Annotated in this window: 42 protein-coding genes (1 of these 42 only partly in view); 18 read left to right on the top strand and 24 right to left on the bottom strand. The window is 43.9% G+C overall.

Annotation, left to right across the window (positions count from 1 at the left end; all coding sequences use genetic code 11):
* A protein-coding gene (locus PNK_RS11490; protein WP_059062147.1) for a proline dehydrogenase family protein crosses the window boundary here: on the top strand, positions 1-804 show its 3' end. The gene continues 2,862 nt to the left of window position 1, outside the view; the window shows 804 of its 3,666 coding nt (coding positions 2,863-3,666); its start codon lies beyond the left edge, outside the window; it ends in the stop codon at positions 802-804.
* Positions 797-2,980 (top strand): ATP-dependent helicase, encoded by a 2,184-nt coding sequence (locus tag PNK_RS11485; protein ID WP_032124588.1) that lies wholly within the window; start codon positions 797-799, stop codon positions 2,978-2,980. The genes PNK_RS11490 and PNK_RS11485 overlap by 8 nt, the downstream gene beginning before the upstream one ends.
* Positions 2,981-3,098: 118 nt before the next feature.
* Here PNK_RS11485 and PNK_RS11480 read toward each other — a convergent pair whose 3' ends face one another.
* A complete protein-coding gene (locus PNK_RS11480) occupies positions 3,099-3,782 on the bottom strand; it encodes a hypothetical protein (protein WP_059062145.1) in 684 nt (227 codons plus the stop codon).
* 49 nt (positions 3,783-3,831) lie between these two features.
* A complete protein-coding gene (locus PNK_RS11475; RefSeq protein ID WP_051981778.1) occupies positions 3,832-5,391 on the bottom strand; it encodes an anti-sigma factor antagonist in 1,560 nt (519 codons plus the stop codon).
* Between the two features lie 312 nt (positions 5,392-5,703).
* On the opposite strand from PNK_RS11475, the gene rpoN reads away from it, so the two are divergent.
* Entirely contained in the window at positions 5,704-7,179 is a 1,476-nt protein-coding gene (gene rpoN, locus PNK_RS11470) for an RNA polymerase factor sigma-54 (RefSeq protein ID WP_059062143.1), read from the top strand.
* A gap of 560 nt (positions 7,180-7,739) precedes the next feature.
* Here rpoN and PNK_RS11460 read toward each other — a convergent pair.
* Together PNK_RS11460 and PNK_RS11455 are read right to left on the bottom strand one after the other, a co-directional pair.
* The gene (locus PNK_RS11460; RefSeq protein WP_032124585.1) at positions 7,740-8,558 is read right to left on the bottom strand and encodes an ABC transporter ATP-binding protein; all 819 of its coding nucleotides are present in this window, start codon (positions 8,556-8,558) and stop codon (positions 7,740-7,742) included.
* Positions 8,555-9,577 carry an ABC transporter ATP-binding protein gene (locus PNK_RS11455; protein ID WP_059062141.1) on the bottom strand — a complete coding sequence of 341 codons (1,023 nt, stop codon included), beginning with the start codon at positions 9,575-9,577 and terminating at the stop codon, positions 8,555-8,557. Before PNK_RS11455 ends, PNK_RS11460 begins: the two co-directional genes overlap by 4 nt.
* A 318-nt stretch (positions 9,578-9,895) precedes the next feature.
* On the opposite strand from PNK_RS11455, the gene PNK_RS13535 reads away from it, so the two are divergent.
* From PNK_RS13535 to PNK_RS11440, 3 genes are all read left to right on the top strand, one after another.
* Positions 9,896-10,570: a TIGR00153 family protein gene (locus PNK_RS13535; protein ID WP_059062140.1), complete on the top strand. Its 675-nt coding sequence runs from the start codon at positions 9,896-9,898 to the stop codon at positions 10,568-10,570.
* Between the two features lie 6 nt (positions 10,571-10,576).
* Positions 10,577-11,992, top strand: coding sequence for an inorganic phosphate transporter (locus PNK_RS11445; RefSeq protein ID WP_059062139.1), 1,416 nt, complete (start codon positions 10,577-10,579; stop codon positions 11,990-11,992).
* A 64-nt stretch (positions 11,993-12,056) separates the two neighbouring features.
* A complete protein-coding gene (locus PNK_RS11440) occupies positions 12,057-12,638 on the top strand; it encodes a hypothetical protein (protein WP_059062138.1) in 582 nt (193 codons plus the stop codon).
* Between the two features lie 55 nt (positions 12,639-12,693).
* Here PNK_RS11440 and coaD read toward each other — a convergent pair whose 3' ends face one another.
* The 6 genes from coaD to PNK_RS11410 all read right to left on the bottom strand — a co-directional run bounded on the left by coaD (position 12,694) and on the right by PNK_RS11410 (position 19,552).
* A complete protein-coding gene (coaD, locus tag PNK_RS11435) occupies positions 12,694-13,200 on the bottom strand; it encodes a pantetheine-phosphate adenylyltransferase (protein WP_059062137.1) in 507 nt (168 codons plus the stop codon).
* A gap of 90 nt (positions 13,201-13,290) precedes the next feature.
* On the bottom strand, positions 13,291-15,000 hold the full coding sequence (locus tag PNK_RS11430) for an ABC transporter permease (protein ID WP_059062136.1): 1,710 nt from the start codon (positions 14,998-15,000) through the stop codon (positions 13,291-13,293).
* A gap of 2 nt (positions 15,001-15,002) precedes the next feature.
* The gene (locus PNK_RS11425) at positions 15,003-16,505 is read right to left on the bottom strand and encodes an ABC transporter permease (RefSeq protein ID WP_059062135.1); all 1,503 of its coding nucleotides are present in this window, start codon (positions 16,503-16,505) and stop codon (positions 15,003-15,005) included.
* 13 nt (positions 16,506-16,518) lie between these two features.
* Positions 16,519-18,660, bottom strand: a complete 2,142-nt coding sequence (locus PNK_RS11420) for an ABC transporter substrate-binding protein (RefSeq protein WP_059062134.1) — start codon at positions 18,658-18,660, stop codon at positions 16,519-16,521.
* Positions 18,660-19,352 (bottom strand): sulfite exporter TauE/SafE family protein, encoded by a 693-nt coding sequence (locus tag PNK_RS11415; protein WP_059062133.1) that lies wholly within the window; start codon positions 19,350-19,352, stop codon positions 18,660-18,662. Before PNK_RS11415 ends, PNK_RS11420 begins: the two co-directional genes overlap by 1 nt.
* Positions 19,349-19,552, bottom strand: a complete 204-nt coding sequence (locus PNK_RS11410) for a hypothetical protein (RefSeq protein ID WP_059062132.1) — start codon at positions 19,550-19,552, stop codon at positions 19,349-19,351. The genes PNK_RS11415 and PNK_RS11410 overlap by 4 nt, the downstream gene beginning before the upstream one ends.
* A gap of 105 nt (positions 19,553-19,657) precedes the next feature.
* Between PNK_RS11410 and PNK_RS11405 the strand changes: the two genes are divergently transcribed.
* Complete coding sequence (locus tag PNK_RS11405; RefSeq protein ID WP_059062131.1) at positions 19,658-22,219, top strand: glycogen/starch/alpha-glucan phosphorylase; 2,562 nt, start codon at positions 19,658-19,660, stop codon at positions 22,217-22,219.
* 119 nt (positions 22,220-22,338) lie between these two features.
* On the opposite strand, the gene PNK_RS11400 is transcribed toward PNK_RS11405, so the two are convergent.
* The 3 genes from PNK_RS11400 to PNK_RS11390 all read right to left on the bottom strand — a co-directional run bounded on the left by PNK_RS11400 (position 22,339) and on the right by PNK_RS11390 (position 29,112).
* A complete protein-coding gene (locus PNK_RS11400; protein WP_059062130.1) occupies positions 22,339-25,485 on the bottom strand; it encodes a hypothetical protein in 3,147 nt (1,048 codons plus the stop codon).
* Between the two features lie 233 nt (positions 25,486-25,718).
* Positions 25,719-27,974: a hypothetical protein gene (locus tag PNK_RS11395; RefSeq protein WP_059062129.1), complete on the bottom strand. Its 2,256-nt coding sequence runs from the start codon at positions 27,972-27,974 to the stop codon at positions 25,719-25,721.
* 304 nt (positions 27,975-28,278) lie between these two features.
* The gene (locus tag PNK_RS11390) at positions 28,279-29,112 is read right to left on the bottom strand and encodes an ABC transporter substrate-binding protein (RefSeq protein ID WP_059062128.1); all 834 of its coding nucleotides are present in this window, start codon (positions 29,110-29,112) and stop codon (positions 28,279-28,281) included.
* Between the two features lie 604 nt (positions 29,113-29,716).
* On the opposite strand from PNK_RS11390, the gene PNK_RS11385 reads away from it, so the two are divergent.
* Positions 29,717-31,066, top strand: a complete 1,350-nt coding sequence (locus PNK_RS11385; protein WP_059062127.1) for a sugar phosphate nucleotidyltransferase — start codon at positions 29,717-29,719, stop codon at positions 31,064-31,066.
* 58 nt (positions 31,067-31,124) lie between these two features.
* The gene (locus tag PNK_RS11380) at positions 31,125-31,886 is read left to right on the top strand and encodes a metallophosphoesterase (RefSeq protein ID WP_059062126.1); all 762 of its coding nucleotides are present in this window, start codon (positions 31,125-31,127) and stop codon (positions 31,884-31,886) included.
* 78 nt (positions 31,887-31,964) lie between these two features.
* Here PNK_RS11380 and PNK_RS11375 read toward each other — a convergent pair whose 3' ends face one another.
* The 9 genes from PNK_RS11375 to PNK_RS11335 form a co-directional block, all read right to left on the bottom strand.
* Positions 31,965-32,969, bottom strand: a complete 1,005-nt coding sequence (locus PNK_RS11375; RefSeq protein ID WP_158021803.1) for an alpha/beta hydrolase — start codon at positions 32,967-32,969, stop codon at positions 31,965-31,967.
* Positions 32,970-33,087: 118 nt separating this feature from the next.
* Positions 33,088-35,100, bottom strand: coding sequence for a ribonucleoside-triphosphate reductase, adenosylcobalamin-dependent (gene nrdJ, locus PNK_RS11370; RefSeq protein ID WP_032124569.1), 2,013 nt, complete (start codon positions 35,098-35,100; stop codon positions 33,088-33,090).
* Positions 35,101-35,391: 291 nt separating this feature from the next.
* Positions 35,392-36,309: a hypothetical protein gene (locus tag PNK_RS11365; RefSeq protein WP_158021802.1), complete on the bottom strand. Its 918-nt coding sequence runs from the start codon at positions 36,307-36,309 to the stop codon at positions 35,392-35,394.
* Positions 36,310-36,866: 557 nt separating this feature from the next.
* Entirely contained in the window at positions 36,867-37,640 is a 774-nt protein-coding gene (locus tag PNK_RS11360; RefSeq protein WP_059062123.1) for a hypothetical protein, read from the bottom strand.
* A 94-nt stretch (positions 37,641-37,734) separates the two neighbouring features.
* Positions 37,735-38,118, bottom strand: coding sequence for a YidH family protein (locus PNK_RS11355; protein WP_032124567.1), 384 nt, complete (start codon positions 38,116-38,118; stop codon positions 37,735-37,737).
* A 3-nt stretch (positions 38,119-38,121) separates the two neighbouring features.
* On the bottom strand, positions 38,122-39,876 hold the full coding sequence (locus tag PNK_RS11350; RefSeq protein ID WP_059062121.1) for a BatD family protein: 1,755 nt from the start codon (positions 39,874-39,876) through the stop codon (positions 38,122-38,124).
* Positions 39,870-41,570 (bottom strand): hypothetical protein, encoded by a 1,701-nt coding sequence (locus PNK_RS11345; RefSeq protein ID WP_059062119.1) that lies wholly within the window; start codon positions 41,568-41,570, stop codon positions 39,870-39,872. The genes PNK_RS11350 and PNK_RS11345 overlap by 7 nt, the downstream gene beginning before the upstream one ends.
* Positions 41,567-42,685 carry a vWA domain-containing protein gene (locus PNK_RS11340; protein ID WP_059062117.1) on the bottom strand — a complete coding sequence of 373 codons (1,119 nt, stop codon included), beginning with the start codon at positions 42,683-42,685 and terminating at the stop codon, positions 41,567-41,569. The genes PNK_RS11345 and PNK_RS11340 overlap by 4 nt, the downstream gene beginning before the upstream one ends.
* Positions 42,686-42,708: 23 nt before the next feature.
* Positions 42,709-43,812 carry a vWA domain-containing protein gene (locus PNK_RS11335; protein ID WP_059062115.1) on the bottom strand — a complete coding sequence of 368 codons (1,104 nt, stop codon included), beginning with the start codon at positions 43,810-43,812 and terminating at the stop codon, positions 42,709-42,711.
* A 269-nt stretch (positions 43,813-44,081) separates the two neighbouring features.
* Here PNK_RS11335 and PNK_RS11330 point away from each other — a divergent pair, with 269 nt between their 5' ends.
* Positions 44,082-44,678 carry an HAD-IB family hydrolase gene (locus tag PNK_RS11330; RefSeq protein WP_059062113.1) on the top strand — a complete coding sequence of 199 codons (597 nt, stop codon included), beginning with the start codon at positions 44,082-44,084 and terminating at the stop codon, positions 44,676-44,678.
* 182 nt (positions 44,679-44,860) lie between these two features.
* Here PNK_RS11330 and PNK_RS11325 read toward each other — a convergent pair whose 3' ends face one another.
* Complete coding sequence (locus tag PNK_RS11325) at positions 44,861-47,518, bottom strand: MGH1-like glycoside hydrolase domain-containing protein (RefSeq protein ID WP_059062111.1); 2,658 nt, start codon at positions 47,516-47,518, stop codon at positions 44,861-44,863.
* A 306-nt stretch (positions 47,519-47,824) separates the two neighbouring features.
* On the opposite strand from PNK_RS11325, the gene PNK_RS11320 reads away from it, so the two are divergent.
* Genes PNK_RS11320 through PNK_RS11305 form a run of 4 tightly spaced genes read left to right on the top strand, consistent with a single transcriptional unit; the run spans position 47,825 to position 52,701 of the window.
* Entirely contained in the window at positions 47,825-49,315 is a 1,491-nt protein-coding gene (locus tag PNK_RS11320; RefSeq protein ID WP_051981773.1) for a TolC family protein, read from the top strand.
* A 4-nt stretch (positions 49,316-49,319) separates the two neighbouring features.
* Positions 49,320-50,765, top strand: coding sequence for an HlyD family secretion protein (locus PNK_RS11315; protein WP_051981772.1), 1,446 nt, complete (start codon positions 49,320-49,322; stop codon positions 50,763-50,765).
* Positions 50,762-51,454 carry an ABC transporter ATP-binding protein gene (locus tag PNK_RS11310; RefSeq protein ID WP_032124561.1) on the top strand — a complete coding sequence of 231 codons (693 nt, stop codon included), beginning with the start codon at positions 50,762-50,764 and terminating at the stop codon, positions 51,452-51,454. The genes PNK_RS11315 and PNK_RS11310 overlap by 4 nt, the downstream gene beginning before the upstream one ends.
* Before the next feature lie 56 nt (positions 51,455-51,510).
* Positions 51,511-52,701 carry an ABC transporter permease gene (locus PNK_RS11305; RefSeq protein ID WP_231909253.1) on the top strand — a complete coding sequence of 397 codons (1,191 nt, stop codon included), beginning with the start codon at positions 51,511-51,513 and terminating at the stop codon, positions 52,699-52,701.
* A 78-nt stretch (positions 52,702-52,779) separates the two neighbouring features.
* On the opposite strand, the gene PNK_RS11300 is transcribed toward PNK_RS11305, so the two are convergent.
* On the bottom strand, positions 52,780-53,493 hold the full coding sequence (locus PNK_RS11300; protein ID WP_158021801.1) for a hypothetical protein: 714 nt from the start codon (positions 53,491-53,493) through the stop codon (positions 52,780-52,782).
* Between the two features lie 584 nt (positions 53,494-54,077).
* Here PNK_RS11300 and rfbA point away from each other — a divergent pair.
* The 4 genes from rfbA to rfbB are packed head-to-tail and all read left to right on the top strand — an operon-like array spanning position 54,078 to position 57,448.
* Positions 54,078-54,965, top strand: coding sequence for a glucose-1-phosphate thymidylyltransferase RfbA (gene rfbA, locus PNK_RS11295; RefSeq protein WP_059062109.1), 888 nt, complete (start codon positions 54,078-54,080; stop codon positions 54,963-54,965).
* Positions 54,952-55,503, top strand: a complete 552-nt coding sequence (gene rfbC, locus PNK_RS11290; protein ID WP_059062107.1) for a dTDP-4-dehydrorhamnose 3,5-epimerase — start codon at positions 54,952-54,954, stop codon at positions 55,501-55,503. Before rfbA ends, rfbC begins: the two co-directional genes overlap by 14 nt.
* Positions 55,503-56,387, top strand: coding sequence for a dTDP-4-dehydrorhamnose reductase (rfbD, locus tag PNK_RS11285; RefSeq protein WP_059062106.1), 885 nt, complete (start codon positions 55,503-55,505; stop codon positions 56,385-56,387). Before rfbC ends, rfbD begins: the two co-directional genes overlap by 1 nt.
* 2 nt (positions 56,388-56,389) lie before the next feature.
* Positions 56,390-57,448 (top strand): dTDP-glucose 4,6-dehydratase, encoded by a 1,059-nt coding sequence (rfbB, locus tag PNK_RS11280; RefSeq protein ID WP_032124557.1) that lies wholly within the window; start codon positions 56,390-56,392, stop codon positions 57,446-57,448.
* Positions 57,449-57,671: the final 223 nt, after the last annotated feature.

Genomic DNA, 57,671 nt, shown 5'->3' with positions numbered 1-57,671 from the left:
GTGACGGGCGCCGTAGTCGAACGCCAGCCTTTTGGAGGATGCAAAGACAGCAGCTTTGGCAAAGGGTCGAAAGCAGGCGGGCCGAACTACCTTGTCCAGTTTATGCAGGCCGAGCAGTTTGCTTTACCAGCAGAGGAAGAGGAGCTAAGCGGTGCGATCTTGGACTTTTTCAAAGCGGTAGCTAATCAGGAGCTCCTAACAAGCCCGCAAGAAAAAGCCATTTGGAACAGCAGTGTGAAGAGCTATGCATTTTATTGGAATCATTATTTTTCGAAGAAGCACGATCCAAGCCTCGTGATGGGGCAAGATAATTTGCAGTGCTATAAGCCGCATGAAACCATTTTGCTGAGAGGCAGAACGGATGATTCCTTGCTTGATCTTTTAAGAGTTACGGCAGCTGCCATAGTGTGCTCAACGCCGCTTGATGTTAGCCTTGAAGATGAGAGCCTATATAATCAGATCAGGAAGCTTAATCTTTCAGGCTCTATTAAGGTTAGGCATGAATCAGAGCTTGCTTTAATGCAGAGAGTGAAAAAAGGTGAAATCAAGCGTGTGCGCCTACTAGGACCAGTTTCAGCGCAGTTGCAAGAAGCCTTGGCGCATGCAGCTTGCCATATCAATGCAGGCGCAGTATTAGCCAATGGAAGATTAGAGTTATTACACCTCTTAAGAGAGGTGAGTATCAGTCGCGATTATCATCGCTATGGAAATTTAGGTGATAGGGAAAAAGAGAAGCGGCACCCCTTGCCAGGATGTGAAGGGGAGCAGTCTTCGCCGTGTGGAGCATGTGTGTGTCATGGATAAAGTATTTAGTCTCAACCCAGAGCAGCAAGATGCTGTTGAAACTCTAGAAGGACCTGTTTTAGTTTTGGCCGGAGCCGGTTCCGGGAAAACGCGCGTGGTCACATCGAGAATTGTTCATTTGATTGAAAATGGCATTTCTCCTTCCAATATTTTAGGGGTGACATTCACGAATAAAGCGGCGCAAGAGATGCGTGAGAGAATTTGCAAACTGACGCAGCATCAAGTGCTGATTTGCACCTTTCACAGTCTGGGGGCAAGAGTATTGCGCGAATGCATTCACGCGCTGGGCTACCAGCGCGATTTTACAATCTATGACGAAGAAGATGTAGAAAAGCTCGTCAAAGCTTGTTTGGTCGAGCTGAATTTGAAAGATAAAAAAATGGATGCAAAGCCTTTTCGACAAATGATTTCGCAGGCAAAAAATGCTCTGCAACAGCCAGATCAACTTTTGCATTTTGACCAGTCAAGTGATATCGAACAAGCCTTTCCGAGCGTCTATGCGTTGTATCAAAGAAAGCTGCAAGAGTATCAGGCGGTGGATTTTGACGATCTTCTTTTTTTAACGGTTAGAATCTGGCGCGAACATCCTGGACTTTTGATGCGCTATCAAGATAAATGGCCTTTTGTCTTGATCGATGAATATCAAGACACGAATGCGGCTCAGTACACCATGACTCAGCTCCTAGTCGAAAAAAGACGCAATCTATTCGTTGTGGGCGATCCCGACCAATCCATTTATTCATGGAGAGGAGCCAATGTTCAAAATATTTTGAACTTTGAGCGGGACTACCCAGGAGCCAAAGTCATCCGCTTGGAGCAAAATTACCGCAGCCGCATGAATATTTTGAACACTGCGAATGCTTTGATCAGCCACAATACCAATCGCATTGAAAAGGAATTGTGGAGCGAGCTGGGCGATGGAGAGAAAATTAAGCTCTATATTGGAGAAGACGAGCGTGCGGAAGCCGAATTTGTGGCATCGCAAGTAACTTACCATAAGGCTCAGCACAAGATCGCCTTGAATGACATGGTCATCTTCTATCGCACTAATGCGCAGTCACGGGTTTTTGAAGATTATCTCCTTTATCGAGGCATTCCTTATGTAATTGTGGGTGGTATTTCTTTCTATCAAAGGCGTGAAATCAAAGATATTTTAGCCTATTTGCGCTTTTCGCAGTCGGGAGCCGATTACATTGCATTTGCCCGTACCATTAATTTGCCTAAGCGGGGACTTGGCGATGCAACGATTGAAAAGATCAGGCAAGGCGCCAATGAAGAAGGAATGACGATTTTAGCCTTTTGCGAAGCTCTCTTGAAGGAAACCCCCATGCGCGCCATTGTGCGCTTAACGGCTAAGCAAAAAGAGGGGCTCGCAGCCTATATTCAAGTCATTCACGATCTGCGTGTATTGAGCAAGAAGGGATCGATCCGCGAGCTTGTTTTGGGAGCCATTGAGCAGACTGGTTACTTAAGCTACCTCATGGAAGATAAAGAAACTTATGAAGAGCGAAGAGAAAACCTGGATGAATTGATCACGAAGGCAGTCGAGTGGGAAATATCTGCTCCAGACCCATCTTTAGAAGCTTTTTTAGAAGAGCTTTCCCTAAAGTCTAGCCTGGATGAGGCAGACCAATCCCAGGATCGTTTAAGCCTCATGACAATTCATAATGGGAAGGGATTAGAGTTTAAAACCACGTTCTTAGTCGGATTGGAAGAGGATCTTTTTCCTCACGTGAATTCTAAAAATAACCGTGAAGATGTCGAAGAAGAGCGCAGGCTTTGCTATGTGGGGATTACAAGAGCTAAGGAATACCTCTATTTAAGCTTTTGCCATACGAGATATTTATGGGGTAATCTCCGTTTCCAAAAGCCTAGCCGGTTCTTAAAAGAGCTGCCATCGGAGTATATAGAAAAGTGTAGGCAAGCCCAAATTGTGTCCAAGTATGCTTTACCAGAGCATCCTCAACGGGAGAATGTGACCTATGTGCAAAAGCCTGTTCCGCAAAATGTTGAGGAGTTTGAGCCTGGAGCTACGATTTTTCATAAAGACTTCGGCATAGGTCAGGTGAAAGAGGCTTATCAGGGCTCGATGGGATTGACCTACAAAATTTTCTTCACCAAGGACAATAGCTTAAAAACCTTGGTTGCCAAATATGCGGTTTTGAGCCGCGTATAGAAGGCTAATCTATTAAAGGAGTTTAACGCTCCACCCCAACAGTCTCTGTTTTTAATCACAAGAAAAGATAATCAAAGGCTCCTTCCCGCTTTAAAAGCGGCAAGGAGCATAAGATCGCCTATCTACTATAATATTGTGGATAGACGTTGCTTTCTGGGTTAGTATAGGTTGATCGCACGCCCGAATCAAATGTTTGAGTCGTATTGTAGGGGTAGGATCCTGAATAGGGATAGCCTGAAGTATTGTAGGAGCGATATCCCGATGTATTGTAGGAGCTATATGGATAAGAGTTGCCAGCCGAGTTATATGAGCTGTAAGGATAATTGTTGTAATAATAGACTTGATCTTGAGGGTAGCTGCGATAGTTATAGCGGTCACCGTAGCGATAGTTTGCATAATTGTGAGAGGGTCTTGGGTCTGCATCATAGCCAATTCCGCGCGTGCCCGGATGTTCTTCGTCATATGCTTGGCTTTGTGTTTCGCCACTGTAGAAAGCTCGTTTGTCATAGCGCCAGTTTTCTTTGTAGTCCCAATCCCCTAGACGCAAATTGCGCTCATACAAAGTTCTGTCTTCATTGCGATCAACATAGGCTATTTCTTCCTTTCCTTCGTAGCGGCTTACATCGTGTGGCTTTGCGCTTTGATTAGGTGCAGGGTAGTAGTTTTGGTTGGTTGGCTGATTGGGGGAAGCGGCTCGAGGCTGTTGGTTGGTAGCAGGAGCAGCATACAGAGAGGTAAAGGCGACTAAAGCGAAATTGAATGCGGTACAAAAAGCACGTTTAGATAGATAAGTTGTTAGCATAAAACCTCCAAACAACTACGGGTTAAGAAACGCACAATTGAAGAAGCCTTCATTTAAAAGATTGAACGGCTTCATCGACTGTATTGAAAATGTCAAAGATGCGGTGCATAGAGACAATTTCGAACATGGTTCGAATGGATTTGCTGAGATGGACGAGTTTAAGTGATCCACCCTGAGCGTGTAGGGTTCTTTGAAGAGAAAGCAGGACGCCCAATCCTGAACTATCGATAAATTGAAGATGGGTTAAGTTTAAGATGACGTTGGAAAATTCTGCTTGACGAATGAGTTTGAGTACGTCTTCTTTAAATGAAGAGGCATTTTTTGCATCCAAATTGTCCCCTTTAGGGGCGATGATAAGCAAATGATCTTGAATATGATGCACAAGTTCCATGTGATCCTCTTCCGAAAAATAGCGTTTAAAAATACGTATATGGTTCCAGTCTGTATCTGTCTTTTTAGGAATATACGAAATGTGATCGGCAATTTGTTGAACAATAAAAAATCCAAAGCCGCTTTCTTGTTCTCCAGCCAAATTTGGGTGATTGATTTTGAGGGGATTGAAGGCCGTTCCTCTGTCTGATAAAGTGAAGCAAATGCCATCGTCTACGTACTGACTTTCAATCAGGATTTCTCCTTTAGGCTGGTTGTGGTAAGCGTATTTAACGATATTGCAGAACAGTTCGTTGACTGCAAGCAATACTTGCAAGCCAAAGCTTTCACAGGCACTCGGGGCCTGCTGGCAGATTTCTCGCACGAATAAACGCAAGGCGGATAGTTGGGAAACATCGCTTGAAAACATGGCAGTCCTATCTTTGCGAGGCGAAACATGTGTGAGGTTTTCATTTACTTTTAACGCTAAAACAAAGCAGCTATTCTTTAGATTGGATTGCTCGCTGAAAGGAAGATGGTGTTCAAGAAAGTTGATAAAGCTTGAGGCATCAAGATGGAGCTGAGTTTTTAGGCTCTCTAGCAAGAGATGGCTATAACGGCTTTCCCTTAACTCATTTTCCCCGTTTTCAAAATGGTAATAAACAAACCAGTCTCCTGGTTTGACTAGGGTGTTAGCAGATGCCAGTGGCTGGCTTGTTGTGCCTAAAGAGGTCCATTTTTGCGAGAGCTGGGTCAGTTTTTGCTCTTGATTGATCTGCATGAGTGCACCCAGCCCACAATTGAGATAGGTGAACGTTCGATAGGGGAGGTTGAATCGCCCGTAAAAAATAGAAATGGTTAAATTGCACTCTTGCAAAGCATAGGCAAATTCTTTCTGAACGTTTTGAATAATCTCTTGAGGAGTTAAGAGATTTTTTTCCCATAGGCGGGATTTATCGAAATAGTAGCCACGCTCAATTGGAAGCGCAAAGCGCCGGATGGCAAATTTAAGGGCAGCACCAACGATTAAAGCATAAGGATCTTCGAGGGGAATATGCACTACCAGGATATCGATTAAATCATGGGCCGGTTCAATGATGTCAAAGAAGATGTTTTGATTGGGATGTATTTGCAGGGCTGCGGCTGAAAATGAGGGGGAATTTAATAAAGGATGATGATTCAATAATTTATCGTGAAGGAGCTGCAAAAAATCAGAATGGGATAGTGTTTGGTTAGTCATTTAAATTTCCTATTAACCTCACAAAATATCCTCTAAGGTTTGCATGAAGCATACACGCTCACGCTTGATTGGCATCCTCTGTAGGCCTTTCTGGCCTATTCTAACCGGTCGAAAATTTCAGTCTTAAAGCAGGAACTCTCAAACGATTTATCAAAGCCATTGCCTAATACGTTTATTGTGACGCGAAAAATGGCATGGCATGACTACATTTTTTATCGATGATCAAGTTCAAGGATCAATAAAAAATTTTTATTGTCAAGTCTGACATGAGTCAGGTAAAACTAGGTGTATCGTCAAAATAAAAAGGCAATTATGAGCTCGACTGATACCCCTTCTTCTACCTTGCAAATGCAGCAGTCAATAAACTTGACGCAGCGTTTAATCATGTCTGCTCATATGCAGCAAGCCATCCATCTGCTTCAATTACCTCTTTTAGAGCTCGAACCTTTCATTGAAGAACAAGTGAATTCCAACCCTCTCCTCGATGTGGTGTCTGAGGAGGCGGGAGAAGAGGCTTCTACGGAAAGGGAAGGAGAGGGGCCGATCGGAGAGAGAGAGGAGCAAGAGGTAACCATTGACGATCGCGATCTCGCCATTTTAACCAGGCTCGATGAAGATTTAAGGGATCATTTTTCTGCTACAGAAGATATGCCTATCAAGAGAACCTCTGATGAGGACCGTTTAAAGGCCTATTTAGAAAATTCCATCTGTGCTGAAACAAGCCTTTATGCACATTTACAGCAGGAGGCGCATGATACATTTGACAGCAAAGAAGAACGAGCCATTGCAGAGATTCTAATTGGTTATATCGATTCAAATGGCTTTTTGAAAACACCGCTTTCTGAAATTTGCATGTGGCACAATCTTCAAGAAGATGCTGTCAAAGCAGTCTTAGCAACTATTCAAACGTTTGAGCCATATGGAATTGGCGCTTCATCCATTCAAGACTCTCTGCTCATTCAATTGAGCTGCTTAGGAAAGGCAGGCACGCTTGCTTATCGCCTTGTCGAGGAATATTATGAAGAGCTGCTTCACAATCACATTCCATTGATTCAAAAGGAATTAAAGTGCTCTTTTGAGGAGATTCAAGCTGCAATTGAAAAGGATATTGCCAAATTAGACCTGCACCCGGGTACGCAATTCTCTTTGCTGACTGTACAGCCGATTATTCCCGATGTCACTTTGCGTCAAGAGGGGGAGCAGTTAATTGTTGAAGTCGATCGGGATCGGGCGCCCACTTTAAAAGTAAATCGCAATTATTTGAACTTGCTAAACGATGAGTCGGTTCCACTGGAAACCAAGCAATTCATCAAGAGGCATCTTTTTTCAGCACGTTGGCTTGTCCGGAATCTTCAGCAGCGCTATTCCACAATAGAGCGGATTGCGCAATCGCTGGCTGAAAAGCAGTATGAATTTTTTATGCAACCCGATGGACAATTGAAGCCTTTGACCATGAAGGTGTTGGCCGAAGAGCTTGAGCTCCATGAATCGACGATTGCCAGAACGGTGGCCAATAAGTATATCGACAGTCCGAGGGGTGTCTTTTCGTTGCGAACCTTTTTTACAACGAAGTATATTTCGGAAGAAGGAGATGACCTTTCGTCAAAAACAGTGAAAGATGCCATTTTGGAACTGGTCAACGGCGAAGATAAATGTCATCCTCTTTCCGATGAAAAAATTTCTCATTTGCTCAAGCAAAAAGGGATTATTTGTGCAAGGCGTACGGTTGCTAAGTATCGCATGGCTCTTCAGATCGGCAATACCCAGCAACGCAAGAAATTTCATTAGAGAATGGTTAGTGTTGAATTTGCATAAGGAAACTAAACCTGCAGCATCGATTCGAGAGGGTCATGCATCCTCAAATAAATCTTATGCGGGCAAAGGCGATCTTGAAGCAATTCTTTTCTACATAAACTTTTGAAGCAAATGGCTTTGTCGCTTAGTACAGGAGAGAACACTTTCTCAAAAAATAAAAGAATGCGATCAAAACCAAGCACGAGCATGTAGCTCGTGGTTCTGTAGATGGAGCTGCAACGCTTCGCCTTCATCTAACTAAAGCTATCTTCTTTTAAAATATTTATCGTTCACTGCTCAACTACATATCAAGTAGAAATCTCTTTGTCGTCTATTGAAGACCAAGTAAGCTAAATTGTAATTAATTTTATTCCAACTAATTAAAACATTATTACTTCCTGAATATTGAATGTTGATGAGGTGTTAACAAGAGAATCGTTAATTTCACTTCAAAATCTAATTATCCTAATGATGTCTTTAACAGAAATCAATTGTTGATTTGTGACAAATTAAGCTCATTATTTTGGCCTCGTGGGAACTATTTCAATCAGGTCTTAAGCCATGAGCGGACGTTTTCTTGGATGCATCTTGGGAATTGCTGCTAGGAGTTCTTTGGTATAGCTATGCTCAGGCTGCAAAAATAGCTGTTCAGTTGGACCGCTTTCCACCATTTTACCCTTATAGAGAACGACTGTGTGATCAGCAATGTGCCTGATGACAGATAGATCATGCGAGATAAAGAGATAGCTTAGGCGGAACGTTTCCTTGAGCTCGATCAATAAATTAAGAATTTGCGCTTGAATCGACACATCTAAAGCAGAAACGGCCTCATCACAGACAATGAGTTTGGGATTGAGCGCGAGCGCGCGTCCGATACAAATCCTCTGCTGCTGCCCCCCTGAAAATTCATGAGGATAACGTTCCATGACATCTGGTGAAAGGCCAATTTGTTGAAGAACCGTTGCAACGCGATCCGTTTGCTCTTCTTTCGTAGCAACTAAATGGTGGTAAAACAGAGCTTCCCCAATGCTTTCTTTAATGGTTTTGCGAGGATTGAGGGAGGCGTAAGGATCTTGAAAAACCATTTGAATGTCTGTGCGGATCATTTTTAGCTGAGAAGCATTCAGGTTCATGAGCTCCTTCCCTAGGAAGGTGATTTCGCCGGCAGTTGGCTCAATGAGGCGTATAGCCGCTCTGGCGGCAGTACTCTTACCGCTTCCTGATTCTCCAACCATGCCCAGCACTTCGCCTTCTTTAATGGTAAAGTCGATTCCATCGACTGCTTTAATGCATCCAACTTCTTTGCGGAAGAGGCCGGCAACGATGGGAAAATACTTTTTCAGACCTTTGACAGTTAATAAAGACTGGCTCATAGCTGCTCCAACTGAGAATCTTTGAGTTTAGCTTGGCTTTCTGCACTCTGATCGTAAAGCCAACATTTTGTGATGTGGTTGTGTGGAAGAGTAAAATCGGGAACAGGGCCTGTGCGGCATTTGTCCATCACAAAAGGGCAGCGCGGATGGAAACGGCATCCTTTGGGGATGTGGCGAAAAGAGGGAACTTGCCCAGGAATGGGAGTGAGCCTTTCTTTTTGTTGTACAGAAGGGCGCGACTGGAAGAGCCCAAGCGTATAGGGGTGTGCTCGATGATAAAAAATGTCTTCAACATGTCCTTTTTCAATGCCTTGGGCTGTGTACATCACAATGACTTCATCTGCCATTTCGGCAACAACGCCCATATCATGGGTAATGAGCAACAAGGCCATCCCCTTTTTCTCTTGGAGCGAGCGAATGAGTGCAAGAACCTGGGATTGGATGGTGACATCGAGGGCTGTTGTTGGTTCGTCAGCAATGAGGATATCGGGTTCGCACATCAAAGCCATAGCGATCATGACGCGCTGCTTTAACCCTCCAGACAGCTGGTGGGGGTAATCATTCAAACGCCTTGTAGCATCAGCAATTCCTACGCTTTCTAGAGCCTTTTTTGCGCGTTCAAGGGCTTCATCCCTATCAAGGTGTAGATGCAGCTCTGCCACTTCGATTAACTGATTGCCAATTGTATAAACAGGATTTAAGGCGCTCATAGGATCTTGAAAAATCATGGCCAAGCGCGACCCTCGCATCTGGCGCATTTCTTTTTCGCTTAAGGCAAGCAGGTTTTGTCCACGATAAATGACCTCTCCTTCAGGAGGAAGTGCGGGAGGGGTGGGTAGAATGCGCAGGAGAGAGAGTGCTGTCATCGATTTTCCGCAGCCAGATTCCCCGACTAAAGCCAGAGTCTGGCCGGCATAAAGATTGAAGCCGAGTTGATCAACTACTGTCCAACGATCATTTCCGATTTGCAGGCGGACGGTGAGGTCGCGGACTTGTAAAAGAGGAGAAGACGGGAGCATAAGGTCTCTAATTAAAATAATTAATTCATTGGCAACAATTTAGGATTTATACCCGGAGCTTTGGGCTTTTAAGTATCATCGCTATTCATTTTTCATCCATTTTGTATATACCATAAGCCTATAAATTCCTCGATTAGGAATTCCAAGTATAGTAACCTAAATTTTGAATTAATTTGTCCTTTTTGTAGAGCATAAAAGGGTTCAGAGATATTTAAAGGGCACCTATGAACCATTGGTAATGCTTTGTAAATATCCTTTAAGGGTCGAACATCCTATTCGAAAAATTGTGAGTATTTTCTTATTGAGGAGCCGTTTGTTATGTTGACAATTTTGAGTTTATTTGGCCGTTCTCCTTTTGCTCCTCTCCAATCACATATGGAAAGTGTCGGACGTTGCGTGCATTTTTTGCCAGCCCTTTGTGAAGCTATTGAAAGGCAAGACCAAGCGCAGATTGAGCGAATTTACGATGAAATTTCAGCAATTGAGCATCAGGCAGACGTGATTAAGAATGATATTCGCAATCATTTGCCAAAAAGCTTATTTTTGCCAATCGATCGCGGAAATTTACTGGAAATCTTGACAATTCAAGATAGTATTGCTGATAAGGTCGAAGATGTTGCGGTAATTGCGACACTTAAACCATTAGAAATGTTGCCAATTTTTAAGGATGAGTTTAAACTATTCCTACTTAAAAATATTGAGACATTCGATGGAGCAAAACTCATCATTAATGAATTGCATGAGTTAGTTGAATCATCTTTTGGAGGTATTGAAGCCGAAAAAGTTCGTTCCATGGTAGATGATGTGGCGTATCGAGAGCATGAAGTTGATCTCATACAGCGGCGGCTATTAAAAAACTTATTTAAAGCCGAAGAACAGCTGACCTACATCACATTTAACCAATGGCAACGTTTAATTGAAAATTTAGCTTCTATTTCAAATTTTGCTGAAAACTTGGCCTATCGAGTACGAATGACTTTAGAATTAAAATAAGGAGTTATGGATACTGCTCTGCTGATTTTAATTTTGGTAACAGGCTTTTACATGGCCTGGAATATCGGGGCTAATGATGTTGCCAATGCCATGGGAACATCTGTAGGTTCCGGTTCTTTGACCCTACGTCAAGCTGTTATCATTGCAGCTATTTTAGAGTTTTGTGGTGCTTTTTTCTTTGGCTCCCACGTCTCTAAGACCATGCAAAGTGGCATTATTAATCCAGATGTTTTTGTCCATGACCCTAGAATCCTCGTTTACGGCATGTTAGCCTCTTTGGCTTCTGTTGGGATGTGGTTGCAATTAGCCTCCTATTTTGGCTGGCCGGTTTCAACGACTCACTCAATTGTCGGAGCTATTGTGGGATTTGGAGCCGTTGTCGGAGGGCTCGAAGCTGTTTACTGGAAAGATGTCGGTTATATTATCTGTAGCTGGATTTTGTCTCCTGTTTTAGGCGGAGTCCTTGCTTATTATATTTTTACTCTTCTGAGAAAAAAAATTTTCTACGCTTTAAATCCTTTGGAAGCCACGCGCAAACTTACCCCTTTATTGGTATTTATTGTGGTAAGCATCCTTGCCCTGGTCTTAGTTTTTGAAGGGTTGCACAATTTAAATCTTGAACTTACCCTGTTGACCAAAATAGCCATTACAGTTGGGGCGGGGCTTTTGGGAGCGTTTATTAGCCATCTCGTCATGCGCCGCATTCCCATTACACAACACGGGAAGCCGCACAATGAGTACGATCCAGAGGCTATGCAGTCGTTGGAGAAAGTTCAAAAGCATTTGCAGCGCTTTCATTCTAAGTCTAATGGGGAGGCCCAATATACCGCGGGTTTGTTGATGGAAGAGGTCAATACCCTTTCCAAGTCACTTAAACCTCGAATGGAGCTCGATCATACTCATGAAGAGTATAATCGAGTCGAAACAGTTTTTGCTTATCTTCAAATTATGACAGCTTGCATGATGGCTTTTGCCCACGGCGCCAATGACGTCGCTAATGCGATCGGCCCCTTGTCAGCTGCTGTGACTATTTTGACTACTGGACTTTTTGCGGTTGAAGCTCCGGTTCCCACTTGGGCACTCGCACTTGGTGGGAGCGGCATTGTCGTTGGCTTGGCAACGTGGGGCTGGCGCGTCATTGAAACTATTGGGAAAAAAATTACAGAGCTGACTCCAAGCCGAGGCTTTGCAGCCGAATTTGGTGCAGCGACGACGATTGTACTGGCCTCTAGACTTGGACTTCCCATTTCAACGACTCATACACTAGTCGGAGCCGTTTTAGGTGTCGGTTTTGCAAGAGGCCTTGAAGCCGTCAATTTAACAACAACGCGCGATATTCTCATTTCTTGGGTTGTCACCGTACCGATCGGCGCTCTTTTAGCCGTTGCCTTATTTTATCCCATTCGCGCGGTATTCGGATAAAAGATGGTGTTCCAGCTTGCAAGAGCTTAATTTTTTTATATGTAACAAGTGACGGAGAATAGTAATGTTGGAAAATTCTCAATCCTCTAAGTCGTGGTTATTCAAATTTGGGATTGGTCTTATCGCCGGTTTGCTTTTGTTGGCGCGCATAGGCTATGGGCAAAGCCAAGTGCCAAATTCACAGGCCATTCTACAAGGCTTAATTCATGCAGAGGCTGTTCAGCCTATTGAGAAAGATGCTGCTCATAAGGTTCAACCAGGCACTCCTGCTAAATTATCTGTTGTAGTGGAGAATAAGGGCACTCAAGCCAGCCCAAATGCAGAAATCTACTTGCGCTATGCCTTTGCAAAGCCTTTGGAAAAAGAAAAAGACAGTGTGATTTTTCAAACGGAAAAACTTCCTTTACCCTCCATTGAACCAGGCAAGAGCGTTGCATTGGCATTTACAACTCCTCACGCATGGCCAGCCTTAGCCGATTTTGTGCGTGATGATTGGTCGATGCGGGAATATCAAGCTGTGGCTGTTTTTGGCAAGGAAGAGCTGGTCATAGGTTCTTTGGCCGTTACGTTTTCTGCCTATTACTATCCAGGAATTCGCAAAGAAATTCCAATACAGATCCCTATGGAATCTGGCACTGCTCATTGAGTGTAGGAATGAGAGAAGAGCCTTGCTGGCTCTTCTCTTAAGCTCGCACATACCTTTAATCTAAGAGTTCATTCATTGTGTCAAGCTGCGACAACCGCTCAAAGACCAGTTTTTCGATCTCTTCTGGAACGAAGCCGTGCAATCTTCGTCCGTAGCCTGCAATTTCATGGATCAGAGCCGAGCTTATGAGCCGAAATTTCTCGTCAGCGACCATGTAAAGAGTTTCTACATTGCCAAGCCTGCGGTTCATTTGAGCTTGCAGATTTTCATAGTCAAAATCCGACGCATTGCGAATAGCTCTTAAAATCGTTTTGACTCCGAGTGTGTTTGCAAAATCGGCCAGCAATCCATTGAACGTAACAATCTCAACATTTGGAACCTGATGAAGCACGGTGCTGAGCAGCTCCATTCTTTCCTCAGGGCTAAAGGCCCTATGTTTCTTGCGTGGGTTTTGGCCGATTGCTATGTACACGTAGTCAAAGATATTGGCTGCTCTTAAGGCAATATCCAGATGGCCGAGAGTCGGAGGATCGAAAGAGCCGGGGAAAATAACTTTTTTCATAGAGCCTTATGTTTAAAGATTAGGATTTCATTCAACCATCCTGCTCGTTTTGGGTGATGCCTTAAGAGATGCTTGATCCAAAGCGTTAAACTAATGCAGCTTTGGATCTAAAGCATCTCTTAAGGCATCACCCACGAGCGCGATCGAAACGAGCAAGATGGTGAGCAAGATGGCGGGTGGCCACAGGAGATAGCTTTCAGCGGGAAAGGCGTTTCTGCCTTCATCCATTAAAACGCCCCATGAACTTGATCCCTCTTCTCCTAGCCCCAAAAATGACAGTCCCGCCTCACTTGTTATGGCTCCCATGACTGCAAAAGGGACTAAGGTGAGCAGTGGCGGAATGGCGTTGGGTAAGAGATGAGAAAACATGATGTAGCGATTGCTGAAGCCCTGAGCATGGCAAGCTTCGACATAGGGCAATTGTTTTTGTCTGAAAAATTCTCCTCTGATGAAGCGACTAAAACTTGTCCATCCGAACAGACCAATCACGATGATGACTAAAAAAATGGACTTGCTTTGCAAAAAGGCAACGATCATAAGCAGCATAAAGAAAGTAGGCATCGATTCCCAAATTTCAATGAGGCGATAGGTGACCATGTCTACCTTGCCGCCGTAGAATCCGGCCATAGCTCCGATTGGAATGCCAATCAATAAAGCTAATCCAATTGAGAGCAGTCCAACCGATAGCGAGACTCGCACGCCAAAAATCAAGGCTGCCACCATATCTTTGCGATTGACGCGCGTAAGCTCCCACCAGCTGATGTGACGATTGAGCGCCTGTTCGCCTCCTGCATCGTCTTCCCAATGAAAGGGGCGCAAAAGAGGCATGACTTTAAATTGGAGTTGGGAGGCTTGTTGTTTGAGCCACGAGCTGCGATCGTGTAAGTAGGCAAGCTGTGCTTGTGCTTTTTCAAAAGCATCGACGGTACGCTTTGCTTCTAAAAAGCTCTCGTTGTCTTGTTGAGAGAGCTTCATTAAATAATCGCACTTTACCAGCGGCTGATACTTGTCAGAGGGTGCACTTTTGTGACACTGATCTGCAAAGAGAGCGTATAGGGCTTTAGCTTTAGCATAAGAGGCTTGATTTTGCTCGATAACAGCTTTTTGGCGAGCTTCATCGGCTTCTGCATGGAGCAAGTCTTGCCGCCAAAGAGTTGGCAAGCTGGTCGTTTTTCCCCTATTTTGTGCCTCTTTGACATAGGATGCTTCAAAGCGCTGTAGACGTCTATCTTGAGCCTCTCTTTGTTGGTAGCGCAAAATCAAATTGAGTTTGGCATAAGGTGTCATGTAGGAGAGTTCTCGCTCCCAGCTAGGCAAAAGAGGATGAGTTAGGAGGGGGCTTTGCCTTTCCGCTGCAAGCCGCCTTTGAATCTGCATTTGTTTGGCATAATTGAGCTCCGGACTAGCGGCTGGATCTTGAGGCGTCCTGGAAAGAATCATTCCAAATAAAAGTCCTTGAATGCTTAAAAGAGCCACTAAGGTCCAAAAGCAGCTTCGAGGGTGATTTTTGAGGGTGATCAAAGCCAGGAGGAAGAGGGGAAAGGTGAAAATGAGCAGATTGTAAAAAAGATCGAGAGGCTTTGTGAAAAATCCAGGAAAAAACAAATAGCGGAAAAGAGGGAAATACCATTGTCCATCAAAGCGGACCATCAAAGGCTTACTGGATGCTAAGAAAGGGGCGTAGATGCCAACCAGGCAGAATAAACAAACAATAGCTAGGGCAAAGAGTGCCAATCGACTGCGGCTAAATTGTTTCCAGACAATTTGCCAGTAGGTTGAAGAAGAGTGTTTATGCTTCATTTTTAATCCAAAGTAATGCGTGGGTCAAGCCACATGTAGGCTAAATCGGCAACCAAGTATCCTAAAAGAGTCAGGAAAGAGCCTGCAAGAGCGGAAAACATGATCACGTTGTAGTCGCGGTTTAGGATGGCGTCATAAAAAAACTTACCGAATCCGTTGATGTCAAACAATGTCTCCACTATCAAAGAGCCGCCAAGGATGACTCCAAGCGATCCTGCTAAGGAGGTAACGATGGTAATGGCGGCGTTGCGTCCGACGTGTTTAAATAAGATAAGGGAAGGGGCCACTCCCTTGGCTCTTGCGGTGCGGATGTAATCTTGCCTTAAAACCTCTAATACGGCTGTGCGTGAAAGCCTAGATTGGGCGGCTAAGCTTCCGTACATGATGGCGAGGATGGGTAAGGCAATGTGCTGCAAAATGTCAAATAGCCTTTGATAAGAGGTTTCTTGGTTGTAGATGCGGTCGGGATTGGTAAAGCCGCTGATGGGGATGGGGATATTGGTAAAGGGAAAGGTATTGTGGAGAGCGACTTTTTCAATGAGGAAGGGAGCGACGACAAAGACCGGAATGGCGTAGAGGACGAGGAAAAATAGATTAAGGGTATAGTCTGGCCATTGCCGTTGTTTATAAGCCATTAAAAATCCAAAAAACTGGCAGAGTATGAAAGTAATGAACATGGGGATAATGGCAAGCGTCAAAGAGTATTTGAACCGTTTGACAACTTCGCTTAGAACCGTTTTGCTCGAATCGTTGCGAAGCGTTCCAAAGTCGAGGTGAAGAATGCGGTTCATGTATTTTGTAAAGCGCGTCTCGAAGAAAAAAATGGCTGTTTTTTCTTTGCCTGATGGATCCAGGTGATAAAAGGCCTTATTAGCTGCATACCACCTTTGAATTTTCTGCACTTTTTCGTCGATTTCTTCTTTTGATGCGGTTGAGCGCCAGGGAAGGGAGCGCAACAATAAGTTGTCTTCTGCTACTCGTTTGTTCCACGCCTTTTGTTCAGGCGTCAAGTTTGATCCAATGAAGCCCTGCCTTGATCCGCCTCTTACAAAAAAATGGGCTGCGAGCTGCCTAATGGCAGCTGGAGTTTTAGGGTCTTCGATGATGGTCACTAAATGAGGCATGATGAAGCGAGACTGATCCCCAAATGCGACGCGTAAAGCATCATATTCTTTAACGGGCATTTCTTCTTTACTTTCCGCCGTTTCCCGTTTATTGACTAGCTGCCAAAGAGTTGTTTCAACATATGACATTGACAGGGAGGACCAGTCATTATAGAGAATGGGTAGGGTTAATCCATAAAATTCGCGGAATTGCAAATAGCGCTCATCGCCGCTAAAGGCGACTGAGCGGTCTTCCCTTTTGCTTGCCTGGCCTTCTGAAGACACTTCAGTGAACGAAACGGGATCGCCTGGCGCTAAATTGATGATGGCAAAGTTGACGAGTACAATGCAAAAGAGAGTAAAGGGAAGAAGAATCAGGCGTCTTATGACATAGTTCCACATCGTTTATCCCTGTTTACTTCTTTTGATTCTCGAGGCCTCGTTTATCATCGATCCAAAAGAGGCTGGAAATGGGTTCTCCGACATTGGCTTCAGGAATTAAATCCTGCCTGTCGGCTGGAATGAAGACGTTTTGCATGTAATCGCGATAAGCCAACAGCGTTTTTGGCGTATAGAGAAAGGTATAGGGGGCTTCATCGTAGATAATGCGGTTGAAGCGATGGTAAAGCTCGATGCGCTTTTTGGAATCATATTCATAGGTCAGTTGATCGATGATTTGGTCGACTTCTTTATTGGCAAAGCCGACAAAATTAGAAGATCCTTTCTCTTTGGCTCCTGTCGAGTACCAAAGCTGCCTTGGGTCCTCGGGAGGAGTGCCAAGCGACCAAGCAAGGTAAAGGGCATCGAAGCTCTTATCATCGGTTGCCGCTGATAAGTCGGCAAGGTCTACTCCATCCATTTTACAGCTGATTCCGATCTCTTTTAAAGCGGTCGTTATATATTCGCAAATCGATTTCGTGGTTTGGTTTTTGACGAAGTAGGTAAGTGTAAATTGAAAGGGAACTCTTTGGCCATTGATGACCTTATCCAATACCCCCGTTCCCGTGCTATCGTACCAACCTTCTTCATGCAGCAGCTGCAAAGCTTTTTGTGGATTAAAGGGATAAGGTTGGATGCTTTCGTCGTAAGAGGGAGAAAAGCGGAAAAAAGTGCCTGTTGTCTGCACGCCCATTCCATTCAGGTTTTGCCGGATGATTCTGTCCCGGTCTATGGCCATGGTAAGTGCTTGGCGCACTTTTTTGCTTTTGAAAAGGGGGTTTGCCTGATTCCAGCCTATATACGTATAGCTGCGGCCAATGAACTCCAGAAGTTTAATTCCGAGCCCTTTCTGCTTTTGCGCGGCATAAGGCATACTTTGTAAAAAGCGATCCAGCTCAGACTGCTGATTGGGAGGAACTTCGTAAAGATCCAGTGATCCTGCTTTGAATTCTTCCCAGATTCCATCGAATGAGTCTTTGAGCTTGATTTCATAAGCTTCCGTTAAAGCTGCATGGGGGTCAAAATAGTCGTTATTGCGTTTGAAGCGAATTTCTCTGTCCGTTATTCCATCGAAGAGCCAGGCACCGCAGCTAACGATCACATTTTTGGCCCAATGGTGGGAAAAGTTTTGGGCCCAGATGGAATTGATGCGGTAGGTTTCTGGATTGGAGTCATCTTCAATGATTTTGGTGCCATCGGCAAAGTATTTGTAGACAAAGGAGGCAAGCGGACGCAAAGAGCCGGTCAGCGATTTGGACAAATATTTCATTTTAGGCTCGCTTTCCCCTTTTTCATTGGCAATCATTTCTGTTTTCCAACGGACAACTAATGTGTAATCATCAATGACGCGAACCTCTTCGATGTCGCTAAAATAGGTTCTTAGGGAAATAGCCTGCGCCTCTTCAATGCTTGGGTTCATGACCGCATCGAAGAAAAACTTAAAATCATGGGCCGTTACTGGATGACGATGCAAAAAATGAGGGGCGAGGACAACGCTATCGGCAAAGTGATTTTGTTGAAGAGGAGCCCAGAAAACATCCTTGCGTAAGAATAGCCAATATTCAGGCTCTCCTTTTGCATTTTGACGCAGTTCCATCTTCTCTGCCATATCTGGGGTTAGGGTTTCGTATTTGCCAACCTCTTGTGAAGCTAAGCCTGTCGTGCATAAACCATTCCAATTGGCGACTTGAACCCATTTGCCGAAAGGAAGAAGGTGTTCAGGCTTGCCTAAAGAGCCTTCTTTGCGCACTCCATGGGGAATGAAATCTGCTCCCAATAGCTTAGGAAGAGTGTTTTCGTAAAAGAAATCGGGTTTGAGAAGGTTTGTTGAAAGGCCTGTCTCAGTAGATTTCGCCAGTGGCTGGGCAGTGGGCTGCAAAGGGGAATAGATAGTAGCGGGGCGCTGTTCGAGCAGACTCTTTAAGACATCGGTTCTGATTTTTTCTGTTTCTGTCCGGAGTAAAAAGATATCATTTTTGACTTGGAGGAGGTCCGATCGCAAAAATTTCAGTTGGTCTTCGATCAAGGCCGAAGACCAATAGAGCATAGCCATGAAGGCAAATAGGCCAAGCCCTAAGACAAAGCGGAAAATGTATAAACTAATAGGCTCTTTATTCATTAGAAAATCACTATATGATAAAGGGTTGGAGAATCTGGGTTCAGAATCAGGTGGGAAATCCATCCCATTTCGGCTAAACCTCGGCAGCAGGCCAAAATGCCGACCGCGATCGAACTGATTCCTAAAACTGTATTCGCATGGCGTTTAAGTTTGCCGAAAAATGTATAAGCATGCATGGCCAGGATCAGTGAAGGGGTTGTCAACAGGGCAAACGCAAAGCCATTGAACAGGCCGATGGCGCCATCTCCTACCAGGGCACATGCAGAAAAGACGACGAGTGTCTGGCCGCAGGGTAGTAAAACGGTCAAAAAACCAAACAAAAAAGTTGATCCGCTCGTATCCTTTAAAAGCAGTGAGGATAAGGTTTTATTTAAGCCTGCCAATGATTTCCACTGTGCCATTCCTTTAAAAAACTTCCAATGAAATAATAGGCTGAATCCCCAATAGATGATCAACAGACCACAAATGAGGCTGATGATTTCGGCAAGATGATACTCTTTGAGAAAGACCTGCACCACGGCGCCAGCTTCTCCTGCCAGTAAACCTGCAAGGCTAAACGAAAGAATGCGTCCCCCAAAATAGAGAAAGCGGTAGCGATGTTTACCAAGCATCATGACAAGCGGACCGCACATCCCCAGGCAATGAATATTCCCAAAGAGATAGAGGGGTAACAGCGTGAAAAATAAAGTCATAGTGACGAAGTCGTTGTAGGGAAGGATCGAGGTGGGGTTTGGCGTGCTTGTTGAGCCTCATAGCGAACTTTTTGAATGTGAGCCATATCCAAGCCAGTTGAGCCCGAGTGGCGTGAAAAGGCCACATAGGTCACATATAGCATGAGTCCGGTAAATAAGGCCAATATTCCGTGACAAATGAACCAATAATGATGCTGCATCTTCTTACCTTCATACTCGATGATATACATAAAAAAAATGCATTATATGGTAAATTAAAATTTTGGGTAGTAGAAAGTTCACAGCCGATTGTAACGAGGTCATTCATGAGTACAGTTAATATCGATTTATTAGCCGAGGAGTTAATCCGAAAAGTCAAATCCTATTTAATCAGCACGATCGGCAGGACGGCGGAAGAGGCAAATTCCAACGAGTTTTACCGAGCCTTGTGCTATGCAATCCGTGAAGAAACGATGATTAACTGGCAGGCGACTGCCCGCACGATTGCTAAAAAAAATGCTCGTCAAATCTATTATTTATCTATGGAATATTTGCCGGGGCGTCTCTTTGTCAACAACGTCACCAATCTCTGTTCGAAAGACGTGGTCAAACTTGTTTTGCAGAAGATGAATCGCAGTGTGCGCGATATTGTTGAACAAGAAGACGATCCAGGTCTCGGCAACGGAGGCTTGGGGCGCTTGGCTTCTTGCCTTCTCGACTCATTAGCGACGCACCACTATCCGGCCCAGGCCTACGGTCTGCGTTACCAGTATGGGATTTTTGAGCAGCAGTTGTGGGATGGAGTTCAAGTCGAGGCGCCTGATTGCTGGCTTTTGAACGAAGATCCTTGGGAATTTCGGCGCGATCAAAGACGTGTGCACGTCAAGTTTTGCGGGACGCCTCAAACCTCTTACAACATCCATGGCGATGAAATTTTGGAATTAAAAGACTCTGAGGAAGTAGGGGCGTTGCCTTACGATATCCCCATTGTCGGTTATAGTAAAAATTCCGACTTCTCAGTCGTGACTTTGCGCCTCTGGTCGACCAAGGACTCGCCGCGCAACTTTTTACTGCAGCGCTATAATGCGGGACGTTTGGATCAGGCGGCTGAAAATACAACGTTAACCGATGTGTTATATCCGAGCGACAATACCGATATTGGTAAGCGTATCCGCTTGAAGCAAGAGTTTCTGCTGGTATCGGCCTCTATCCAAGACATTGTGCGGCACCACCTTGTGCATTATGAGAATTTCCGCCAGTTTGCCGATAAGGTACGTATTCAAATTAATGATACTCATCCCTCTTTAGTCATTGCCGAGCTCATACGCATTCTAACAAAAGATCATGATTTGCCATGGAAGATGGCGGTAGAGATCACGCAAGCCTGTACCGGGTATACCAATCATACAATCTTGAGCGAAGCGTTGGAGCAATGGGACCGCACTCTTTTCTATTATTTATTGCCGCGCCAGTACAGGATCATTGAAAGGCTCAATCAAGATTTCTGCAATGCAGTGAGAGCGCGTTATCCGGAAGATGAAGAGCGCATCCGCCGCCTATCGATCATAGAGAATGGAAAGGTCCGCATGGCTAACTTGGCGATTGTTGGATCGCACAAGGTCAATGGTGTGGCCAAATTGCATACCGAAATTTTAAAAAATTCTGTTTTTAAAGATTTCTACGAATTTTTTCCGGATAAATTCGTTAATATTACTAATGGGGTTACGCAAAGACGTTGGTTGTTGGAATGCAATCCAGAGCTTGCTAAATTTATCACCCATCGCATTGGAGATAAATGGATCACTGATTTCTTGACGATTAAAGAATTGGCCTATTTTGCCAATGATCCTGACTCCCAAGATGAATTTTTGGCGATCAAGAAAAAGAATAAACTGGCTTTTATAGACTATCTGAATCGAGATAACCGTCTACGCGATGCGACAGGGGCGCGGGTCTTGCCGCCCCCGTTAATCGATGTCGATTCGCTATTCGACGTGCAGGTGAAGCGCATTCACGAATACAAGAGACAGCTCATGAATGCGCTGCATTTAATTATGCTGTACCAAGAGCTTATCCAGAATCCAAATCATGAGCGCATTAAACGGACAGCCATCATCGGAGGCAAGGCCGCGGCCGGCTATGAAACGGCTAAAGACATCATTAGATTGATATATTGCATTGCAAGAAAGGTCAATCATGATCCGGCCGTTGCAGGCTTTTTAAAAGTTGTCTATCTCGAGAACTACAACGTGACAAAGGCCGAGATAGTCATTCCGGCGAGCGATCTGTCCGAGCAAATCTCAACTGCTGGCACCGAGGCTTCGGGAACCGGCAACATGAAGATGGCTATCAATGGGGCTCTCACGATTGGAACCCGGGATGGAGCTAATATTGAAATGGAGGAGGAGATCACTCCTCAATGGTGGCCCTTTGCTTTTGGATGTACGGCTGATCAGATTGCGCAATTGAAGTCGACGCATTCGTATCATTCTAGGGATATCTATGAATCTAATCCAAAAATCAGAAAGGCCGTCGATGCCTTAAGAGACAGAACGTTCGCCCATACGGAAGAAGAACATCTGGTCTTTAGTGATTTGTATCACAAACTGATTGAGATGCATTATGGAGGCGAACCAGATCGCTATTTCATGTTAAAAGATCTGCAGAGCTATTACGATACCCAGCTTAAAGTTGAAGAACTGTATAAAAAGCCGAGAAAATGGGCTGAGTATGCACTGAACAATATTGCGGGAATGGGTAAGTTTTCGACTGATTTTTCCATTCACAATTACGCCCATTTAATTTGGGGGATTGAACCCTGTCCGATTGATCAGGAGTTGCTGGACCGCGTGCGCTATGACTATGCGGCTCACAATCGATGTGGATAAGAATAATGGCTTTTGAAATAGACAAGTCTTAAAGACGGTCATGTTGGCTAGAGGCCGCTAGAGCGGCCTCTATGTGCAAGAAGTTCACGAGTTAAAGACAGTAGGCTTTGAATTTGCTGCTAGAATACAAAAAAGAGGTAAGGATCTTTTTCATTTTGAATAGCTTGTTCGAGAGCTTGGCTGATTTTGTAAGCATCGCTACTCGGTGGATATTTGGCTTGAACGTCTTCAATGAGCCTTTCGAGCGGATAGTTATAATCCCCTATAAAGTTTCCAGGTTTTCCGGTTGCATGGCTAATGCTTATCCATGCAGTAGTGAGGGCATAACTGTCTTTCAGATGGGGATACATGACGGCCATTAGGTTAAATAAACTTGGCTGGCACTGCCTTTCTATCAGGCTCTTTAACCGCTTTAATAGAAAAGGATTTTGCAAGAATTGCAGGTATTTGGTTTGGATTTCATGTGCCATTGCATGAGCTTCATTCTTGGCGTAGAGAGGAGAATGAATGAATTTTTTTAAGAGTTCTAAAGTCTCTTGTGGAGTTCCCATAAACTCTTGTAAGCGGCGAAAATTTTGCAAGTAATTCTTAGTGGCAGCTTGCCTGTCTGAAAGGGCTTTCTGTTGTTTCCATGTGAGCCTTGGAAAGAGCTGACAGCCGATTTTGAATCTCCTTTTTTTATCTTCTTCTTTTGTCAACGAATAGGAGATCTTTGCTTGGCACCCGGGAATCAGTGCTTGATTTTGATTTAACACGCGCAACTGCTCCACATCTTGTTTATGACGCTTTGCGAGGCTTTCATACGTCTCATTTTTGTAGATGCTCGCATGGCTAAGCTCTTGTTCCAATAGCTCCCAGATCATTTGTTGATGACTATCTTGCATCTCTGCTAAGTCAACGGCAAAGCGCGCTTGTATGGTTTTTAGGCATCCTTCTTCGTCATCTTCCCGAGTTTGGCTGATCGAATAGGTGGGACGCTGCAATAGAATAGCCAATAGGGTATCGATCTGTTTTTGCACATTTTTAGACAACCGTTTGCGGATAGGTGCATCGAGGCGTTTAATCCAAGCATCCATTTGAGCATTTCTTTCATCGCCATTTTCAATCTGAGCCAGAGTAAAAGCATTGAGGGGTTCATGCTTATAGGCTAGGCTAAGGAATGCGCTACGAAGAGGAATTAAAGTTTTGCTCATGGTTTTCCATTTCACTTTTTGAAATGTATTGCTTTCGCCTAAGCAAAGATCGAAATCAAAAAATACCCATTCCCATTGGCTATTCAAGGCTTGAGAAAGAAGAGTGAGGTGCGCCAGTTGAGCTACCACCAAGTGCTCATTTTCATCATGATAAGCAATCCAAGTCTCTGGAAAAATCCTTTCAAGCAGGTAATCTTTACGAAGTTCATCAAAGGATCGCTGCTCTCCATCTGGCATCTGACTCTCCTTCATATCTTCGTTTGAATAATCATAAATAGTGAATGTTGTATTTTTAAACTTCTCTGCTTGCAGATTAGAACAAGGGGCTACGCCAATATTTTTGTGGTACAAATCCAGGCATTGAAACAGGCTTGTTAGAAAAACTTTATATTGAGAGCGTTCATCGATCCTTTTTTGGATGGCTTCAAAAAGAGGGGGATTCTCTATCAAATCTTCTAAGAGGATCATTTCATTTAGAAAAGGTTTGACGTACAGCGAATCCGCTGGGTTCAATATAAGATCGAGTTCGAGTTCTTCTTCTGCTTCGCATTCGCTAGCTGCTGCTCGCCGATAAAAATAAAGCTCCGGCATGATCAGTTTCCATCTGGTCTGATAGAGAGCCTGTTTGATCTCATCTTGCCAAGAGTTTGAGGAATGGGCTTTTAGATTAGAAATTCGATTACCTAGCAGGAATTGGCGAAACAGTTCTTTAAAAGAAGTGCAATGAGCTGTTTCATCCACCCGGTAAATCCATTTTTTCTTTTCGCACGCCTCAAAGGCTTGTTGGATGCTTAAATTTGGAAATGCAGGGGTCAATAGCGGCTCATCCAAGACAGGCGCATCCTTGGTCAACGCCTTGCCCAGATCTGAACCGTTCAGGATCAAATCTTGAATCGTTTGACCGAGTTCTTGAATGGTTGCTTCTGGGTTGAGCCTGCCTCTTAGATATCTTCCTTGCAGTTCTCGAAAAGATAGCCTGGCATTTTCAGCCGGTTGCTGATAGGTAAAAGTAAAGGAATGATTGGCAGGGGGCATGCGACTCATTAAGGCGTCTCTAAATAGCCAATATTTTGAAAAAAGCGTGGCAACTGTTTGGTTGAACGGCAGGATGAGGGCATCCATATTAAGCAAGTTGGCCTGATGCTTTTCCCATAATTGATGCATAGTCAAGCTTTCTTCTAACTGATCCTGTTGATAAGTCCAGACGCGGTTTCGAATGACGTCTAAATTGTCAGACTCGAGCGGAATGTCTTCAATCCATGCCTCATAAAGCTCTTGAGAGTGTTGATGAAGGCGTTTAAAAATGGATGCTTTTAAAATTTCATCTTGTTCGAGTGCCGAATAATAATAGCCCCTGCTTATATCTTGGGTGGTTGCAAGAGAAATTCCCCATCGTTTCAGTATAGGACGCTCAATTTTAGCCGAGGAAAGAAGGCCGCGTTTTATTTGGAATGCAAAGAGCCCCTCCATCAAGGACTCTTCTTCTTCTGCCCTTTCATTGCATTTTTTAATCACGCTGAAGGGCGGCAATAGATAGACTTCTTGGCTTGATAGTTCAGGGGACAGATCAGCATTGATCAGCGTCGCCTGTTTGATTGCCTGAATGCCTGTTTGGAGGGCTAGTCCCTTTTCTGTAGCCGCGATAATGGTTGTATAGGCTGTGCGATTAATTAAGAAAGATTTCGCTTGATTGGCTAGCGGTTTTAGAACTTGCCGATACAGATTCACTATGGATGGATGGGTTTGAAAGTAGGGCACTTGTTGCGCCTGCTCCACAGCCAGCCTCACTTGTGCTTCGCGGCTAAAAATCAATCGCAAGTCTTCTTCAGAAAAATGGGATTGATAAGCCAAGGCAACGCCTATTTTCCACCATTCGTCGACCTTTAAATTCGAGAGAAAGAGCAGCCAATTGCACCTTATGCCATTCAGAGGTGCAGGAGGTTGGGTGGTTTGCTGGAGATGTCTTGAGGTGCAGTCGGTTGCCTGTCTCTCAACAGGATTGGAATTGGAAATTGGCGGATATAGAGTTAGATGTGGTGTGCTGCCATGCATGCTAAAATAAAAATGACCCATAATAAGATTCCAGATAGAGTGTTTTGATTAGTCTGAGAGGGATGGTTTCAATTGTCTTTCCTTGCGATTAGTCGTTGGTTTACGGTGGATAGAGTAGCTGTTAATTTGTTGTAAACATAAGCAAATAAGCCTCTATCGTGTGGCAAGAGGTGGTGAAATAATGTGGGCTGGAGAAAATAAAGGCCTCATAAATGCTTATGAGGCCTCATTACTATCAAGCAATCAGCTTAATTTTAGTTGGTACTCAGTTGACCTAACTTAAAGGGAATGCCCATGATTTCAAGTGTTTTCATGAGTTCCATATACTTCTCATCCAAATCCTCTGATTGGACGGATGGGAGGGAAATGATCATACTCGGAGTGACGTTCCATTTTTTGAGATCTTTCAAAGAGGCTGTGAGTAGCATGCAAGATTGTATCAAACAGCCGCGATGTCCTTGCATATGCCCCAAACGATTAATCTCGATTTGGATTTGGCCTTTGTCAAAGGTCATACGCATGGTTTTGGTGACATTATCTGGTACCTTGTCAGTCACATTTTCTGATCCGAATTCTGTGATGATTTTGGGTGTTCGCTCATTCTTGACAGTGGGGTCGTTAATTAAATTGCGATGCAGTGTAAAGGTTCGGGCGTGGATTTCCAGTAGAATTCCTTGATAAAAGGCTCTCAAAAGAGGAGCGAGTTTCATGATTCCTTCCAACTCTAGTGATTGGAAAAGCTCGCTTTCCGAGACCCCTAAGTTGTCTATTCCTTTTTGGAGCAGAGGCTTAGATATTGCTTCTTTGACTTCCAGGAAAACTCTTTCGAAGCGATCAAACATCTGCGTTACGTTAGCAGCCTTCGAATCTTCTTCGTTGTTGTCCATAATGGCTAAAAGCTTTTGACACTCCTCGCCATTAAGATCTAGCTGGACTTGTTCCATGAAGAATATGAGCAGTGATTTGAGGCGTTTATGCAGTTCTATAGTTGAGTTTTGATTGATTGTTTGGAGATGGGTATGCAATTCTCCAGCCTTTAACTGGCCCCATTGAATGTCTGAACGGTACTGAGCCAGCCAATGCTGCATCTCTTGTGGAAGAGTGTCGAAGGTGGCTGTAGAAGATGTTTCGTCAATTTCTTGAGCCCAGTTTAACTCAGGGAAATACAGTTCAAGTGCAGGTCCTGAATGGGTGTGAATGCTAAAAAAGTTGCCAAGAATGGCCCGTCTAAAATCCGCTTTAAATGTGCCGAATTCTTTTGTCGTCAAGCAATGCTGCACATTCTGGACAATTTCATCGGACGTGGCCTGATACTTTGTGGCAAATTTTTTACTCAATTGTAGGACGCAATCATCGATCATGAGGCCAAAGTTGTTGCAGTGCTTGGCTGTCGTTTGGTTTATGGCAGCTGTTTCTTTCAGATCTTTGATCTCTTTGGCGCGTTGAATGCTCTTAATGAAAGAATAAATAAATTTGTCTATTACAGTTTTCAGGTATTTTTTATGCAGGAGATTGGTGGCTCGCATATTTTTAAAGATTTTTGCCATCTCTTTCAGGTCGTCAAAAAAATGTAGGAGAGGCTTGCCTTGCCGGCCATTAGAAAATTGCCGAATCTTTTTGGCATTGCTTGGATCTTGGATAAAATCTTTGGAGACATCGAGAAGCAAATCTTGATAGAAGCCAAGGCTGATCTTAAAACACGTTAGATCGTCGCCGCCCTTTTTCATGGCCTGTGCGATCAATTCGCTTTGAGATAGTTGGGGTGAGCTTTCTGTTTGCGAAAAGTAGTTGTCAAGCAAGGCACCCACATTTCTTCCATTAAAGCTGCGAGGGCGCTGCTTTCCTTTTTTAAAGGCCTCTGTGAGCAGAGGGCCTAATGAGTTCCATTCTTCTCCCACCTGATCATGAATCATCTGCTTAAAAAGCGTTTCATAGCCAGTATTCCCTTCTTGTTCATTCAAAATAACCATCTCATTTTCGGCTTCCACCCTCGCTTGCTCCAGCTTTAACGCAAATTGCATGACCCTTTGGCAAAGATCGGACATGGATGGTTGAAGAGTGGACTCTGAAGGGGAAATCTTTTGTGGAGAAGTATAAGTAGAGGAGGGAGACTGGTGAGGAGAAGGCGTCGAGTTCTTGCGAGGAGAGAAAAGTCCCGAACTTCTTGCCAAACTACTCACTGTCGTTTGAGGAGAAGACGTTTGTGGTACCTCTTTGGATCCGGAACGAGATCTCGAAGGCTTTTCCTCTTCACCTTTCGACTCGAACTTCTTTTTGATCTCCTCTAAAGATTTGGAAGAGGAAGGGGAAGGCTCGCTTGATGAGGGAAGAATCGATTGAGAGGTACTGCGTATCCGCGGTGAACTTCCTTGTTGTTTGGGAAGTGAAAATCCAAATGGATTGCTAACATTTGTTTTTTTTTGTGGAGTAAGAACCTCTCCATTGTGAAGGGGCTTTTGCTGACTGCCAATGAGTTCAGGCTGACTACCAACGAGTTCAGTAGGATTCATATTAACCTGCTAAAACTAAAATTTGAAAAAAAATTTATACTTAAGTTTATTCTGTTGACTATAAGTTTATAAAACACAAAAAAACTTAATTTATTCAATCTTTATATTTATATCAATCGATTTTAATAAAAAAGAGCTTTATTTAAACATCTTAAGTTTTTGCTTGCCAGTTGTTTGTGTATTTTGGCAGTAGTGTTTAAAAAGAAAGGAATTTTTCGATTTAATAAAAAGGAGGTAATAAATTAGTTAGTTTTTTAAACTATTCTAAATAATTGGCTACATGGCTTTGGGAGCCATGAGATGGTTAATTTTCTTCGATTTTTTCGAAGTCCATAAATCCCCAGCGGCTAAGCAATTGATGATAGGTGCCATTGGTTTGCAGTTCTTTTAAGCCCTGGTTGAAGGTGTTGATGAGCTGTTGTCCCCGTTCATTCTTTAGGGCAACGAGCCGGAGGCTTTCATCGGTTAAAGGGGCGGTGGCTATTTTTAATTTTCCTTCGTAGAAAGTATTGGTGTAGATGTAGGCGGGCAAGGCAGGAAAAATGACGCCATCGATGCGGTGATCGTCTAAATCGGCAAGGGCGCTCAATATGTTGTCATACAAGCGAAGTTGAATGGAAGGATTTTTTTCGAGATTTAAAAGCATTTGTACATTGGATTGGACGCCAATAATTTTAACAGCCATTTCATTCCATCCCTTTAAGGGGCTTCTGGCAGAGATGATAAGCACGGGGCCGAGCGGAAAGAAGGGCTCAGAGAATGTGTAGATGGACTGATTGATGGGGGTAGGTGGTAGGGCGCTGATGATTCCATCCAATTCTTTCGTCTCAAGTAGTCTTATCAGGGAGTTGCTGGCAATTGGGAACAAGCTGAATTTAACGTTTTCTTGTTTAGCAATTGCTGAAAGCAGATCCAGGTTAAGTGCTGAGAGTTCCCGCTCTTTATTCATGACATTCAGGCTCGACCATTGAACGTCTTGACCAATTGTATAGACATTATTGTGAAAGGGCGAAGAAGAGCATCCTCGGATAATTAGGATAAGGATAAGGCAAAAGAGAGCTAGGAATAATCCATTGCGCCTTTTGGGTGAAGCAAAAAATTGACGTCCCCGTTCCAGCAGAGCAGAAAAATTGATCATGTTTCGTTCCTTAACTCCTCAGTAAAACCATCATCATAATCGATTCGCTAATTTTTCCCTATAGAGTGTATTGGTAATTTAAACGGCTTTGGAAAATCGGGTGGTGATGCGAGACATTGAAAGTTTAAACCTAGCTTCATGCCTTAAATTAAGCATGAACTGGGGCCGAATTTGGGAAGTGCCCGCTTCTTCAGTGAGACACTTTTATGTAATATTTTTTTGGAGGATATTATGCACTTCAAAATGATTGGCCTTTACACCATCTGTGGCGATTTTTTTCCAGCTATCGAGTTAAAGGGTGATACAACGATCAAATGACTCCGGCTGAAATATGAGTGACAGCCCTAAGATGGATTCATATGATTACAAGTAAATGGAAAATCCGTTGAATGCGTAAGCGTCCGCAGCAGATATTACGTCTCTTTAAGGGAATAGACATTAGTGCGCTTCAGTGGAATAATCTGGTTTTTAAGTGATTTAGCCTTAAAAGTTCTGATCTTGAAAAATGGCTCCTTGCCAAAGCTCAGAGAATAACCCTTTCGTTTTAATGAGGCGTTATGCTACGGTAACAATTCATGAATCATAGTAGAGATATCGTGTGACAATGACTACTCTAACTTTACTAAAGAATCTCACTTCTCGAACATCCCGCGTTACAGACTCAATTCCTGCGTCAGTCGATATGCGACAAGTAGCGAGTCTAATCCTAAGTGGTGGAGAAGGAACGCGCCTTTATCCTCTGACCCTCTCGCGCTGTAAGCCGGCAATTAATTTTGGTGGAAAATATCGACTCATCGACGTCCCCATCTCTAATTCTATTCATGCTGAATGCCACAAAATTTTTGTTTTGACTCAATTTTTATCGTCTTCCTTGCATCATCACATCTTTCAAACCTATATGCAAGGGCGGACAGGGGGATCGATTGAGATTTTAACGGCTGAGCAAAAGCCGGGGCAGAAAAACTGGTTTTTGGGAACAGCAGATGCTGTGCGTCAAAATATTGACTATTTATTGGAAAGCCCGGTCGAGTATTTTCTGATCTTATCAGGAGACCAGCTTTACAATATCAATTTTCGTGAAATGGTTCATTTTGCCAAAAAAACTGATGCAGATGTCGTGATTGCGGCTTTGCCGGTTAATGCGCAGGATGCTACTCGAATGGGCATTTTAAAGGTAGATGAGCGCGATTTTATTACCGATTTTTACGAAAAACCGCAAGATAAAGCCATTTTGCAGAGCCTTAAGGCTTCTCCGGATATTTTGCAGCGGGCTGGCGTACAAGCGATTAGTAAGCGCAATTATTTGGGATCGATGGGCATTTACTTGTTTAAACGCAAAGCCTTAGTTGATTTGCTTTTCAGTGATACTCGCGAGGACTTTGGCAAGCACTTGATTCCTACTAAGGTGGCAACAGGGCGTGTGGCTGCCTATCTCTATACAGGATACTGGGAAGACATTGGGACGATTGAGACGTTTTATCAGGCTAATATGGCTTTGACGGAGGCTCATCCGGTTTTTGATTTCCACAATGAGACGCGCCCGATTTATACCCATCGCTACGACTTGCCTCCGGCAAAATTTCTCAATTGCCAGGTTAAACAAAGTATTCTTTGCGAAGGCTCGATTCTGGAAGCAGATGAAGTGACCCATAGCGTATTGGGTCCGCGTACAGTTATCCATAAAGGGTCCATCATTCGCGATTCTTATTTGATGGGAAATGATTACTATATCTCTCCTGTTAGCGATCATACCCGTTTGCCACCCTTTCCTCAGATAGGGGAAAATTGCATTATTAAGCGAGCCATTATCGATAAAAACGTCCACCTTGGCAAGGGCGTGCAGCTCATCAATAAGCAAAAAATGACTCATTATGACGGTGATCAGGTGTTTATACGCGATGGTATCATCATTGTTCCAAGAGGGGCTTCGCTTCCAGACGGGTTTATTTTATAACAAGTCATTCTCGACCCATTTTTATGGGTCTTAAGCCTTCAAATATTTCGAGTTAGTCATGACAATTTGGGCTATTGCCGATCTCCACCTTTCTTTTGGCGTTCCCAGCAAGCACATGCGTGTCTTTGGTGAGCAATGGGAAAACTATACCGATAAAATTGAGCAGGCTTGGCGCTCAGCTGTTTCTGACGATGATCTTGTGTTAATTCCGGGCGATATTTCTTGGGCCATGCGCTTGGAAGAAGCACGCCTTGATCTGGATTGGATAGGCCAATTACCTGGAACGAAGGTGTTGTTGAAGGGCAATCATGATTATTGGTGGAGTTCTTTGTCAAAGATCAAGACTATTTTGCCACCTTCCTGCCATCTGATTCAAAATAACAGCTTTAACTGGAATGGGGCGAGCATTGCAGGAGCCCGTCTATGGGATGTCCCAGGATTGAGTTTTAATGAAATCATCGATTTTAAAGACTTTGCTTGTGTGAAGAAATTAACCGAGACGGATGAATCGGATGAGAGTCGAAAAATTTATGAGAGAGAACTTGTTCGTCTAGAAAGCAGTCTAAAGGCCATGGATACTAAGGCTAAGCTGCGCATTGCCATGACCCACTATCCGCCAGTTGGGCCAAACTTGCAGGAGACTGACGTGAGCCGTCTGTTAGAAAAGTACGGGGTGCAGATTTGCGTTTTCGGCCATCTTCACAATGTCAAACCCCATCTGACACTATTCGGCGTGCGCAATGGTATTAGCTATCAGCTAACGGCGTGCGACTATCTTAATTCCTTCAAGCCAATCAAAATTGCTGATAATCCAGCTTAAGAAGCTGCAGGCAAGCGTTGTGTTTAAGGGCTTTCCTGCGCAATGAGTCTGGCTGCACTCTATTCCGTTTTATCGTGTCTAGCGCATCTGCTGTTTGAGAAATTGGGAAATTTCAGCGAGCGCCTGATGGCTTAATTTCAATTGATTGCCAAAGCTAATGAAGCCATGAATGGTTGGGTAATTCCTTAAGACTACCGGCACACCGAATTTTTTTAATTGATAGGCATAGGCGAGCCCTTCATCGCGTAAGGGATCAAAATAAGCGACGATGACCATGGCTGGAGGAAGCTTGTAAAGGTTGGCTTGCAGAGGTGAGGCGAGCGAATTTTTGCCGTCGGCTCCATTCAAGTAAAGCGACCAAAAACGTTTCATGATATCGCGAGTTAGCAAGTAGCCTTCAGCATTTTCATAGTATGAGAGGGTGTCGAAATCGAAATTGGTGACAGGATACATGAGAACTTGGCAGCGCAGGAAAGGGCCTTTAGCACGAGCTAACAGTGTGACGGCCGCGGCTAAATTTCCGCCTGCACTGTCGCCGCCAACGGCTAGCAGCTTAGGATTGCCGTTAAATTCCTGGATATGGTCAGCTATCCAAGCTGTGGCAGCATAACAATCTTCTAATGGCTTGGGAAAGGGATTTTCAGGAGCCTTGCGGTATTCGACTGAAACGACTAAACATCCAGACCGTTTGCAAATCTCGCGGCAAATCGCATCGTTGCTATCTAAGTTGCCAGCTACCCATCCGCCTCCTTCAAAGGAAATATAGACAGGAAATGGGCCTTTCCCTTCAGGGGTATAGATACGAATAGGGATTAATCCTAGAGGGCCTTTAATGTTAAGATCCTGAGTCTTTTTGACAGGAATAGTGGTGCTGCTAGGCGGTAGGGTTTGCCTCATTGTAGAGACGTCGAGTTTATCGAAAGGCTGCTGTTGGATGCGATTAAAGTCTTTTAAAAAGAGTTCTGTTTGAGGGTCCAAAGCTGGCTGGTAAGAGAAGGGCTCTTCGGCTTGTAAAGAGCCAAATAGGCAAAGACAGGCCCCTAAATAAACAGCGGTGGTGTATAAGCGAATGTTTTTAAACATTTGACCCTCGAAAAAGATGGCTAAAGAGATCAAGATATAGAAAGTTTTTTTGTTAAGTTCAAGAAAAAAGCCAACAAAAAGCGGCTGCTTTCTGTTGGCTTCAATCAATGGGGAATACTTAGCGAATCGGGCATGCACCTGTGGCGCAAGCTTCTGCTAAATCATCATCGCGAATGTGGATGCCTGAGTAGTCGATCTCTTTCAAATTGGCAACGTATGCTTCGTAAGCCTCTTTGGTGATGACTTCTTGCGGCAAGTAGGCATATCCTAAATCTTCAGCATTCTTGGTTGGGTCATTGCGGAATAGGAAGGAAACGCCAACATAGCAATCCCAATTCTTCATGAGCCAGTCGATAATGGCAGGAACTTCCGATGGGTCATAAGAGACCGTGTTCGAAACGTTCTGCTCGCACCAAGTTGTTTGAAGGAGGCTGTACCACTCGAGCTGAGAAACAGCCGAATCGGTATTGACTTCCACTTCTTCCACTTTTCCATTCTTTCTGGTTACATTTGTGCGCGTGAATGGAACGTTTTCGAATTTTACTGGGAATTTAACCAGTACTGATTCAGGTTCATATGGCTTTTCAACAACGGTATAGCCAGATGCACGGAACTTATCTACGAGCGGATCGTGTTTGGAATAGGTGATATTATTGAAAATATACTTGCCGAGAGGCATGTGAATGCCTTCTGGTACTTCACCCCATTCCTCAGTTCCCATAATTTTACTTATCGTTCCGCTTGGCTTAATGCAAGTGACGTTTTTGGGCAGAGGTGAATTGAGCTCATTTGCCATGCTATAAGCCGCGCTGACGGTGATATTGCGCATGCGCTTAAAGTCATAGGCTGTCAAGTCAGGGCGCGCTCTCACGCCTGTTAAGCCAACTCCACAAAGGTGCAAGAAGTCATTGTTGAGATGCCAAGCTTCTTGCAGAATTTCGTCGCGCAAGTTAACCATTGTTTGACGATAGTTCATGCGTCCTGCGAGATATAAGGCTCTTTCGAGGCCTACTTTATCTCCTTTAAATGCCAGCACATTGACCTCTGTCAAGTTGCAGAAGCTTTTGTTACCGAGCAGGATTTCTACGCAAGGATTGCATCCCTTAAACCAAGGAGCGCGTCTTTCTGCTTCGGCAGCATTGATAATGCCAGGCTCTGACCCACCCGACTCTAGCATTAGTTGGAAAACTTTTTCCAACTCTTGCCTTGAAGGTTTTGCACGGAATAATAGGCTGTTATTTGACTGTTGACGGTGGGCATTGCCTGTTATCCACCACTCTTTTTTAGCAATGGCAAAATCATCCCATTCTGGCTGGCCATATTCAAACAAGGCAATCTGTGCAGATCTGCGGCTAGAGAGGATTGTACCAAGCCAGTTCACGATGTCTAAAATGTCCATACGCGTCAATAGTTGATCGGCACGGTCGGATAAGATCTTGGCAATGGATTTAAATGCTTTTGCAATCTGCTCATCGCCCGAAGAAATCCAGCCATAGCCCTTTAAACGCGTTCCCGCTGGACGGATTTCGGAAAAATCGAGAACAAGGGTCTTAGCAGGAAACTTTCCAGCCACTAACTTACCAACAGCCTTTGCCCAAGCAATGGCCGAATCGCCGACCTTAATGGTCCATGTCTGGGTTTCCAGATCGTATGTTTCAACGTTATTTTGAACGCCACCCTTGTCGGTTTTGTTTGAGCGGACGACCTTAATGTCTTGTAAGGGGCGGCGGAAGCCATTTAAGGTTCCTGTAATTGGTCTAAATCCAACTCCACATCCTTGCAGGAGCAGCCATAAGACGTCAACAACGTCATATACTGTCTCAACATGCGTATAAGAGCAGTTAAACATGCTCGATTCACGCGTACGGCTTAGCTCTGTACCGCCCAACCAAAGGGTTCGGCCAGCTGGAGCGATTTGACGGCTTAGAATGAGCGAGCGAACTTCTTCCAATTCATCTTCTTGCACTTCATTGAGAGAGCGGCCTAATGCGCGTTCCCATAACCAACGTTGATGGGAAATCACACGGTCGACAACTTGATCCCAAGTCTCTAACTGAGTATCCCCTTCTCTAACAGGCCGGTGATAAGTTCGCAAAGCGGTGGCCATCGCTCTGGCAGTTGGTCTGGTCATGGTATACGCTCTCCTCTTAAGGTATTAATTTTAGTGCAAATACAATATCTTGTAGTTGGTGGTTCGTAGGATTACAATAGGTTGTAGTGAATTGCCTTTGTTATCTATTTTTTTTACCATTAAAGTCAAGATGCAGAATTTATTTGAGCATCTTCAGGAACCTTTCTGGGGCAATTTTTAAGATGTTGATTTTGAACCAGTTCAACGAATAAAGAATGTTGCTTGGTTTTTGCAAACACCTAAAAATGAAGGTGTCGGTAATCTAAAGGTGATGAGATTTTCGATGGGTCTTTAGCTATCGAAAATGGTCAGCAATGTTTTTAAATCTGGATCTTTTTGATTGAATGCTTGGTTAAGCGCAACGGGTCGCTTTTGTAAAAGGCTTTGAATGAGTGTTTCCTGATTTTCTTTATCGAGCCGGTGGCAGTAATCTGCGCAGATATGGAGAAGATCGTGAAAATCTTCTTCGGTTTGAATCAGGGAAACAGTGCGTTTTAAAAGCATTTTGAAAGTTTGGAAATCCCCGATTTCGGTCATAAAAGAGAGGAGTTCGAGGTTGAATTCCAGATCTTTTTCTTCTAGGTGTTCTTCTAGCAGTTGTGTGAGCTGTTTGTTTGCCGATTTGCGGTTAGATTGCCCCATGAGCCGTGCGCGGAGCAAGTCAAACCATTTATTGCCTTCCAGATAGGCGGAAAAATCATCTAATAAATCATGGGCATATGATTCATTTTCTTCATCGATCTGCTCTGAAATGAAATCGTAGAGGAATGTTTCGATGTCATTGGCGCAATGGGTAGAAATCAGTTGCAGGGCCTCTTTAGAAGGCACCCCTTCATCGACATTCTCATCTAAAATCACAATAAAACTAGCTAAGGCGTCATGCAACTGGCTCGGATCGGATAGTTCGCCGCTATCGTAAAGGAAGATTTGATGGTCGAGCTCATTGCATAAAATCGATAAAGAGGGCTTTTCAGTAAGTAATCTGCGCCATAATTCAAAAACAAGCAAATAGATTTGATCTTCTTGGTCGGCTTTAAGTTCGCGGTCGCCTACTAGTTGTTCGGTTAAATCTTCGGGAGAGTCGCATTCATCGGCATAGGCGATGAAGCTGGCACGATCAAGTTGCACATCTAATCGTTTCAAGCGTTCAAAAAGCACTGGAAAAGAGAGAATGCGGTAGTCTTCAACTTGCCATGGATTGACTTTCATGTGCGGATCATTGAGCCAATTCATGCGTAACAAGTTATATAAGGCGCGTTTTTCTATTGCATTCATATCGTTGAATTTTGGTTTATTAGGATGGTCGATCATTTTTACTTAAATTATTGATAAGCCAAAGTTTAGAGTCCAATTCCTCCAAGCCATGCTTCTCGAATTGGGTGATCAAAATTAAATATTTTTCACAACTGGATTTTCAAAAAGCTTATCTCTCATTCAGGGGAAAGCCCTAAATGTTGAGAAGGAGTGAAATGTATGCGGTTATCAGTTTAGCGTGTATTGTTTTTGTAGAAGGGATATGTCACTTTTGCCTTCAAAATTGCAATTGTCAATTAATCGATTCTTTTAAATCTCTATTCTACAAGTATAGCATCTTTCTATTAAAATCTGAACTATTTGTTGATCGAAGGATGCAATTAGCCTTGAGAGTATAGGGGAGATTTGAAACGAAGTGGCTAGCAATCAGAGTTCTGGATTTATCTGTTTGACAGTCAGGCATCTTATGGCCACCTGCGAAAAAACAGTCGTTTGCAAAGAGCCTCCCGGCATTAAATCAAGCGAATATCTGAGGCAGGAACATAGCCTACTAGCCCATTTTGGTCCATGACCTTCAGCCAAAAACCCTGTTCCTCGCTTTGAATGATTCTCACCTTTGATCCGACGGCAAAGGGAAGGTTGGTTAGTTGGGTTTCTTGAAAGCTTGGGGCGCGGTAGAGTGCAGTCGATGAGATGAAAATGCCATACAGAGGGGTAAAATAAAAGGAGATCATTAAGTTGATGGCTAATGCCAAAGTCAGTAGGCCGGTTAGATAGACGAGTTTTTTTATATAGGATGAGGGGATCCAAATGAGAACCGTTGCGAGAAGAATGGCTGCTAGGGCCGTGTAGAAGAATAGCTGAAAGCGGGCAGGGAGCGAAAGAGCTGAGCGGAGTAGAAGGGTATCGACCCAGGAAGGGGAAAGGGAGGAAGGGGGGAGCCCGAGTTTCTTTTGAGCATGAACTAGATGCTCGATGATGGTTGGATTGTACGGATCGAGTTGCAGAGCTCGCTCATTGTAGAGAATCGACCACGCATATTCCCCGAGTTGAAAATAGCTGTTTGCTAAGGCTTGATCAAGATCCGCTGAGGCGACTCCTGGCTGACTTTCAATGTACTGATAAAGAGTTAAGGCGCGATTGAAGCCATTTTTCCGCTCTTGAAAAGTAGAGGCTTCTTCAGCGGCTCGATAGCTTGCGCTAGCTTCTTGAATCAAAGCATCCATCGAAGAATTGGCGAAGAGGAGCCAGGGAAGCAGGAAGAAGGAGGTTAAAAAGGTTTTCATAGTAACCTGAAGGTTTGGTTTATCGGCTTGAAATTTTCATTTTTTGCATCTAATTCGGCTATTAAATTCATCAGATCAACCCAAAATGCGGTTACTATTCGACTACAATCCACAATAGAACAAAGGTGAAAATGATGAGGGCGATTGTAATGAAACTCAATCCCCAAAAGGTCGCATGATAAGCGGTGAATGAAGTCATCTCTATTTTTTTGACGCTGCGGCGGTAACTAATTAAGGCAAAAAGGAAGATGCCGATTCCCCATAAAATTAAAAATTGGCCAATCCAATGCGCCATTTTTTGATGGGAGTATGTTTGAAAGGTAACGAGGCGTGCAATGGCAATTCCTATACCGATGCCTGTAAGGCCGGTTCTGATCCATGAAAGGAAGGTTCTTTCAGAGGCTAAGCGGGTCCGCTCCTGCGCAAGCAAATTGCGTTCATTTTCCAACGAAGGGGGAAAGGAATCACTGTCATTCATGTTTTAGGGCTCCGATCTATTAAAGTTAGTGGAAAATAGTTGTTGAGCGCGATGCAAAAGATCTGGCACTGCAAAGTCCTGATGGGGGCTATACTGAAGTGATTGTAGATAGACAATAAAGGCTCTCAGATCTCCTAAAGGCCCTTGCTTAGGCAGATGCTCTAATGATATCTGCTTTAGAGGCAAAATCCCTTCTTCCCAAATCTTCCACCAGGAGGCCTTTTCGATCAGTTGTACGACTTGTTGAGCAGGCAGTTTTTTGTCTTTTATAGCCTTTTCCAATAAACTGTCGCTTTGCTTTTTTAAAAGGCGTGGCCGTTTACTGAACTTCCGTTTCAAATGCCATTGCAGCCATAGCCATCCGCATCCAAAGGGCAGGATGAGCAAGACCCAGGGAGTTTGGAGCAGGCTTTGGGTTAAATGAGCTCCTAAAGGAGGAACTCCTTTGATCTCTAAGGGGGGCAGCGGCCAATCTGCTGGATTCCATAACAGCTTTTCATTGAGATCTTCTACAGGCAGAGCCAAGTCTTGTGGAGGAGAATCGTTCAAAGGGGGACTTTGCAGGCTGAGCGGGATGAGGGGAGTTTTTTGAGCGACATAACGGACAGTAGCCGGATCGAAGGATGCGAGCTCAAAGGAGGGGACTGCTTGGACAAATGTAGAAATCGGATTCAATTCGATGCGAAATAGCTTAACGTCATTTTTTAGCTCTCCAGTCGGTGGAAGATCGCTAAATTGAAAGAAGCCGCTAAATCCAGGCTGACAATGAAAATCGGGTAGGCGCAGTTCGGCTAAGTTACTCACTCCGCTTATGCTCATTTCCAGTTCAACTTTATCTCCCAGGCGCAATTTGGATGGTGTAAGCATCTTTAAAGCCACTCTGATTTGTCCAAGAGCGCCATTGAAGGATCCGGGACGTCCCTCTGCCGGAAAAGGTTTGACTTCTACTTGAACGGCTGGTGAATCGGCTTGCAGGAGAGGCTCTTGGTAGGCTTTTTTGCCAAACATATTTATCTGATAGGCATAACCTGCAATCTTAGAAGGACCAAGCGTAAAACTTCCTGTTTGTGAGGCTTCTATCTCTTGTACGATTTCTTGAACGGTCACGTCCCCATTTTGATAGTCCTTAATGCGCGCATCTCCAACTTTTTTAAATGGCGTTGCATGAATAAAAGGAAGAGTCGATTCAGTCAAGTCTACGCTTCGATTATAAGAGATGCGGTAAAAGAGTTCTGTTCGCTGGCCGGGATAAAGCGTGCTAGGACCCTCGACTTTTGATTCTAAGCGGAAGATAAGGGGGGGGGCACGTTTGGGAGTAGTTGAAACTGCTTGAGCTGAAGGGGTAACGGCCGGGCTGGATTTTGGATTGGCAGCAGGCGTGCTGTGTACTTCATAGGCGCTTGGGGTACTTTGAAGAGTTTGATTACCAACTTTAACGGTAATAGAGGGCAGGACATACAACCCTTTGGGTTGAGCCGGCAAGGTAAAGCGATAAATAGAAACCGCTGTTTTTTGCAGACCTGAAGGCATCGTGCTGCTTTGCAGTAATGAAGCCGTTAAAGGCTGTCCGTCCATGAAAAAGGCTGAAGGATCGACCGCTTCTTGGGAATCGTGTGTGATGGTGAGCGTTCCCTCAATGGGTTGATTTTCAAGGCTGCTTGCCTGTTCGATGGCAGCTTCCACTTGAGCGGCGGCGGCATGAGAGGAAGTGAGCGCCAAAAGCATCCATAGAACAGCGTAAAGCAGGCGAGTTACCATGAGTGCCCCTCCTGCTGCGCCTGCCCTTTTTTTTGCGGCTGGTCTTGCGACTGCATTTCTTGAATCATTTGCAGGGTTTCATTGGAATCTTCTTTTGCAGAACTTTTTTGGCTTTGTGGAGGTTGATTTTGATTAGATTCCGGCTCGGCAGAAGAGGCAGCTTGTTCGAGAATCTTCAATGCTTGCTGCCAATTTTTTACCGTTTGTTTTTGTTGATCGAATAGGGCTAAGGCTTGGAACGGCTGCAGAGCCATCCATACTTTAGCTTGCTTGGCAGCCAGGTAGCCTTTTTCAAATAAGGGAATGACCTGATTCCAGGGATGGCTTTGGCAGTGCGAACCTTTCTGATTGTTAAAAGCGCTTTTTTGAGCATCTAAGAGGGATGGAATGAAGGGTGCGGCTTGCTTGAGCGTGTCGTCTTGTTGCTTCCTGATGATTGACAAAAGGTCTGCATTCGATGAATTTGGCGAACTTTCTGCTAAATGTGCCAATTGGGTCAGTTGTTGAGCAGCCTGTGCCGTTTGGAGAGCATGTTTGAGTACGTTAATAGGAGCCTTCTCTTCTTCAGTTTCTAATGCTAAGTTTTCAAGGATGCTTTGACTATAGATAATATAGAAGCGGGCTTTGAAAAGCTGTCCTTCTTGGGCTGCATGCAGGCTTTCATTTAAAAATTTGGTGGCCGTTTCCAAGTTCGCCTTTTGGGCGTTATCCACGACTAATTCCATTTGTTCATTGATTAGGGATTGAATAGCTGACTCATTGATGTCTTGTAATAAAGTGATGCGGTAGTTGAGCAAGAGAGTGTCTAGCGGATTTGAAGCAGCCATTTTTTCTATGATTTGCAACGAGCTTTGGAGGCTCTTTTGAGCCTGTCCGAGTTGTTGTTCTTCTAAGTAAATAATAGCTTCTGAATAGTGCTTTAAGGCTTCTTCAATGTTAGAATCGGCTTCAGATATGTTTGATTTTAGCTGATCCCATATAGGAAATAATGTTTGGGATTGCGTCAAAAAGACTTTGGAGTAAGGCTCTTTTTGTGATGCGGGGATGTGTTCCAATGCCGACAGTTGTTTTGAGAGGTTATCTAAAGCAGTTTTTAAAATAATCCATAAGGAATTAGAGCCGGCCGATGAAATATACTGAGAGCGCAGCTTTTGCTTGATTTGATCGAGCGTCAGTAGAGCTTTTTTTAACAGGGTAGTTAAATCCTTGGTTGGCACACAAGTTGAGGAGTCTTGCTCCATTCTTTGCATACGGCAATCGATAGCGGTCGCTTCTTTTAGTTCTTTGATTCCTTGCCAAGCAAGGTAGAGTTGTTCATCGAGGGTTTCTTGAGTTGTAAGGGTTGCAAGCAATTGAGCTTGGCCAAGATGAGCCGCTGCTTTATTTAGTGCTAGGGAGCGTAAAAGGAGGGGGGAGGAAATGGATGAGGAGGGAATGCTGTGAAATAGGTGCAATGCTTGCAGCCATTCTTGCTGCAGCAATTTAACGGTTCCCCAATTGTAAAGTACCAATGCTTGTTGCCAGTCTGGCAGCTGGCGCTTGGATAACTCTTCATAAAGCAAGCTGGCTTGAGTAAAATCGAGCGTCTCGGCAAACGCTTTGGCTTGATCTCCAATTTGAGCCGTACTCTCTTCGGCAGAGGCGTGTAAATGGAAGAAAAGGTAGAGTAGAAAGAGAGGAAGCCTGCTTTTCATGAGCGACGCACATCGGGTAAAATCAGATAGGTTAACAGCAAAACCATGGCTAAACCTAAGGGAATTTGATAATACAAATCAAATAACATATCTTCCCGTTTAGCAGTACTGACCTTTCTTTCTAAAGACTCGACAGGTTCTGTTTGTTGAGCCAAGGTCATGTCGATAATTTGTTTTTTTAGTTCTTGAGCCAGACTCCATGCAGTCCATGAATGGGCAGAATAGTAAATGCCGTTGTTGCGTTTGGCTAATTGTTCTAATAACAGAGGTTCGAGTTTTGAATAAACGGGCTTGCCTTCATTAGTAACATGTGGAACCACAGAGGGTTGTTCAGATCCAACACCTACGGCATACAGTCGAAAATGGGAATCATTGGGGTTGGGAAGAATGCTTAAAATATTGGCAATAGCCTTTTCTTTGGCTATGCCTTGCGCCGAATCGACTTCCTGATCTCCTCCATCGCTTAACAAAATGAGCGTATAGAGTTTCTGCTCGGGATTGGCAAAAATTTTCTCCTTTAATTGGGTAAGCGACTTTGCAAAGTTTGTTCCTCCTATATCTCCTTGATTGATTGTCAGTCCTTTGATCATGAGGCGAGTGAATAAGTAGTCGTTGGTTTGGGGAACGAGCGGAGTCAAAACGGAGGTAAAAGCATATAGCGACACGGTTTGCCCACTTAAATTTGCTACCACTCCGTCCATGATGTCTTTAGCCTGATCGAGTCTTGTTTGCCTTTGTGGTGTATCTGTGACGCTCATGGATGCCGATGTATCGATGAGAAAGATAACTTCGTGAGGACGGTAGCGCTTGGCAAAGTTTAAGGGTTGAGGTTCTGCAGTAGGTTTAGAGGTGGGTAAATAGTGCAGATTTCCTTTTGGATCCATTAAGGAGAGGCATATCAGCAATAGGATGAGAATCGAGGCTGCCGTCTTAAATATCGCGAAGAGGTGCGAACGGGGCACGAGCAGCTGCGGCAAAATCGATTCAGATGCAAAAGAAGCGAGTTGTCTGCGCCGATAAAAAAATAGGGACAGCTGTAAGGCAAGCGCTGGGACCAGTAGGATGAGTAGATAGGCGGCTTGTGGAAAGCCGAAGATGATATCGCCCAGTGACATAATGGCTCAGCTATAGGATTTGTTCATGGAAATTTCCTCAATAAGGTGGTCTCTAAAAAAAGAGCGGCAAGAAAACAAGCTAATCCGATAGCTATGAAGTAAGGATAAAGCGAAAAGCGGGGTCTGTTTTCTTGCGTATCGAGCGTACCTAAATTGCCAGGGATTGAGCTTTTTTCGAGCCGATCAATGGTACTAAAGACGTGCTGTAAATCTTGTTCACGCGTGGCAAGATAAAGCTCTCCTCCTGTTAGTTCAGCCATGGCCTGCATTTGCCTGCGATGAGGGGCAAATGCAGGAGATGAGAATTTGGGGTCGATATTGATGATATAGAGGTGAATGCCTTGGCTCTTAGCATAAGTTGCCGCCTCGTCTAGTTCGATTGTGCGTAAGCGATTCCCGTAATCTAAGCGGCTTGGATCCTGAAAACCATCTGTCAGGACAACCATGATCGAATTTTTGATTTGATAAGCCGGCTTGCCTTGGTCTTGCAAGTCCTCAGCGAAGTGCCGCGTCGCTGCAATGAGATGGGCCGTTTTATAAATGGCATAGCCAATCGCAGTACCATTTTCTTCTGGATCGTCGATTAGCTGGATTTCTTTCAACTGTTTTAAAACTGCTTCATGATCTAGCGTCAAGGGAGAGAGGATTCTTGGGATGCGCGCAAAGGCGATGAGCCCGATTAGATCGGAGGGCCTTTGAGAGACAAACTGTTCACTCATTGCTTTAAGCAAATCCATTTTTGTTTGAGCCTGCCTCCTTCCAAAAAAACCTTCCGAGGCAATTTTTTCACCCATAGAGCCTGATTGGTCAACGACAAGGTAAATGGCAATTCCTTCGGTTGGTAAGGGAATAGGCTGTTTGGAATGAGGCAGCGGATAACCTTTGGGATATAAAAAATGTGGATCTAAAAAAGCGGTTCCTAAAAAAAGCAGGGCTGTCAGGTAGAGATGGTGAGGTAGTCTGCTAAATCGCAGGCGTTTGGAGAGGAGCTTTAAATTTGATAAATCAGAAAAGTTAAGGGTTGGGATGGAATAGGTGAAGAGGCCTTTGACAAGGAAAGCTGCCAATAAGAGGGCGCTTAAGATCCAAAAGGCGACGTAGTCAATGGTAAAGGGAAAGCTAGTCATAAAGGTAAAGACTCTGTTTGCGATCCATTGGCCTTACGATTCCTTTGGCTATTGAATTTAGATTCCTGGAAAGCGTTACATCTCTGGAATGAGTATATATAGGGTTGTCTGATTGCCTGAGTCTAGCACTTTTTGATTAGGAGTGATTTTTTTAGCATTTTTCTTGAGTACAAGATCTCCATTAAATTTGCTTGGATTAATAAATCCTTAAGATTAACATGATTGCGAGTTAAACAATCAAATAATTTGTACAATCCCTTTTAATTTTCATGACTTCTATCGTAGCTGCTTTCGATTTCGATAACACCTTAACGGTCAGAGACTCTTTAGTTCCCTTTCTTTTTGAACAGGCAGGTTTTTTGAAGGCCAGCTACTATCTAGCCGCGTTGATTCCTGACTTTTTACAATTCCAATGCGGTTATTTGTCTAGGCAAGCGACTAAAGAAAAAATTTTAACAAAATTTTTTAAAGGTGTTTCTTTTTGCGATTTGCAGATGTCTGCCAAGCGTTATGCAGCTAATCAATTAGATAGTTATTTGAATCCTCAGGCAGTCGAGCGTTTAAAATGGCATCAGCAGCAAGGGCACCGCTGCATTCTAGTTAGTGCGTCGATCGATCTTTATTTATGTCCTTGGGCCGAACGGCATGGATTTGAAAAGACCCTGGCATCCACGCTGGCTTTGGATAAACAAGAGCGTGTGACGGGACTTTTGAAAGGGAATAACTGTTGGGGAGCCGAAAAGGTCAAGCGCATAGAAGACTACTTGGGTCCAAGAGAGTCTTATCAACTATATGCCTATGGCGATAGCCGTGGAGATCAAGAGCTACTAGCGCTGGCCGATTATCCTTTTTATCGCAGTTTTTAGATAGAACAGAGCATCTCTTTCCAGGTAAGCTCTAAATAAAGAATTTAAGCTTCTTCTGAATTTGACCTTTAATTTTCTCTAGTATTTGTATAAGTTAGATCAACCATTGGCTTTAAACATTTCATAAAAATAGCAATCTGAATGATTGGCAGATCGCTTTCTACCACTTTTTTGTTAATGCTTTAGTTTTCTCCACCTGATTGCTGCAGCAGTTTAGCTACTAAGGCGGTCCAGCCTGTTTGGTGATTAGCTCCTAAACCTTCTCCTGTATCACCGTGGAAAAATTCATGGAATAAGAGGAGATTTTGCCAGTTGGGGTCTTTGTTGAAGGGGCTATTTTTTGGAAAGATGGGACGAGTGCCATCACCTTGTTTTAAAAAGAGGGACATGAGTCTTTTTGAGAGTTCGGTTGAGACATCCCATAGATTTAGCCAGTTGCCTGACCGTGTGGGAAATTCGACTTTTACAGAATCGCCATAGTAGTGATAGAATTTCTGCAGAGACTCGATGATTAAAAAATTGAGCGGAAACCAAATGGGTCCGCGCCAATTGGAGTTGCCTCCGGCGATGAGCCGGTATTCGGCATCTCCCGGATGGTAGCCGATGCAGTGCTGCTCTCCCCAAATTTTGAGGATATAGGGATGATCCTTGTGGTATTTAGAAAGAGAGCGAATGCCATACTCAGCTAAGAATTCATTTTCATCCAATAGGTAGCTCAGCGTCTGAGTAAGGCGTTCTTTATCCAAGATTGACAATAGGTGTCTGGCTCCTTTGCCGGTATCTTCGATGCAGGCCATTGTGGAGGTATAGTCGGGGCGTTCGCTTAAGAACCATTCCATGCGTTGTTTAAAGATTGGAAGGGCATTTAAAATGCGATTGTCAATCGTTTCGACGGCTAAGAGAGGCAGGAGTCCGACTAATGAGCGAATGCGTAAGGGTATGACATCGCCATTTGTGTGCAGGGCATCATAAAAAAATCCATCGTAGTCGCACCAAAGGGAATATCCTTTTCGCTCAGGTTTAATCATCGCGCTAGCGATGCGCAAGAAGTGCTCAAAAAATTTCGTGGCGCAGTCCTGATAGACAGGATTGGTTCGGGCCAGCTCGATGGAAATTTTCATCATGAGGATGCAATAAAAACTCATCCATGCTGTTCCATCCGATTGATCGATCCGGGCATTGTCTAGCGGTAGGCTGCGATCAAAGATGCTGATGTTATCTAAGCCTAGAAATCCCCCTTGGAAGACATTATTGCCCTTTTCATCTTTTTGGTTGACCCACCATGTAAAATTGAGCAGAAGTTTGTGAAAAATGGCTTCTAAAAAATTGCGATCGGGCTCTCCTGTTTTTTTGGAGTCTATTTTGTAAACGCGCCAAGCAGCCCAGGCTAAGACAGGAGGATTGACGTCGCTAAAATTCCATTCATAGGCAGGCAGCTGCCCATTGGGGTGGGTATACCATTCGCGTGTCATTAGAATGAGCTGTCTTTTGGCAAAGTCAGGATCGATCAAGACAAGAGGCAGGCAGTGGAAGGCAAGGTCCCAGCTTGCGTACCATGGATATTCCCACTTATCGGGCATGGAAATGACATCGAAGTTGACGAGGTGGATCCAATCCTTATTGCGCTCGATTTTGCGATCGATTGGAGGCCTATTTTTATCGCCCTTAAGCCATTGTTCAATGTCGTAATAGTAGAGCTGTTTCGACCATAACAGGCCTGCAAAGGCTTGTCTTTGTACTCGCTTTTCATCTTCATCTAAGATCTTATTTTGGACGACCTCATAAAACTGATTGGCTTCTTCTTGTTTGGCTTTAAAAATGTCGTTGAAATCTCGAAAAGGATCTTTGAATTTGTCTGGGGCGAGCCTTAGGCGAATTGTTTGGGTCTGGAGCGGGGGAATTGAGAAGTAGTAAGGAGCAGCCGCTTTTGTTCCATAGAGGTCTGGATTGACTGAAAGGGCGTCTTTGTCGACGATGAAGCGATTGAAGGCATCTTTTACGTAAGGGGTTGGATTGGAAAGTCCATACAGGCGTTCCATGTTTGTTTCATTTTCTGTGAAAATCCATTGAGGTGCATCCTCTGCGTGTAAGTAATAAGTCTTGTTAGACGGATGGTCGGCCTGTATAAACGTTTGCCCCCATTCATTTTTTTCAAATAAAAGAGGCTTGGAGGGGACATCATCCATTGGTCCATTCTCATAACCCCAGCTCCAAGTATTGCGAAACCATAGGGTGGGCAAGAGATGGAGAGGGGCCGGGCGCGAGCCTCGATTGGTGGCTGACAGTCGAATGAGGATATCATCGGCACTGGCTTTGGCATATTCGATTTCAATGTCGAAATAAAGATTTTCTCCAAAAATACCCGTGTCAAGCAACTCGTACTCTGGCTCTTTAGAGCTGCGCCTTTGGTTCTCTTGAATCAACTGCAGATAGGGAAAAGCTTTTTGAGGATACTTATAAAGCATCTTCATGTAGCTGTGGGTAGGGGTATTGTCTAAATAAAAATAATACTCTTTTACGTCTTCGCCATGGTTCCCTTCTTTAGGATTTAAGCCAAAAAAGCGCTCCTTTAAAATGGGATCTTTTTCATTCCATAAGCTAAGGGCAAAGCAAAGATATTGATAGCGGTCTGAAATTCCTCCCAATCCATCCTCATTCCAGCGATAAGCCCGGCTGCGAGCGTGATCGTGTGGAAAATAGTCCCACGCCTCTCCATCCTGACTATAATCTTCCCTTACCGTACCCCAGGCCCGCTCGCTTAAATAAGGCCCCCATTGGCGCCAATTGGCTTGCTTGCGGTGGTGTTCGATGAGACGGAGATGTTCGGGTGTATCTAACATGGCAATTTAATGTAAAAAAATGTTAAGGCTAGGGCCGGTTTAAATTCAACTCGCTACTTATAAGAAGAAAGTTTTGGTTTAAAGGCCTAACCAGTTTGTATACATTAAATTTTATTTTGTGGTTAGCAGGGTGAAGATTGTGAGATGCTTTTTTTTGAAATCTATCTTTTATTTATACTCCATAAGTTTTAAATTCTAAAACTGGTCTTCTTCTCAGAAATACTGAGTATGAAGACAAGTCTTATCTTCTTTTGGACAATCGCTATTTAGGCTACTTAAAACCAACCAACAATTGTGCATTGAATTATGATAGAAGCTGAGAATTTAGGCATGAAGGCAAGAAAGACTAGCCGCGTGCGGTGCAGCCGGCTGTTAGGACTGTGTTTTTTATTATTGATTTTTATGCCTTGCACTGGCAGCGCGCAGCCAGAAGATAATAGCAATGCTGAAGACTCTGTAAAAGAGAGTGAGGAAGCCTATCTTCTGACTTTGGAGACAGCCTTAACACGAGCCCTCCAATATAATCGTCAGCTCATCAATACCAATGATAGCGTCACGCAAGCCCGGTATTCCATTGAATTGGCATGGAGCGAGTTTGACATACAAATTTTGCCCAATAGCCGAGCTGGCTACGTTGGAGGTGGGTCTGCTGGAACAGGCTTTTCGGTGGGGGGTGGGATCGATTTTAGTAAAAGATTTACCAATGGAACACTCGTTTCGCTCGGACCTTCAATTTTAAAAACACGCGAGCACTATCATACCGATTTGCGAGCGCTGATTTCTCAGCCGCTTTTACGCGGCTTCGGCAGAGACTATCAATTATCTGGTGTAAAAGGTGCCCAATATAAATTGAGAACTGCTACCCGCAGTCTTTATTTAGCTCAGATTCAGCTGGTTATTCGCACGATTACGTCTTTATATGAAGTGATTAAGTCGCAAAAATCGTTAGCAATCAGCGAAGAGTCTTATCAGCGGATAAGTAAATTTTATCAGGCTGCCAAACTGAAGGAAAAAATTGGTTTGTCGGAAGCTTTGGATGTTTATCGAGCAGAGATTGAGCTGCATCATGCCGAAGATGCTTTGACAAGTGCCCAAGATAGGCTTCAAGATGCTGAAGATGCTGTGCGTGATATTCTTGCGCTGCCACTAAACATGGAAATTCAGGTAGAGGTGCCGCTTGCTTATAGCCCAAGTCCTTTTGAATTGGACGAGGCAGTCAAATTGGCATTGAAGAACCGCATAGAAATGGATCAGGCTGAAGATCAGTGGCGTGAGAATTACCGTCTGTCCGTTATAGCTAAAAAAAATCTGTATCCAGAACTCAATTTAGTATTGAATTACTCTAATTGTGGAAGAGATCAGTATTTCACGCGTTCTTGTTCGAGGCATCGTGAAAGTACATGGGGTGTAGGTTTTTCCACAGCGACTGATTTTGATCCTCAAGGCGATTTGATAGCTTACGAGCAGAGTTTGCTTGCCATTGATAGTGCGGCCCGCGGTGTGGAGCAAACCGAAGCCAACTTGGTGCTGGAAGTCAAAAAAGCAATTAGGCAGCTGCAAAAAGCCCACAAGCGCATCAAAGTCCAAGAAGAACAGATTCATACTGCGCGAGGAGAGTTGCATTTATCTCAGCTGAAATTTGATCGAGGGATGGCGAACAATTTTGATGTCATCCAGGCTGAGAAATCACTTCGTTCGGCTGAGCAAAATTATTGGGGAGCTTTGATTGAACATATCGTCGGGCAGTATCAGCTTTTAGCGGCAATAGGCCTTTTAACAGATAAACCGTGCATGTAGTCAAATGAAAAAGATCACGAAATTTATAGTGGGAACCGGTTTGAGTGTCTTGTTAGTGGGTGCAGCTTTTTGGCAAACGCGCTCATTGTCCAGTCCTATCTTAGTTCCTATTGTTCAGGCCGAAAAACGGAATCTGACTGTTGAAGTTAAGACAGTAGGAGAATTGGAGGCTGCCCGCTCTACCATTATCGCTTCTTCTATTAAAGGAGACTTAGGGAAAATCATCGATATCATTCCAGATGGCATAACCGTGGCTCCAGGGCAGGTTTTAGTAAAAATGGATCCTACCCCTTTCGAGGAAAAACTCGAAAAGTTGAGATTGCAAATTAAAGAGCAAGACGTCTATTTGATCACGCTTAAGCAAACTCTAGAATGGGAGGAGAATCAGGCCCAGCATGAGAGCAAAACGGCAGCATACGAAGTAGAGATGGCAGAGTTGGAAATTGAAAAAATTATCCATGGAGATGGCCCCCAGGAAATTTCTCGTTTGAAGGGAGCGATGCAAAAGGCGTGGTTAAAGTACGATGAACTCAACATGTATTCCAATGATTTAATCGCTTTGCAAGAACAGGGTTTTTTAAATCCGGCTGAGCTCAAGCAGGCGCAAAAAAAATTAGCCGAAGAGGAAGAGTCTTACGAAGTCAGCAAGCTTCAATATGAAAGCTACGTCAACCACGTCTATCCCATGCAGATTAAAAAAGCGGAAACGAGTTTAAAGCGAGCCAGAATTAAACAGGAAGAGTCGGCTAAAACAGGGGTTTACAAAGTGGCTAAGGCGCGGGCCCTGCTCCAGCAAGCGACGCAATTGCTGCAAGACTACAATGTTCAACTTCATCACGATGAAAAGGAATTGGATCAGACGCTCATCTTAGCACCGGCTCCCGGCATGGTTGTGCATCGCGAAGAATACCGCTCAGGCCAAAAAAGAAAGCCGCGCGTTGGAGATATCTTGGTCAAAAATCAGCCTTTGATGGATTTGCCTGATTTGAGCTCAATGGTTGTTAAGACGCGCGTTAGAGAGGTCGATTTATTTAAAGTGGGAGTGGGTAAAAAAGCAACGATTGAGGTCGATGCCTATCCCCATCTTTCCTTTAATGGAACAGTCTCTTCGATAGGCGTATTGGCATTGTCAGATCTTGGACGCATCAGTGAAGAGAAATACTTTGAAGTGCGCATTGCACTCGATAGCTCAGACGCGCGCTTGCGGCCTGGCATGACGACAAGAGTGACCATTCATGCTCAGCAGGCTGACAATGTGTTAACAGTTCCTTTGCATGCTGTCTTTGGCGAGTACAAGCAAAATTATTGCTATGTCAATTGCGGCTCTGGTTATGAGAAAAGACAGGTGGCAACAGGGATTAGCAATGAGCAGTTGATGCAAATTACAGATGGAGTTGAAGAAGGCGAGTGTGTCTGCCTGCTCAATCCATTTGCTAGGGACGACTCATGAAAAAAGCATTGGTCAAGGTTGAGAACCTAAGCAAGTCTTATCAAATGGGCCATGGACTCGTGCAAGCCCTGCAAGAGGTTAATTTAACGGTTTTTCAAGGAGAGTCGTTAGCGATCATGGGGCCGTCGGGATCGGGAAAATCGACTCTTTTGCACTTATTAGGGTGTTTAGACAAACCAACGCTTGGTCATTATTGGCTTGACGGACAAGACGTCTCCAAATTGAGCGATCAGGAACTGGCGCTTATTAGGGCTTCAAAAATCGGCTTTGTTTTCCAGTCTTTCAATTTGATCCCGCAATTGAACGTTTATGAAAACGTTGAAATCCCTTTTTTATATCAGCAGACCTTTTTGGATGCCGAAATTGTTAAAAAAAGAATTTTAGAGTCTATTGATCGTGTAGGGCTCAGCCATCGCCGCTACCATGTTCCCTCTCAGCTATCGGGGGGGGAAACACAGCGCGTTGCCATTGCGCGGGCGCTGGCCATTAATCCGTTAATCATTTTAGCTGATGAGCCGACGGGCAATTTAGATACAGAGACTGGGCGGACGATTCTCAATTTGTTCCGCAATCTCAATGAGCAAGGAGTCACACTTGTCACCATCACCCATGATGAGCTCGTGGGGGCCCATTGTCCGCGTTTGATTCGCATGCGTGATGGTAAAGTGATAGCAGATCAATTAAATTAAACATGACGACTATGATCAGTTATAACGAAATTCAAAAATGTTTCCGGTCGTTGTTGATGCATAGACTGAGGACTGTTTTAAGTACTTTAGGAGTACTCTTTGGCGTTGTAGCGGTTGTAGCTATGCTTTCAATTGGTGAAGGCGCTAAGCAAGAAACGCTTGAGCAGATTGAACAGCTAGGGATGAATAGCATCATCATCCGGCAAAATGCCTTATCGGAGGACCAGCAGCATAAAGCCATGGAAAAACGCTCTAGGGGGCTGACCTGGCAGGACGCAGAAGCTCTAGAGAAAAACATACCTCATATTACCTATCAAGCCCCTATTAAGACAATTGAAGCCTCAATTACTGGCATGCTAGCCTCCACTTCTCCTGAAATTTTAGCCGTCACACGTTCTTTTGCCGATATGAAGGCTTTAAGGCTCGCGGAGGGCAGATTTATTTGTGATCTCGATCATCAGCGTAGGCAGATGGTCTGTGTCCTAGGCTATGAAGCTGCTAAAAGCCTCGGCAAACAGGGGCAGGTGGGACGTTCCATTAGAATAGAAAATATTCAGTATCAGGTCGTGGGAGTTTTAAAACCCACCCATTGGAAGGCTAGCAAGAATAGCTCAATCACGACGCGCAATTTGGACAAGATTATTTTTATTCCATTAGGATCTGAAAAAGCCTTGCCTCGTGTAGGCCTTGCCAAAAAAGAGACGCTTTCAGAAATTATTTTGCAGGTCAATCAGCCTCAACAAATGAGCATGATTTCCCAACTCGTCAAAACGATTTTAGATCGTTTGCACGGGGGATATGAAGATTACCAAATTATTATTCCGCAAGAGCTCCTCAATCAAGCCCAGCGCACGCAGCAAACATTTAATTGGGTATTGGGCAGCATTGCGGCGATTTCCTTATTGGTGGGGGGGATCGGCATTATGAATATCATGCTGGCAACAGTTTCAGAAAGAACCCGGGAAATCGGTATTCGACGTGCTGTAGGAGCCAATAAAAAGCACATCATGATGCAATTTTTGCTTGAAACGCTGCTTTTAACATTAACGGGGGCCATACTCGGCATTTTAATCGGGATAGGATTTTCTTTTCTGATCGGCTACATAGCAGACTGGAAAACGATCGTGACTGTTTGGTCAATCGTCTTATCACTGACCATGTCATCTGGCGTTGGCCTTTGCTCAGGGCTCTATCCTGCTTTTAAGGCCGCGAATATGGATCCCATTAAGGCGTTGCGCCACGACTAGTAGAGGGCTGAATTTGGCTTAAGCTTTGAATGGTAAAAAAGAAAAGGCTCCCGAAAGAGCCTTTTTGAGACTGGCCAATTAAGGAATATTAGCTGGGCCGTAGGTAAACTCTGTGGTTGTTTGAGCTTCTGTGGCACCAATTGAAAATAGAGCGGTTGGATCGATTCCATCTGTTCCAACATTTGTCAATGAACCATCTCTGCTCGCTCCTACAGCAATTGTCAAGCTCAAACCGACTGTTGCAAGTCCTCCTGAGGTGATTTGGAGGCCTGCATGGTAGGTTCCAAATACTGGATCAACAATTGTAATAGGGGCAATAGTTGGAATGCCAAGAATACTAATCGTAACAGGCGGGCCTTCTACAACAATGCCATCTGGTCTTTCAACAAATGGAATGACGACCGCATCACCTAGCAGGATTGCAGCGGCTGTTAATCCATATGAGAAGGTTAAGCTTTGACCGACGTCGGTAACAAATACACTAGGTCCAGCTGGACCAGCAGGTCCTACAGCACCTGTTGCACCAGTCGCACCTGTTGGACCCCGTCTTCCATGATGGCTGTGTCCGCTGCTTGCATTTCCGGCGATGGCGCCTGCGATACCACCAACAACTGCTGCACCACCAATGATTAAGGCTGTACGCCCAGCTCCGCCGCTCCACCAACCACCGTCACAGCAGTCATCTTCACAGCAACTTGCTTCAACCTTTGCTGGTGTACTCCAAAGTGATAGTGTACAAAGCAATGATGCAAAACTGCGCGACATTATTTTAGTATAAGAAACGCTTGCCACATGGCCTCCCTTGTTTATTGTGAAAGTGAAAAGAAAACTTACCTAAATCATCCTCAATTACCGATTTTGAGCTGTCTTTCTGAGGCTTTGAGTAGTGCTCTTCCGATTCTATTATAGCGCTTTATTTTGATTGATGTGGCTTCATAAATACCCCTAGGAGGGATTAAAACCTCAATATAAAAGGTAAAATTCGAATCTAATTAAAAAAATTTTTTTACACAAATAAAATGATGAGAAAAATTTAGAGTGTTTATCTGATCGGTGTCTTTATAGCAAAACAGCCAATTCGGATTTTGTAAACATTCTCTTAAGTGAATCAAATTCTTTTAGAATGCTAAGAGCCTAAAAGCTCTCGTTAAAAAAATCTAATTAAAAAGTAGTTTGCTAATCTTTTGGATGCTTATTGATAAAAATAGAAATAGTAGAATTTAATTGTTAATACAGAGTGTTTTTTATTGGTTTTGTAATCTTTTAATTATGCAATTAAAGCTTGCTAAAAAGAATTTTGAGGTTGTCAGATTGACAAAATCCAAGCTCCGTTTTAATATGCCACTCCTAAAAATACACTTCAAAGGGGATGGATTATGAAAGGGATTATTTTGGCTGGAGGAAGTGGAACCCGCCTTCATCCATTAACATTAGGGGTAACAAAGCAACTGTTGCCGGTCTACAATAAACCAATGATCTATTATCCTTTATCTGTGCTGATGTTGGCGCATATTAAAGATATTCTGATTATTTCGACTCCAGAAGACATGCCGTTGTTTAAGCGTTTATTGGGTGATGGATCGCAATTAGGAGTGAGCTTTAGTTACGCTGTGCAGGAAAAGCCGAATGGTTTGGCAGAGGCGTTTATTATTGGAAAAGAGTTCATCGGTAAAGAGTCTGTTTGCCTGGTTTTGGGAGATAACATTTTTTATGGCAGTCATTTGAGTGAACTTTTAAAAAGTGCGCGTGAGAAAAAAGAGGGAGCCACTTTATTTGGCTATGACGTGAAGGATCCAGAAAGGTATGGTGTTGTCGAATTTGATTCCCAGGGTAAGATTTTATCGATAGAGGAAAAGCCTAAAAAACCAAAGTCTTCGATTGCCGTAACGGGTCTTTATTTTTATGACAATCAGGTGGTTGATATAGCGCATGGATTGAAGCCATCGGCTCGAGGTGAGTTAGAAATTACGGATGTCAATCAGGAATATTTAAATCGGGGCCAAGCTTCTGTGCATGTAATGGGAAGAGGCTTTACCTGGCTAGATGCGGGTACTTATGAGAGCCTTATGCAAGCGAGCCAATTTGTGCAGGTTATTGAAGAAAGGCAAGGCCATTGCATTGCAGCTCTCGAAGAGATTGCTTATAATCAAAATTTTATTTCGAGGAATCAACTCAAGCTCTTGGGCGAAAAGCTTGGTAAGAGTTTGTATGGACGCTATTTAATGGAACTGGCAGAAAAAGGGCCTCATCATGGAAATCATTGATTTACGTCTAAATGGCTTAAAGCTTGTCAAACCGAGGGTATTTAAAGATAGTCGCGGTTTTTTTCTAGAAAGTTTCAAGCAGCCTCTTTATCAGAAAATGGGTATCCCAGAGTCTTTCTTGCAGGATAATCATTCTTTTTCACAAAAAGGATGCATTCGCGGAATGCACTTTCAATCGATTCCGGGTCAAGCGAAGCTTGTTCGCGTGGCTGTTGGAAAGATCTACGATGTAGCGGTCGACATTCGGCCAGATTCTCTCACATATGGGCAATGGGAAGGGGTCATTTTAGATGATCAGGAACACCACCAACTTTTTATTCCCGTTGGTTTTGCACATGGTTTTTGCGTCTTAAGCGATGAGGCGCATGTGATGTATAAGGTGAGTACGCCTTATGATCCGCAACATGAAAAAGGATTTCGTTGGAATGATCCTCAGGTTAAAATTCAATGGCCAACCGACCAACCGATCGTTTCTGAAAGAGATCTTGAGGCTCTTTCGTTTCATGAAAGCATGCTTCAGCTGCAAGGAGTAAGCTAATGAAAAAAATTTGGATTTGCGGAGCCTCTGGTATGTTGGGCTCGCATTTTAAACGTCTGCTAACCGATCGACAGATCCCCTTTATCGGCAATGACTATAGAGATATCGATATCACCCAATTGGATCAAGTGTCAGACTTTGTGAGGGTTCAGAAGATCTCTCATATTATCAATTGTGCAGCTTATACTCAGGTTGACAAGGCTGAGGCAGAGATGAAGCAAGCGTATTTAGTCAATGCGGTCGGGCCCCACCACTTAGGAATTGCGGGACGCAGGCATGGTGCACGGGTGATTCACTTTTCGACCGATTATGTATTCGATGGCAAAGGACGAAGCCCCTATACTGAAGATCATAGTTGCACTCCGATGGGGGCTTATGGAATGAGTAAGTTAGCGGGAGAAATGAAGCTGCTCGATGAGCATGAATACTCTTGCATTATCCGTACTTCTTGGCTCTTCGGATTGCCCGGGAAGAATTTTGTTGAGACAATGTTGAGGCTCATGAATGAAAAAGAGCAGCTGCGCATTGTTTCTGATCAGATTGGCAGGCCAACTTACTGTCAGGATTTAGCCGAGGCTGCCTTAAATCTGCTAGATGAAGAGGGAATCTACCATTTTGCCAATGCTTTTGAAACAAGTTGGTATCAATTTGCTAAAGAAATTTACAGGCAAGGGCAAGAGATGCGCTTGATTCGCAAAGATTGCCACTTGGAGCCAATCGCCTCGCATGAATATCCAACTCCAGCTCAAAGGCCGGCCTATTCCACTTTGAGTACAAAGAAAATTGAATCGCAATTGGGTCGAACACCTCGTCCATGGCAAGAGGCGTTAGCTGACTATTTAGTGAGCTATAAAAAGTATCAAGAAACTCAACAGTCGGGCTAAGCATGCAAGAAAGAAAAGTTCAAAATATTTTGGTGACTGGCGGTGCCGGCTTTATTGGATCGGCTTTTATCCGCTATTTACTTTCTCCTGAAACGGCTTTTAAGGGTACATGTGTCAATTTTGATGCATTGACCTATGCGGGAAATTTAGAAAATCTAGCTTCTGTCTCGCAAGACAGCCGCTATATTTTCGAAAAAGGCGATATTTGCAATGGGGCGCTTCTTGAACATGTCTGCCAAGAACATGCTATTGATACTATCATCCACTTTGCCGCCGAAAGCCATGTGGATCGCAGTATCTTGGGCCCCAAGGCCTTTGTCGAAACTAATATTTTAGGAACCTTCCAGTTATTGGAAGCTGTACGTAAAAATCCCCATATTCATTTCCATCACGTTTCAACCGATGAGGTATATGGGTCGCTTGGGTCGGAAGGCTATTTTACGGAAGAGACTGCCTATCAGCCAAACTCCCCCTATTCAGCCTCTAAAGCCTCTTCAGATCATCTTGTAAGAGCTTACCATCATACGTATCACTTATCGACATGTGTCTCCAATTGCAGCAATAATTATGGGCCTTATCACTTCCCGGAGAAATTAATCCCTGTCATGATCCTCAACTGTTTAGAGCGCAAGCCTCTTCCCATTTACGGGCAGGGAGTTAATGTGCGCGATTGGCTCTATGTCGAAGATCATGCTAAAGCGCTTTACACACTACTAAAACAGGGGCGTAAAGGTGAGACCTATAACATTGGCGGTGAGGCTGAGTGGCGCAACGTGGATCTCGTCCATGAAATCATTCGCCTGATTGCAGAGATCCAAGGCAACGATAAAAAAGAGCTTGAAAACTTGATCACGTATGTTAAAGATCGTCCAGGGCACGATTTGCGTTATGCGATTGACTGCTCTAAGATCAAGGAAGAACTCGGATGGTCCCCTGCACATCGTTTTGAAGAGGGTCTTAAGAAGACTATCACCTGGTACATGGATAATCAAGAATGGGTGAAGAATATCCAGACGGGTTCATACCGTCAATGGATGGAACTCAATTATGCTGGGCGTTAAAAGCGCAAAGCACGTCTGAACAGTAAGGCCTATCCGCGTGCAATGCATGTGATAGGCCTGACTCCCTTATGGCAATGAAATAGTCGATAGGCATATCATAGCTGGCCGGATTCTTTGCCTTGCACATCAAGCCCTCTTACCAGTTCTCTCTTTTAATTTCTATTAACAATTCTGAGTGAATCACTAAAGTATAGCGATTTGATTATTAAGCTTACTATTGAGC

It is taken from the genome of Candidatus Protochlamydia naegleriophila (assembly GCF_001499655.1).
GTDB lineage: Bacteria > Chlamydiota > Chlamydiia > Chlamydiales > Parachlamydiaceae > Protochlamydia > Protochlamydia naegleriophila.
This window is presented reverse-complemented; position numbering and strand designations above follow the sequence as displayed.

Excerpts from the sequence above, each read along its gene's own strand:
- PNK_RS11485 (WP_032124588.1), top strand. The coding sequence starts at position 797 with ATGGATAAAGTATTTAGTCTCAACCCAGAGCAGCAAGATGCTGTTGAA.
- PNK_RS11480 (WP_059062145.1), bottom strand. The coding sequence starts at position 3,782 with ATGCTAACAACTTATCTATCTAAACGTGCTTTTTGTACCGCATTCAAT.
- PNK_RS11475 (WP_051981778.1), bottom strand. The coding sequence starts at position 5,391 with ATGACTAACCAAACACTATCCCATTCTGATTTTTTGCAGCTCCTTCAC.
- rpoN (WP_059062143.1), top strand. The coding sequence starts at position 5,704 with ATGAGCTCGACTGATACCCCTTCTTCTACCTTGCAAATGCAGCAGTCA.
- PNK_RS11460 (WP_032124585.1), bottom strand. The coding sequence starts at position 8,558 with ATGAGCCAGTCTTTATTAACTGTCAAAGGTCTGAAAAAGTATTTTCCC.
- PNK_RS11455 (WP_059062141.1), bottom strand. The coding sequence starts at position 9,577 with ATGCTCCCGTCTTCTCCTCTTTTACAAGTCCGCGACCTCACCGTCCGC.
- PNK_RS13535 (WP_059062140.1), top strand. The coding sequence starts at position 9,896 with ATGTTGACAATTTTGAGTTTATTTGGCCGTTCTCCTTTTGCTCCTCTC.
- PNK_RS11445 (WP_059062139.1), top strand. The coding sequence starts at position 10,577 with ATGGATACTGCTCTGCTGATTTTAATTTTGGTAACAGGCTTTTACATG.
- PNK_RS11440 (WP_059062138.1), top strand. The coding sequence starts at position 12,057 with ATGTTGGAAAATTCTCAATCCTCTAAGTCGTGGTTATTCAAATTTGGG.
- coaD (WP_059062137.1), bottom strand. The coding sequence starts at position 13,200 with ATGAAAAAAGTTATTTTCCCCGGCTCTTTCGATCCTCCGACTCTCGGC.
- PNK_RS11430 (WP_059062136.1), bottom strand. The coding sequence starts at position 15,000 with ATGAAGCATAAACACTCTTCTTCAACCTACTGGCAAATTGTCTGGAAA.
- PNK_RS11425 (WP_059062135.1), bottom strand. The coding sequence starts at position 16,505 with ATGTGGAACTATGTCATAAGACGCCTGATTCTTCTTCCCTTTACTCTC.
- PNK_RS11420 (WP_059062134.1), bottom strand. The coding sequence starts at position 18,660 with ATGAATAAAGAGCCTATTAGTTTATACATTTTCCGCTTTGTCTTAGGG.
- PNK_RS11415 (WP_059062133.1), bottom strand. The coding sequence starts at position 19,352 with ATGACTTTATTTTTCACGCTGTTACCCCTCTATCTCTTTGGGAATATT.
- PNK_RS11410 (WP_059062132.1), bottom strand. The coding sequence starts at position 19,552 with ATGCAGCATCATTATTGGTTCATTTGTCACGGAATATTGGCCTTATTT.
- PNK_RS11405 (WP_059062131.1), top strand. The coding sequence starts at position 19,658 with ATGAGTACAGTTAATATCGATTTATTAGCCGAGGAGTTAATCCGAAAA.
- PNK_RS11400 (WP_059062130.1), bottom strand. The coding sequence starts at position 25,485 with ATGGGTCATTTTTATTTTAGCATGCATGGCAGCACACCACATCTAACT.
- PNK_RS11395 (WP_059062129.1), bottom strand. The coding sequence starts at position 27,974 with ATGAATCCTACTGAACTCGTTGGTAGTCAGCCTGAACTCATTGGCAGT.
- PNK_RS11390 (WP_059062128.1), bottom strand. The coding sequence starts at position 29,112 with ATGATCAATTTTTCTGCTCTGCTGGAACGGGGACGTCAATTTTTTGCT.
- PNK_RS11385 (WP_059062127.1), top strand. The coding sequence starts at position 29,717 with ATGACTACTCTAACTTTACTAAAGAATCTCACTTCTCGAACATCCCGC.
- PNK_RS11380 (WP_059062126.1), top strand. The coding sequence starts at position 31,125 with ATGACAATTTGGGCTATTGCCGATCTCCACCTTTCTTTTGGCGTTCCC.
- PNK_RS11375 (WP_158021803.1), bottom strand. The coding sequence starts at position 32,969 with ATGTTTAAAAACATTCGCTTATACACCACCGCTGTTTATTTAGGGGCC.
- nrdJ (WP_032124569.1), bottom strand. The coding sequence starts at position 35,100 with ATGACCAGACCAACTGCCAGAGCGATGGCCACCGCTTTGCGAACTTAT.
- PNK_RS11365 (WP_158021802.1), bottom strand. The coding sequence starts at position 36,309 with ATGAAAGTCAATCCATGGCAAGTTGAAGACTACCGCATTCTCTCTTTT.
- PNK_RS11360 (WP_059062123.1), bottom strand. The coding sequence starts at position 37,640 with ATGAAAACCTTTTTAACCTCCTTCTTCCTGCTTCCCTGGCTCCTCTTC.
- PNK_RS11355 (WP_032124567.1), bottom strand. The coding sequence starts at position 38,118 with ATGAATGACAGTGATTCCTTTCCCCCTTCGTTGGAAAATGAACGCAAT.
- PNK_RS11350 (WP_059062121.1), bottom strand. The coding sequence starts at position 39,876 with ATGGTAACTCGCCTGCTTTACGCTGTTCTATGGATGCTTTTGGCGCTC.
- PNK_RS11345 (WP_059062119.1), bottom strand. The coding sequence starts at position 41,570 with ATGAAAAGCAGGCTTCCTCTCTTTCTACTCTACCTTTTCTTCCATTTA.
- PNK_RS11340 (WP_059062117.1), bottom strand. The coding sequence starts at position 42,685 with ATGTCACTGGGCGATATCATCTTCGGCTTTCCACAAGCCGCCTATCTA.
- PNK_RS11335 (WP_059062115.1), bottom strand. The coding sequence starts at position 43,812 with ATGACTAGCTTTCCCTTTACCATTGACTACGTCGCCTTTTGGATCTTA.
- PNK_RS11330 (WP_059062113.1), top strand. The coding sequence starts at position 44,082 with ATGACTTCTATCGTAGCTGCTTTCGATTTCGATAACACCTTAACGGTC.
- PNK_RS11325 (WP_059062111.1), bottom strand. The coding sequence starts at position 47,518 with ATGTTAGATACACCCGAACATCTCCGTCTCATCGAACACCACCGCAAG.
- PNK_RS11320 (WP_051981773.1), top strand. The coding sequence starts at position 47,825 with ATGATAGAAGCTGAGAATTTAGGCATGAAGGCAAGAAAGACTAGCCGC.
- PNK_RS11315 (WP_051981772.1), top strand. The coding sequence starts at position 49,320 with ATGAAAAAGATCACGAAATTTATAGTGGGAACCGGTTTGAGTGTCTTG.
- PNK_RS11310 (WP_032124561.1), top strand. The coding sequence starts at position 50,762 with ATGAAAAAAGCATTGGTCAAGGTTGAGAACCTAAGCAAGTCTTATCAA.
- PNK_RS11305 (WP_231909253.1), top strand. The coding sequence starts at position 51,511 with ATGCATAGACTGAGGACTGTTTTAAGTACTTTAGGAGTACTCTTTGGC.
- rfbA (WP_059062109.1), top strand. The coding sequence starts at position 54,078 with ATGAAAGGGATTATTTTGGCTGGAGGAAGTGGAACCCGCCTTCATCCA.
- rfbC (WP_059062107.1), top strand. The coding sequence starts at position 54,952 with ATGGAAATCATTGATTTACGTCTAAATGGCTTAAAGCTTGTCAAACCG.
- rfbD (WP_059062106.1), top strand. The coding sequence starts at position 55,503 with ATGAAAAAAATTTGGATTTGCGGAGCCTCTGGTATGTTGGGCTCGCAT.
- rfbB (WP_032124557.1), top strand. The coding sequence starts at position 56,390 with ATGCAAGAAAGAAAAGTTCAAAATATTTTGGTGACTGGCGGTGCCGGC.